The following is a 57671-nucleotide window of genomic DNA, read 5'->3' as shown; positions in this document are numbered from 1 at the left end:
CGTCTGCGCGACGGTGGTGCCCTCGACGGGGCCGGTCGCGGCGCCCGCGTCCGGACGCGGGTCGTCCAGCGGGATCTCGGCCTGGAGGTCGACGGCCTGGACCGAGGAGAGCCCGGTGGCGGCGCGGATGGCCGCCTCGGCCTTGGCGGTCGGCAGGGTGGCGCGGACGTAGCCGAGCGCGTCCTGCCGCTTGCCGACGGAGGCGCCGGCGACGGCGTCCAGCTGGGCGGCGACCTGCTCGGTGGCGCCGGGGGCGGTGGCGACGAGGACGGTGACGTTCTTCTCGCCGCTCGCCTGGGCCTCGGCGAGGCGCTGGGCGTCGACGGCGCCGAGCTTGTCGGCGGAGTCCGACGACTTGACCGGGGGAGTGGTCCCCTGGTCGCCGGAGGCGAGGGCGGGCACGGTGCCGGTCGCGACGAGCGCGGCGACGAGACCGGCGGCGGCCGCGACGCGCGCCGCTCGTCTCCGTCCGGGCACCGAGGACCGGGCTATGGGGCCCTGGGTCTGGGGGGTGGCCATGTGCATCCCTGTCTGTGAAGGAGAGGGTCCGGATATCGGTTCCGGATGACCGCTCACCCTTTCGTAAATGACACGGTTTTGGGGAGAGTTGACGGGCGGCGGATGTGCCCGGTGGCGTAAACCCGCCAGCGGCCCCGATGCGCCAGGGGGAAGGAAAGGGCCCCAACCGGGGCGTCACGCCCCGGGGAAACGGCCCCGGCCCGGGTCGGGCGGGGTCCCGGTCGGATGCGATACGGGGCGGGGCGGGGCGAACACGGGTGGCGGGGCGGGACGACCACGGGCGGCGGCCCGGCCGGGCGGCCCGGCTCTTTTCGGCCGTTCCCCGGCCTCCGTGCCCCCGCCCGCCGCCTCCTGCGGCCTCCGTCTCGCGACGGGACGTACGGACCCTGCGTACGGGTCCTAACCTCGTTGCATGAAAAAGGAGTTGAGGGTGGCGGCCTACGCCGTGTGCGTCCGGGGCGACGAGATGCTCCTCGCCCGCTGGGTGGCGGGCGACGGCAGCAGGCTGTGGACCCTGCCGGGCGGCGGCATGGACCACGGCGAGGAGCCCGCCCGGACCATGGTGCGGGAGGTCGAGGAGGAGACCGGGTACACCGCCGCACCCGTCGCCCTCCTCGGCATCGACTCCGTCCGCCGCTCCTGGCCGCGCCGCTTCGCCGCACCCGGCGACCTCCAGGGCCTCCGCATCGTCTACGAGGCCCGGATCGCCGGCGGCGAGCTGCGCCACGAGACCGGCGGCTCCACCGATCTGGCCGCCTGGCACCCGCTCTCCGCCGTCCCCGGCCTGCCCCGCGTCGAACTCGTCGACATCGGCCTCGACCTGTGGCGGGAGCGGCCTCCGACCGGCCGTTCCCGGCTGAGCGTGCCGCGCGACCCCACCCTCCCGCCGAACGGCTGAAAACGGCTCAACCGTCCCCGGGCCGCTCAACCCTGCCGACACCCCGCCGGGTCCTGCCCGCCGACCGCGGCACATCCCGTACGTGCCGCGCAGAGTCCGGGAGAGCCCGCATGTCAGCCGTACGCACCCTCCGCACCGCCGTCGCCGCCACCCTCGTGGCGGGCCTCACCGCCACCGCCCTCGCCACCCCCGCCCTCGCCGCCCCCGAGCCCCGGCAGCGCGACCACGCGGCCACGCAGCGGGCGCTCCAGGCGCAGGTCGACGCGGGCGTGCCCGGCGTCGTGGCCCAGGCCCGCGACGGGCGGAAGAACTGGACCGGCACCGCCGGCGAGCGCGGCGGCGACGACCACTACCGGATCGGCTCCCTCACCAAGACCTTCGTCGCCACCGTCCTCCTCCAGCTCCAGGCCGAGGGCCGGATCGACCTCGACGACCCGGTCGAGAAGTGGCTGCCCGGCGTCGTCCGGGGCAACGGCCACGACGGCCGGAGGATCACCGTCCGCCAGCTGCTCAACCACACCAGCGGCGTCCACGACGTCACGTCCGACCCCGCCTTCCAGGAGAAGGTCTTCGGCCCCGGCTTCCTGGAGCACCGCTACGACACCTGGACCCCCCGGCAGCTCGTCGCCATCGCCCTGGCCCACCCCGCCGACTTCCCGCCCGGCACGAGCTGGAGCTACTCCAACACCAACTACGTCCTGGCCGGCATGATCGTCGAGAAGGTCACCGGCCGCCCCTACGGCAAGGCCGTGGAGAACCGGATCGTCAAGCCCCTGAAGCTGCGCGGAACCAGCGTCCCCGGCACCCGCCCGTCGATGCCGGAGCCCAGCAGCCCGGCCTGGTCCAAGCTCTCCCAGGACCCGGACGCGCCCGTCCACGACGTCTCCCGGCTCAACCCGTCCGTGGCCGGGGCGGCGGGCGAGATGATCTCCGACTCGAACGACCTCCAGACCTTCTACCGGGCCCTCCTCAAGGGCCGGCTGCTGCCGAGGGCGGAGATGCGGGAACTGACCGCCACCGTCCCGGTCTCCCCGGAGGTCCCGCAGATCCGGTACGGGCTCGGGATCATGTCGGAGAAGCTGAGCTGCGGCAAGGAGATCTGGGGCCACAGCGGCGGCATCCACGGCTCCGGCACCGAGGGCCGGGTCACCCGCGACGGGGAGCACTCCCTCGCCCTGAACTTCAACGCCGACTGGACGGGCGACAGCGCCGCCGTCCTGGAGGCCGAGTTCTGCGGCACCTCCCCCGAATGACCGGACCGGCCGAGTCCTGCGGCACCTCCGCCAGGAGCCAGGTCACCGGGGCAGGACGACGACGTACGCGGCCGGGTGCCGGTCCGACGCGGCCATCAGGGCCGTACGGACCACGGTGGCCTGCTGTTCCCCCGCCTCGCGCAGCTTGCGCGGGGTGAGGTGGACGACGGTGATGCCGAGCCGCTCCAGGTGCTCGCGCTTGCGGGCGTGCTCGGACCACAGCTCGTCGTCGTCCTGCCGGGGCGCCCGGGTGTCCAGCTCGACGGCCACCGCCTGGTCGGGCCAGTAGGCGTCCACCCCGCCCAGGTGCGGGCCGCCCGGCAGCCGCAGGTCCACGTTCCACAGCGGGTCCGGGAGCCCGAACTCCCGCACCAGTCCGTACAGCCGCTCCTCGGAGAGCGAGCGCCCCTCGGTGAGCAGCGCGTCCACCGCGTCCACCACGTGCGGCCGGGAGAGCAGCCGGGCCCGGCTCAGCTCCCGTACGACCGTGCCCGGTTCGCAGTGCCCGCCGCGCACCGCCTCGGTGAGCAGCGCGCGGACCTCCTCCGGCCCGGAGAGGTCCGACACCGCGTCGGCGACGGCGCGGGCGACCGGGGCGACGGGGACGCCCGTGAGCCGGACGGGCTCCGGCGCCTCCGGGGCGCGCACCACCCGCACCCAGCCGGTCGAGCGCGGCCGCCGGGTGCGCGGCACCAGGACGTCGATCCGCTCCAGGGCGGTGAGCGGGGGAGCGGAGGAGAAGCCGTGCAGGGTCAGGGCGGCGAGCCCGGTGATCATCGCCTCCGGCTCCTGCCGCGGCAGCGTCCCGGGCCTGCGGGCGTAGAGCAGCGCGGCGTGCAGCCGGTCCTCGCTGGTGGGCGGCCCCGGCTGGAGCAGGAAGACGCCGGGCAGCACCTGCTGCCAGCCGCCGGGCCGGCACCGCGCGGCGGCCTCGGCGGCGGAGACGCCCCGCGCCCTCAACTGGTCGGCGGCGGCGAGCCGCGGGGCGCGCCCGGTGCGGGAGGAGAGGGGGAGGGGGCGGGGGGTGATGGGGGTGTTGTGGTTCATGCCGGGGGTCTTCCGCCGCCGAAGGCTCCCCTAACCCCTGTTACACGTTCGTCGACAATTGGGGACAAGGCCGCCCTAAAGTACGCGCGTTCGAATGCCGATGGGGCGCGGCCCCGTTCCGCGGACGCGACGACGGGGGCCGCGGGCCGGAGCCCGCGACCCCCGTCGCGTCCGACCGGTCGTCACTCCGCCGCGCGGTCGCACTCCTGCGCGCGCAGGGCCCGCGCCAGGTCGTCGCGGGCCTCCAGGACCAGGCGGCGCAGGGCCGGCGCGGCCGACTCGTGGGAGGAGAGCCAGGCGTCCGTGGCGGCCAGCGTCGCCGGGTCGTCCTGGAGCCCCGGGAACAGGCCCCGGACCACGTCCATGCCGATCTGGATCGACCGCTCGGCCCACAGGCGCTCGATCGCCGCGAAGTACTTCTCCGCGTACGGGGCGATCAGCTCGCGCTGCGAGGCCTGCGCGAAGCCCGAGATCGTCGCCTCGACCAGCGCGTTCGACAGGGTGTCCGACTCGACGACCTGCGCCCAGGCCTGTGCCTTGACCGCCGCCGAGGGGCGCGAGGCGAGCAGCCGCACCTGGTGGCGCTTGCCCGTCGCCGTGTCGTCCCGGGCCAGTTCCTCGCCGATCCGGGCCTCGTCCGCGCGCCCGTGCGCGGCGAGCGGCGAGAGCAGCGCCCAGCGCAGCTCCTGGTCGACGTCCAGGCCGTCGATCCGCGCCGTACCGTCCAGCAGCCCCTCCAGGAGCCGGAGGTCGTCCTCCGAGGAGGCCGTCGCCGCGAAGAACCGCGCCCAGGTCAGCTGGTGTTCGCTGCCCGGCTCCGCCGCCCGCAGCTCGCGCAGCCCGCCCTCGGCGAGCAGCCGCCCGCCCTCCTCGCGCCACTCGGGGGCCGCGTACAGGGTGACGGCCGACTTCGTCCAGGCGTGCACCATCTGGAGGACGCCGATCTCGGTCTCGCGGCCCGCGAAGGCCAGCACCACGGAGACGAAGTCCCGGGCCGGCGTCAGCCCGTCGCGGGTCAGGTTCCACAGCGCCGACCAGCACAGCGCGCGGGCCAGCGGATCGGTGACGTCCCCGAGGTGCTCCCGCAGGGTGGCGAGCGAGCCCTCGTCGAAGCGCATCTTGCAGTAGGTGAGGTCGTCGTCGTTGACGAGCACCAGGTCCGGCCGCTCCTCGCCCGCGAGCCCGGCCACGACCGTACGGGCGCCGGTGACGTCCGCCTCGGCCCGCGCGTACCGGGTGAGGGCGCCGTCCGCCCCCAGCCGGTACAGGCCCACGGCCGTCCGGTGCGGACGGAGTTCGTCGCCCTCCTGGAGGACGGCGAGCTCGGTGATCCGGCCCTCGGCGTCGTAGGTGACGTCCGGCGCCAGGACGTTCACGCCGGAGGTCTGGAGCCAGGACTTCGCCCACGTCTTCATGTCGCGCCCGGAGGTCTCCTCCAGGATCGCGAGCAGGTCGCCCAGGCGCGTGTTCCCGTACGCGTGGCGCTTGAAGTAGCGGCGCGCGCCCTCCAGGAACGCCTCCCGCCCCGCGTACGCCACGAGCTGCTTCAGGACGGAGGCGCCCTTGGCGTACGTGATGCCGTCGAAGTTCAGCTTGGCGTCCTCCAGGTCACGGATGTCGGCCGTGATCGGGTGGGTGGACGGCAGCTGGTCGGCGCGGTACGCCCAGGACTTGCGGTTGTTGGCGAAGGTCACCCAGCTGTTCGTGAAGCGGGTCGCCTCGGCGTTCACGAAGGAGCCCATGAAGTCCGCGAAGGACTCCTTCAGCCACAGGTCGTCCCACCACACCATGGTGACCAGGTCGCCGAACCACATGTGCGCCATCTCGTGCAGGATGACGTTGGCCCGCGCCTCGTACGAGGCCTGCGTGACCTTGCCCCGGAAGACGTACTCCTCGCGGAAGGTCACCATGCCCGGGTTCTCCATCGCGCCGAGGTTGTACTCGGGGACGAAGGCCTGGTCGTACTTCCCGAAGGGGTACGGGAAGTCGAAGTTGTCGTGGAAGAAGTCGAAGCCCTGCTTGGTGACCAGGAAGACGTCGTCCGCGTCGAAGTGCTTCGCGAGGCCCTTGCGGCACATCGCCCCGAGCGGGATCTCCAGGTCCCCGCGCCGGTAGGTGTCGGTCACGTAGTGGTACGGACCGGCGACCACGCAGGTGATGTACGTGGAGATCGGCGCCGTCTCGGCGAACCGCCACACGCCGTCGGCGTCCCGCTCCCCGGCGCCGTTCGACCAGACCGTCCACTCCTCCGGCGCGGTCACCGAGAAGCGGTACGGCGCCTTGAGGTCGGGCTGCTCGAAGTTGGCGTACACCCGGCGGGCGTCGGCCGGCTCGTACTGCGTGTAGAGGTAGACCTCGCCGTCCTCCGGGTCGACGAAGCGGTGCATGCCCTCGCCGGTCCGGCTGTAGGCGCACCGCGCGTCCACGACGAGCGTGTTCTCGTCCTCCAGGCCGTCGAGCGCGATCCGCGAACCGTCGAAGACCTCCGCCGGGTCCAGGGAGCGCCCGTTGAGCGTCACCGCGGTCACGGAGGGGGCGACCAGGTCCGCGAAGGTGCTCGTGCCCGACCCCGTGCGGCGGAAGCGGATCGTCGTCACCGAGCGGAAGGTGCGCACCGCCTCGTCGGACTCGCCGACCGCCGAGCGCAGGTCGAGGTCGACCTCGTACCCGTCGACGGACAGCAGCGCCGCCCGCTCGTGGGCCTCGTCGCGGGACAGATTCTCACCGGGCACGGTCACTCCTTCGTGGCGCGTTCGAAACAGCACCGATCCTCCCATGTGCCCCTGTCGCCCGGTGCACGGGAATGCCCTTCCGGGTCCGTGACGTTCTCCCCTTTCGGCGCACCGCCTTCCGTTCCGCGGCCGTACCGAGGAGTGACATGTCCGAGAGCAGGACCACCGCAGACTTCTACTTCGACCCGCTGTGCCCCTGGGCCTGGATGACCTCCCGCTGGATGCTGGAGGTGGAGAAGGTGCGCCCGGTCGACGTGCGCTGGAAGGTGATGAGCCTGGCGGTGCTCAACGAGGACCGGCTCGACGAGCTTCCGGAGGAGTACCGGGAGATGCTGGAGACCAAGGCCTGGGGCCCGGTACGCGTCGTCGTCGCCGCCCGGCAGCTCCACGGCGACGAGGTCGTCGGAAAGCTCTACACCGCGCTCGGCACCCGCTTCCACGACAACGGCGAGGGCCCGACCCGCGAGGCGGTCGCCGCCGCCCTCAGGGACGTCGGCCTGCCGGAGGACCTGGTGGAGTACGCCGACAAGGACACGTACGACGCCGAGCTGCGCGCCTCCCACAAGGAGGGCATCGAGAAGGTCGGCCAGGACGTCGGCACCCCGGTGATCGCGGTGCCCGGCCCGGACGGCGAGGAGGTCGCCTTCTTCGGCCCCGTGGTCACCCCGGCCCCGCGCGGCGAGGCCGCGGCCCGGCTGTGGGACGGCACGCTGCTCGTGGCGTCGACGCCGGGCTTCTACGAGATCAAGCGCACCCGGACGGCGGCGCCGAACTTCGAGTAGCCACCGGCCCCGTACGGACGGAAGAACCCCCGCGATTCACGTCATCGCGGGGGTTCTTCCTCATTCCGCCCGCACGTGAAGGTTGAGAAGACGATCACGAGTGGGACGACGGGGGGCGCCGGTCAGAACGAGATCAGCGGCACCGACGCCTTGGCGGCGTGGTAGCGCTTGTTCACGTCCTGCCAGTCGACGACCTGCCACATGGCCTCGATGAAGTCGACCTTCTGGTTCTTGTACTGGAGGTAGAAGGCGTGCTCCCAGGCGTCGAAGACCAGGATCGGGACCGAGCCCTGGCCGACGTTGCCCTGGTGGTCGTAGACCTGCTCGACGATCAGGCGGCCGCTGACCGGCTCGTACGCGAGGACGCCCCAGCCGGAGCCCTGGGTGGTCGCGGAGGCCTTGGTGAGCTGGGCCCTGAACTTCGCGAAGGAGCCGAAGGACTCGGTGATCGCGTCCGCGAGGTCACCGACGCCGTCGGCGGCCAGCGGCTCGCCGCCGCCCCCGTCCTTCGGGCTGTTCATGTTGTTCCAGTAGATGGAGTGGAGGATGTGGCCGGAGAGGTGGAACGCGAGGTTCTTCTCCAGTCCGTTGACCGCGCCCCACTGGTCCTTGTCGCGGGCCTCCTCCAGCTGCTCCAGGGTGTCGTTCGCGCCCTTGACGTAGGCCGCGTGGTGCTTGTCGTGGTGCAGCTCGATGATCTGCGGATTGATCACCGGCTCCAGCGCCGCGTAGTCGTACGGCAGCTCGGGAAGTGTGTAGATCGGCATGTGCCCGGCCCTTCGACTGCTCCTGCTTATTGCAACCTGTGTGCAGGTGCAGGCTAACAGCAGGTGCGGCCGGAGTTGATCAGTCCTTCGTCCTAGGTCCCGTGTCCGGGCATGGAGAAACCCCCGGACCGGGTGCGGTCCGGGGGTTTCCCGTCGGTGCGGGGCGCGCTCAGGAAGCGCGGTTCCGTGCCGCCCTCTGGCGTACGAGGCCGACGACGGCGAGCAGCAGGGTCAGGCCGCCCGTCGAGTACAGCTGCACGCGGGTGCCCTCCTCACGGGCCATCAGGACGAAGACCACCGCCATGCCGGCCAGCGCCACCCACGTCAGGTACGGGAAGGCCCACATCCGCACGACCAGCTTCCCGGGCGCCTCGCGCTCGGTGCGGCGGCGCAGCACCAGCTGGGAGGCGGCGATGAAGAACCAGACGACCAGGATGACCGCGCCGATGGTGTTGAGCAGCCAGACGAAGACGTCGTCGGGCCGCCAGTAGCTCAGCAGCACGCAGCCGAAGCCGAAGACGGAGGAGGCGAGCACGGCCGGGCGGGGGACGCCGCCGGAGGTGCGGCCGAGCGCCTTCGGACCCTGGCCGCGCGCGACGAGCGAGCCGGCCATGCGGGAGGCGCCGTAGACGTTGGCGTTCATCGCGGAGAGCAGGGCGACGAGCACGACCACGTTCATGATCTGGCCGGCGGCCGGGATGCCCAGGTGGTCGAGGGTGGCGACGTACGGGCCCTTCTCGACGACCGCCGGGTCGTCCCACGGCACCAGGGTGACGATGACCGCCATGGAGCCGATGTAGAAGAGCGCGATCCGCCACATCGCCGTACGGACCGCCTTGGCGACGCCCTGCACCGGGTGCTCCGACTCGGCCGCCGCGATGGTGACCGTCTCCAGACCGCCGTACGCGAAGACCGAGGCGAGCAGGCCCACGATCAGGCCCTCGGAGCCGTGCGGGAAGAAGCCGCCGTCGCCGGTGAGGTTGGCGGCGCCGGGAGCGTCCGCGCCGGGCAGCAGGCCGGTGATCGCCAGGACGCCGATGCCCAGGAAGAGGACGATCGCGCCGACCTTGAGGGCGGCGAACCAGAACTCGAACTCGCCGAAGTTCTTCACGGCCGCCAGGTTGGTGACGCAGAAGACCAGCATGAAGAGCGCGACCCAGGCCCACTCGGGGCTGCCGGGGAACCAGCCGGTCATGATCTTCGCCGCGCCGATGCCCTCCAGGCCGACGGCGACGCAGAGCAGGAACCAGAAGGCCCAGCCCGAGGTGAAGCCCGCCCAGGAGCCGAAGGCGCGTTCGGCGTGGACGGAGAAGGAACCCGAGGCCGGGTTCGCGGCCGACATCTCGCCGAGCATCCGCATCACCAGCATCACGAGGACGCCGGAGAGGGCGTAGGCGATGACGATGGAGGGACCGGCGGCGGCGATGCCGGCGCCGGAGCCGACGAAGAGGCCGGCGCCGATGACGCCGCCGAGGGCGATCATCGAGAGGTGGCGCTGCTTGAGGCCGTGGGAGAGCCCCTCGGCGGGGGCCGCGCCGTCGTCCTCGCGGTCGACGGGCGCGGGCGCGGTGGTCCGGGACATGGGCCGCCCTGTTCACTGGCTGAGACGGGGGAACGGGCCTCAGTCTGGGCGGGCGCACCGCTCAGGGGGAACAGATGTCCGCTATACGGGCACGGTCTTCACACAAGGTGAAGGTCTGGTTCCGTTTCGTGCGGGGCGCCGCACGGAACCCGCGCGCTCAGCCCCGCCGCGCCCGCAGTTCACGCGCCCACGCCACCATGAGTACCGCCCCGGTCGCCGCCGCCGACCACAGCACCTGCGGCCGCGCCCCCGCGTCGCACAGCATCAGCACGAGCACCGCGCCCATCGCCGCGAGCGCCACCCACGTCAGCCAGGGAAAGCCCCACATGCGCAGCGTCAGCGTCTCCGGCGCCTCCCGCTCGATCCGGCGCCGCAGCCGCAGCTCCGAGACCGCGATCAGGCCCCACACGAAGAGCAGCACCGCGCCGACCGCGTTGAGCAGGTAGAGGAAGACGGAATCCGGCCACTTCAGATTGAGCAGCACGGAGACGAAGCCGAAGGCCACCGAGGCGAGCACCGCCCGGCGCGGCACCCCTCCGCCCGAGACCTTCAGGAGCCCCTTCGGCGCCTCCCCGCGCTCGGCGAGCGAGAAGACCATCCGGGAGGAGCCGTACAGGTTCGCGTTGAGCGCCGACAGCAGCGCCACGAAGACCACCACGTTCATGATCTGGCCCGCCGCCGGCACCCCGATCGCGTCCAGGACCGCCACGTACGGCGACTCGCCCGGCTCCATCGACGTCCACGGCAGCAGGGTCACGATCACCAGCATCGAGCCCACGTAGAAGAGCAGGATCCGCCATACGGCGCTGCGCACCGCCCGCGCCACGTTCCGCGCCGGGTCGTCCGACTCGGCCGCCGCGATCGTGACGACCTCCAGGCCGCCGAAGGCGAAGACGACGGCGAGCACCCCCGACACCACTCCGGACCAGCCGTTCGGCAGGAAGCCGCCCTGCCCGGTCAGGTTGGCGAGCCCCACCGGGTCGGTGTCCGGGAGCCACCCCGCGATCGCGAGGACGCCCAGGACCAGGAAGAGGACGATCGCGCCGACCTTGAGCGCGGCGAACCAGAACTCGAACTCGCCGAAGTTCCTCACCGCCGCGAGGTTGGCGGCGGTGAAGACGGCCATGAAGACGAGCACCCAGCCCCACTGCGGGACCCCCGGCAGCCAGCCGTGCGCGATCCGGGCCGCGCCCGTCGCCTCCACGGCGAGGACCACGACGAGCAGGAACCAGTACAGCCAGCCCACCGAGAAGCCCGCCCACCGGCCGAGCGCCCGCTCCGCGTGCACCGAGAAGGCGCCCGACGCCGGCATGGCCGCCGACATCTCGCCCAGCATCCGCATCACCAGCATCGCGAGCGCGCCCGCGATCAGGTACGAGAGCACGATGGCCGGCCCGGCGACGGCGATGCCGGCTCCCGAGCCCACGAAGAGCCCCGCGCCGATCACCCCGCCGAGCCCCAGCATCGTCAGGTGACGCTGCTTCAGACCGTGGGACAGGGGCTCCGGTTCGGCGAGCGGGGATGGCGGCGGGGCGTCGGGCATGGTGAGGGGCTCGTGCTCTCGGGAGATGGCGCTTTATGGAGACTCCACAGTCTCTCCGTTGACCTCCCCTTGACGCAAAAGGGACGTCTCCCAGTGAGTTGCCAGTGACAAGGGTCACGTGGCGCGCGGCGCGAGAACCGTTCTTTGTCGGAACCGCATGAAGCGGTCGGCTTCCGCTTTGTCGGCCGCTGACGGTGATCGAACGTTCACTCCTGGCATAGCGTCAACCTGTCCGTCCACCCTCACCCCCGCGGAGTACCGATGAGCATCGCCGCCCCCGCCCGCTCCCTCCGGCCGGGTCTCGTCCTCGCCGACCTGATCCCGGCGAGTCGCGCCCGCGACCTCGCCCTCGTCGCCGGCGGAGCCGCCCTCACCGGCCTCGCCGCGCAGATCTCGGTCCCGGTCCCCGGCTCCCCGGTCCCGGTCTCCGGCCAGACCTTCGCCGCCCTGCTCGTCGGCACCGCCCTGGGCGCCCGCCGCGGCTTCCTCGCCCTCGCGCTGTACGCGGTGGCCGGCGCGGCGGGCGTGCCCTGGTTCGCGCAGGCCACCTCCGGCTACGGGATGCCGTCCTTCGGCTACATCCTCGGCATGCTCCTGGCCGCCACCGTCGTCGGCGCCCTCGCCCGCCGCGGCGCCGACCGCTCGGTGCTCCGCACGGCCGGCGCGATGGCCCTCGGCTCCGTGATCGTCTACGCGGTCGGCGTGCCCTACCTGGCCCTCGCCACCGGCATGACCCTCGGCCAGGCCGTCGCCGCCGGCCTCGTCCCGTTCCTGATCGGCGACGCCCTCAAGGCCGCCCTCGCCATGGGCGCCCTCCCGGCCGCCTGGAAGCTCGCCGGCCGCAGGGGCTGAGCCCCGTACGGCACGCGAGAGGGCCCCGGCGCACTCCGCGCCGGGGCCCTCTCGCGTACCCGCCGTCAGAGCTTCGCGGAGGACTTCCCGATCCGCTCGCGGACCACCGCGACCGCGACCACGAGCGCGGCCACGAGCAGCGAGAGCACGACCTGCTCCCGGGCGCTGCCGCCGTCGTAGAGCATGTAGCCGAGGACGAAGACGATCATGCCGATCGTCGCCCAGGTCAGGTACGGGAAGAGCCACATCCGCACGACCAGCTTCTCCGGCGACTCGCGCAGGATGATGCCGCGCATCCGCAGCTGGGTCACGCAGATGACCAGCCAGACGAAGAGCGCCACCGCGCCGGAGGAGTTCAGCAGGAAGGCGAAGACGGTGTCCGGCCACTCGTAGTTGAAGAAGACCGCGACGAAGCCGAAGACGACCGAGCCGAGGATCGCCGCCCGCGGCACGCCCCGCGCGTTGGTGCGGGCGAAGGCCTTCGGGGCGTCACCGCGCTGCCCGAGCGAGAAGGCCATCCGGGAGGCGGTGTAGAGGCCCGAGTTCAGGCAGGACAGGACGGCCGTCAGGACGATCACGTTCATGACCTGGCCGGCGTGCGGGATGCCGATGGAGTCGAGGGCGGCGACGTACGAGCCCTTCTCGACGATCGACTTGTCGTTCCACGGCAGCAGGGTCAGGACCACGAAGATCGAGCCCAGGTAGAAGACGCCGATCCGCCAGATCACGCTGTTGGTGGCCTTGGTGACCGCGCGCTGCGGGTCCTCCGACTCGCCGGCGGCCAGGGTGACGATCTCGCTGCCCATGAAGGAGAAGACGACCATCAGCACACCGGTGAGGATCGCGCCCGCGCCCATCGGGAGGAAGCCCCCGGCGTCGGTGAGGTGCGCGAACCCGGCGCCCGGGTTGTCCGAGCCGGGCAGCACGCCGAAGACCGCGAGCAGGCCGACGACGACGAAGGCGCCGATGGCGACGACCTTGATGCCGGCGAACCAGAACTCGAACTCGCCGTAGGAGGAGACCGAGGCGAGGTTGGTGGCGGTGAGCACCACCATCACGATCAGCGCCCAGGCCCACTGCGGCACGGCCGGGACCCAGCCCTCCAGGATCACCGCGCCCGCGGTCGCCTCGACGGCGAGCACGACGACCCAGAAGAACCAGTACAGCCACCCGATGCTGAAGCCTGCCCAGCGGCCGAGGGCCTGGTCCGCGTAGGCGGAGAAGGAGCCGGAGGAGGGCCGCGCGGCGGCCATCTCGCCCAGCATCCGCATGACGAAGACGACCATGGCGCCGACGAGGGCGTAGGAGAGGAGGATCGCGGGGCCGGCCGCGGCGATGCCGGAGCCGGAGCCGACGAAGAGGCCGGCGCCGATGACGCCGCCGATGGCGATCATCGAGAGGTGGCGGTTCTTGAGACCGGCCTTGAGGCCGTCGGAGGTCTCGGGCGTGCCGGTGGTGCCGGCCGTGCCGTCGTCCTTCGTCAGGATCGGTTGCGTGTTCATGGACGCTTCCTCGTGTGTGGGGGTCGCTCGGGTCGCGAGCCCGGGCATTCAACCCCGGGGGAGGGGCTGATCGGAAGCCCCTATTCCGGATCGTTGTACGGACGGACGCGCGAGGGCCGAAGGTCCGTACCGGGACGGACGAAGGTCCCGACCCCGCTGCCCACTACCCCGGCCCGGACGTGCCACACTCGGCACCATGCGCGTCTACATCGGTTCCGACCACGCCGGCTACGAACTCAAGAACCACCTCGTCGAGTGGCTGAAGGCCCACGGCCACGAGCCCGTCGACTGCGGTCCCCACGTCTACGACGCCCTCGACGACTACCCGCCGTTCTGCCTGCGCGCCGCCGAGCGGACGGCCGCGGACCCGGAGAGCCTCGGCATCGTCATCGGCGGCTCCGGCAACGGCGAGCAGATCGCCGCGAACAAGGTGAAGGGGGTGCGCGCCGCCCTCGCCTGGAGCGAGCAGACCGCCGCCCTCGGCCGCGAGCACAACAACGCCAACGTGATCTCCGTCGGCGGCCGGATGCACACCGAGGAAGAGGCGACCAAGTTCGTCGAGATCTTCCTCAGCACCCCGTACTCCGGTGACGAGCGCCACACCCGCCGGATCGACATGCTCACCGCCTACGAGAACACCGGCGAGCTCCCCCCGATCCCGGCCCACCACCCGCAGGAGCCGACCGCCTGATGCCCGAGGGGCACACCATCCACCGGCTGGCCGCCGACCACCGCGAGCGGTTCGGCGGCCGGCCCGTGCGGGTCTCCAGTCCGCAGGGCAAGTTCGCCGACTCGGCCGCCCTGCTCGACGGCGCCGTCCTGGAGACCACCGAGGCCCACGGCAAGCACCTCTTCCTGGGCTTCGCCGGCCGGGGCTGGGTCCACATCCACCTCGGCCTCTTCGGCAAGGTGACCTTCGGCGACGCCCCCGCCCCGCCGCCCACCGACACGGTCCGGCTGCGGCTCGCGAACCCCGACGCGTACGTCGACCTGCGCGGCCCCACCACCTGCGCCCTGATCACCGACCCCGAGAAGCGGGCGGTGCACGACCGGCTCGGCCCCGACCCGCTCCGCGACGGCGACGACCCGGACCGCGCCTGGCGCCGCATCTCGAAGTCCCGCACCACCGTCGCCGCCCTCCTCATGGACCAGAAGGTCGTCGCAGGCGTCGGCAACGTCTACCGCGCCGAGGTCCTCTTCCGGCACGGCATCGACCCGTACCGCGCCGGCAAGGACCTCACCAAGGCGGAGTGGGACGCGATCTGGGCCGACCTGGTGCTGCTCATGCGCGAGGGCGTACGGCTCAACCGCATCGACACCGTACGGCCCGAGCACACCCCCGAGGCCATGGGCCGCCCGCCGCGCGTCGACGACCACGGCGGCGAGGTGTACGTCTACCGGCGCGCCCGGCTGCCCTGCCACATCTGCGGCACCGGCGTCCGCACGGCGGACCTGGCGGCCCGCAACCTCTTCTGGTGCCCGGCCTGCCAGACCCGCTGAAGGCCTCCCCAGGGGGTGTCCGGCACATGCCCGCGGCGTCCGGCACGCACGCTCGCCGCGTTGCCGAATCGCCCACGCGGCTCCGCCACGAGGGCGCTCCGGCGCCTTGCGATCGCACGCACCGGACGCCGCTCCTTCTCCCGCGCTCATTCGTCGGACACCCCCTAGAACCGGTGCGGCAGCCACGGCGCGACCGGTGACCCGAACGCCAGCGACGCCTCCACCAGCGCGCCCTCCCGCAGCTCCCGCACCCGCCCGGCCGCCGCCAGGGACGTCAGCGGGATCCCGCCCAGGTACGCCGCCCCCAGCTCCCGCACCGAGAGCGACAGGTCCGCCGGGTCCGAGGTCCGGACGCACGTCGCGCCCTCCGCGTCCCCGGTCAGCCGCCAACGCCCCTCGTTCCACGGGCAGAACGCGTCCTCGACCTCCAGCACCACGTCCACCGGCGTCCGGTACGTCCGCGCCTCCAGGGCCGGACCCACCTCCACCAGGCGCGCGTGCAGCGCGTCCCGCAGGGTCGGCGCGCACCGCCGCACGTCGCTCACCAGGTGCTGCCAGCCGTCGTCCACCGGCCGGTCGCCTATCCGCACCGACGACGTCAGGTCCACCGACCACAGGAACCGCCACAGCGCCGCCCCGGCCACCGGGTCGAGCGCCATCAGCCCGTGCACGTCCACCGCCCCGTCGGACCCCGTGGCCGACCACTCCGGTCTGATCGCGTAGTGGGTGAACCCCACGACCTCCCCGTCCCGCTCCGCGAGCACGCACAGCCGGGGCGACGCCCCGCCCCGCTCGGCCGGGGGGTCGATCAGCGGCAGCCGCTCCCAGCCCGGCCGCCGGGCGAGCATCCCCGGCCGCGAGGACACCAGACGCGCGTAGACCGCCTCGCACGCCGCCGAGGACTCCACGAGGTCCGCCTGCCGCAGCACCACCCCGTCCACGCCCTCCGGCACGGCGAGCCGCACCCGGGTCGTGTCGACCGTCGCCCGCAGCGCGTACGCCGCGATCCCGTAGCCGAACCGCCCGTAGATCTCCGGCTCCGACGCCGTGAGCACCGCGAGGAACTCGCCCGCCGCCCGCAGGTCGTCCAGCTGCCGCCGCATCATCGAGGTCAGGATCCCGCGCCGCCGGTGCGTCCCCGCCACGCTCACCATCGTCACCCCGGCCGCCGGTACCGACGCCCCGCCCGGAACCGTCATCCGGAAGGAGAACGCCCCCGCCGTCCCCACGCACAGATCACCGTCCCAGGCGCCCAGGGAACGGTCGAACTCGGTCAGGTTCCGCCACAGCCGTCGTTCCTCGGGGGACTCGGCCACCCCTCCGAAGGCGAGTTCGAGGACCCCGTACCAGCGATCCCATTCGAGCGGGTCGAGAACCCGCAGCTCAGTAGTCATATGCCAAGTCATATGCCATCGATGTCAGCGGCCCGCGCCCGGGGCGACCCGCTTTCGCGCACATTGTCACCGGGGTACCCCTGCACGGCGCCGGGCGGGATGGATAGGGTCCAGGCCAATGGGACACCGCGACGGAGCGAGCGCGTACACGGCCCGGACACGCAGGCGCGTGCGCCGGGCCCGCGTCGCGCTGCGCAGATCCGCCGTCGACCACTTCCGCGGGGACGGCGCCGACTGGCTCGCCCTCGCCGCCCTCCTCCTCACGGTCCCGGCCATCGCCGCCGGCACCCTGATCGACCCCGTCTGGTGCGCGCCCACCGCGCTCGCCCTGCCCATCGTGGCCGGCGGCCTGCTGCTGCGCCCCGCCAGCCTGCTCGGTCTGTACGCCGCCGCCGCGGGCGCCCTCATCGTCGAGTCCGTCGTCCTCGGCCCGTACACCCAGGGCCCCGCCCGGGTCACCCCCGGCACCGTCCTCGTCGTCGCCGCCTGCGGCCTCTTCGGCCTCCTCATCGCCCAGTTCCGGGCCCGCGTCGGCGTGCCCTGGCGGCGCGGCGGCACCATGCTCTTCGACCTGCGCGAACGCATCCGCGTCCAGAGCGCCCTGCCCCGCCTCCCGGGGGGCTGGCACCGCGAGATGGCGCTGCGCCCGGCCGGCGGCCAGTCCTTCTCCGGCGACTTCGTCGTCGCCGCCCGCACCCACGGCGGACGCACCCTGGAGGTCGTCCTCACCGACGTCTCCGGCAAGGGCATGGACGCGGCCTCCCGCTCCCTGCTGCTCTCCGGCGCCTTCGGCGGCCTCCTCGGCTCGCTCCCGCCGCACGGCTTCCTGCCCGCCGCCAACGGCTACCTGCTGCGCCAGAACTGGGACGAGGGCTTCGCCACCTCGATCCACCTCGTCCTCGACCTGGAGTCCGGGGACTACGAGCTCTACTCGGCCGGCCACCTGCCCGCCCTCCAGCTCCACGCGGGCAGCGGGCGCTGGGAGGAGAAGGAGGCCGAGGGGCCCCTCCTCGGCGTCTACGACGGCGCCGAGTTCCACCCGGTCAAGGGCTCCCTGCGCCCCGGCGACGTCCTGATGCTCTTCACCGACGGCCTGGTCGAGGCCGCCGACCGGGACATCGCCGAGGGCATCGACCGCCTCACCGGCGAGGCCGACCGCTGCGTCACCGACGGCTTCGACGGCGTCGCCTGGGACCTCATCGAGGCCGTCGCCAAGGACGTCAACGACGACCGGGCCCTGCTCCTGATCAGCCGCCGGACGTGATCTCCCGCACGACGGTTCGTCACCGGGCAGCGAGGGCATGGGGGTTGGTGGCACGATGGTGACAGCGGGGGGCGGCCGGACACGAGCTCCCTGGTGGGCAAGGCGGGACCGACCGAGGGTGTGATCAGTTGTGGCCATTTCGCTGTCTGTGGTGTTGCTCCTGGCGATCATCATGGTGGTGCTGATCCGCGGGGGGAACCTCAAGGCGGGTCCGGCCATCGTGGCGGTCCTCTTCGGCTTCTTCCTCGCCTCCACCGGCATGGCCGACGACATCCAGCGCTTCCTGGACTCGATAACGCAGACCGTGGCGTCCATCAAGTTCTGAGAAAGCCCCTCGGGGGTGAACGCCCCCGGGGAACGACACGGGGCCCGGACCGCTTCTCGCGGTCCGGGCCCCGGGCCATGTGGAGCGGGTGACGGGAATCGAACCCGCGTAGCTAGTTTGGAAGACTAGTGCTCTACCATTGAGCTACACCCGCACAGCATCGCGCCGCAGGTCACGAGGACCGCGGCACGAAGAGCATGTTACCGGGTCCACGGCCGTCCTCGCACACCCCGCGAAACGGGGGCGCCGCACAGTCCTCGTGCATGTACCCTACGTGTCGCACCGACGGGGTGTGGCGCAGCTTGGTAGCGCGTCCGCTTTGGGAGCGGAAGGCCGTGGGTTCAAATCCCGCCACCCCGACCATGACGATCACGCGCCCGCCCCGGGCGTTCTTGATCATGTTGTGGGCGTCCTCCCGCTTGCGGTTACTATGCAGGCTGCGTGCCCGTGCGTCTCTCTGACCGGGCCGATCGGCCGGACCCGCCCCGCGCGGACCGGCGGATTCCAGGAATCAGCCACAAGGAGACCGAACCGTGAAGAGCGCCGTGGAGACCCTGAACCCGACCCGGGTTCGGCTCACTGTCGAGGTGCCCTTCGAGGAGCTCAAGGACAGCCTCGACGCGGCGTACAAGAAGATCAACCAGCAGGTCACGGTCAAGGGCTTCCGCAAGGGCAAGATCCCGGCTCGCGTGATCGACCAGCGGTTCGGCCGCGGCGCCGTGCTGGAGGAGGCCGTCAACGACGCGCTCCCGAAGTTCTACACCGAGGCCGTCACCGAGGCCGAGGTCAACCCGCTCGGCCAGCCCGAGGTCGACATCACCGAGCTGAAGGACGGCGAGCTGCTGGCCTTCACCGCCGAGGTCGACATCCGCCCGGCGATCGAGATCCCGGACTACTCCGGCATCGAGGTCACCGTCGACGCGGTCGAGGTCACCGACGAGGACGTCGAGAAGTCCGTGGAGCAGCTCCGCGAGCGCTTCGCCTCGACCTCCCCGGTCGAGCGCGCCGCCCAGGACGGCGACGTCGTCACCATCGACCTGGAGGCCAAGGTCGACGGCGAGGTCCTGCCCGACGGCGTCGCCAGCGACGTCTCGTACACCATCGGCTCCGGCGAGCTGCTCGACGGCATCGACGAGGCCGTCAAGGGCCTGGAGGCCGGCGGCGAGGCCACCTTCACCTCGCAGCTGAAGGGCGGCTCCGCCGAGGGCAAGGACGCGGAGGTCACCGTCAAGGTCACCGCCGTCGCCGCCCGCGAGCTCCCCGAGCTGGACGACGACTTCGCCCAGCTCGCCTCGGAGTTCGACACCCTCGACGAGCTCAAGGCCGACAGCCGCAAGCGCCTCGAGAACATGAAGCAGTTCGACCAGGCCACCCAGGCCCAGGAGCGCGTCCTCGACGAGCTCCTCAAGCTGGTCGAGGTCCCGATGCCCGAGAAGCTCCTCGAGGACGAGATCAACACCCGCAAGCACAACCTGGAGCACCACCAGCTCGGCCAGATGGGCCTCGACCTCGACAAGTACCTGGAGATCCAGGGCAAGACCGAGGAGGAGTTCCTGGCCGAGACCAAGGAGCAGGCCGAGAAGGGCATCAAGACCCAGTTCATCCTCGACGAGCTGGTCAACCGGGAGAAGCTCGACGTCTCCCGCGAGGAGCTCACCGAGCACCTGTTCCGCCGTGCCGCCTCCTCCGGCATGAGCCCCGACCAGTTCGCCCAGGCCGTGGCCCAGGGCGGCCAGGTGCCGATGCTCGTCGGCGAGGTCGCCCGCGGCAAGGCCCTCGCGGTCGTCGTCGAGGCCGCCAAGGTCGTCGACACCGACGGCGAGGTCGTCGACCTCTCCGACGACGAGGACGAGGTCACCGAGGCCGCCGCCGAGGCGGCCGAGGGCACCGACGCCGAGGCCTCCGAGGACAAGTAAGGCCCGGAGCGGCGCGGAGGCCCAGGCCCCCGCTCCGCACCACTCCGCGGGCCCGTGCGCACAGCTGTGCGCACGGGCCCGCGGACGTACCGGGACCCCGCCGCGCCCGCCCAACTACCTTGCGCTCCCAGCGAACAGTTCGGGAACCGGGATGGCGTTGTCCCACCTGCGCGTTAGGGTCCATGGATACGAGGGCAGTGCCTTCTGGACAAGACGCAGTGCCTTCCGAACGAGACGCGGAGACGGCCCGGGGCCGTCGGAGACGAGCAGGTGGATACGTGACGAATCTGAAGCCTTACGCCGCGGGTGAGCCGTCCATCGGTGGCGGCCTCGGCGACCATGTCTACAACCGGCTGCTCGGCGAGCGCATCGTCTTCCTCGGCCAGCAGGTCGACGACGAGATCGCCAACAAGATCACCGCCCAGATGCTCCTGCTGGCCGCCGAGCCGGACAAGGACATCTACCTCTACATCAACAGCCCCGGTGGCTCGGTGACGGCCGGCATGGCCGTCTACGACACCATGCAGTACATCCCGAACGACGTCGTCACCATCGGCATGGGCATGGCGGCCTCCATGGGCCAGTTCCTGCTGACCGGCGGCGCCCCCGGCAAGCGCTTCGCGCTGCCGAACACCGACATCCTGATGCACCAGGGCTCCGCCGGCATCGGCGGCACCGCCTCGGACATCAAGATCCAGGCCGAGTACCTCCTGCGCACCAAGAAGCGCATGGCCGAGATCACCGCGCACCACTCCGGGCAGACCGTCGAGGCGATCATCCGCGACGGCGACCGCGACCGCTGGTTCACCGCGGAGGAGGCCAAGGAGTACGGCCTCATCGACGAGATCATCTCCGCCGCCTCGGGCGTTCCGGGCGGTGGCGGCACGGGCGCCTGAGCCCCGCCGGACCGCTCAAGAGCCCCAGCCCACCGAACGCCACCAGGACGGTGAACACCCAGATGCAGAACAACCTCTCCGCGAGCGGCCTCTACACCGGCGCGCCGATGGACAACCGCTACATCGTGCCGCGCTTCGTGGAGCGCACCTCGCAGGGCGTGCGCGAGTACGACCCGTACGCGAAGCTCTTCGAGGAGCGCGTGATCTTCCTCGGCGTGCAGATCGACGACGCCTCCGCCAACGACGTCATGGCGCAGCTCCTGTGCCTGGAGTCGATGGACCCGGACCGCGACATCTCGATCTACATCAACAGCCCCGGCGGCTCCTTCACCGCGCTGACGGCGATCTACGACACGATGCAGTTCGTGAAGCCCGACATCCAGACGGTCTGCATGGGCCAGGCGGCCTCCGCCGCGGCCGTGCTGCTCGCCGCCGGCACCCCCGGCAAGCGGATGGCCCTGCCGAACGCCCGCGTGCTGATCCACCAGCCCTCCGGCGGCACCGGCCGCGAGCAGCTCTCCGACCTGGAGATCGCGGCCAACGAGATCCTGCGGATGCGCAGCCAGCTGGAGGAGATGCTGGCCAAGCACTCCTCGACCCCGATCGAGAAGATCCGCGACGACATCGAGCGCGACAAGATCCTGACCGCCGAGGACGCCCTGGCGTACGGTCTGGTCGACCAGATCGTCTCGACCCGCAAGAGCGCGGCCGCCGCCGAGCGCTGACGCCCGACCTTCCCCTGACACGGTTCGTGTGGCCGAATCGCGACCATGTGAACCGTGCCAAGGGGGGCCCGAACGGGGGGCCCGGCAAGGTACCGTCGAATATGAGGCACCAGGAGTCGCTGAACCACGCGACTCCCAGGCGAAGGGGAAGCACCTCGTGGCACGCATCGGTGATGGCGGCGACCTGCTCAAGTGCTCGTTCTGCGGAAAGAGCCAGAAGCAGGTGAAGAAGCTCATCGCGGGACCCGGTGTGTACATCTGCGACGAGTGCATCGACCTCTGCAACGAGATCATCGAGGAAGAACTCGCGGAGACGAGCGAGGTGCGCTGGGAGGAACTCCCCAAGCCCCGCGAGATCTACGAGTTCCTCGAGGGGTACGTCGTCGGGCAGGAGCCCGCGAAGAAGGCCCTCTCGGTCGCGGTGTACAACCACTACAAGCGCGTCCAGGCCGGCGAGAACGGCGGCGCGCAGGGCCGTGACGACGCCATCGAACTGGCGAAGTCCAACATTCTGCTGCTCGGCCCCACGGGCTCCGGGAAGACGCTGCTCGCGCAGACCCTGGCCCGCATGCTCAACGTCCCGTTCGCCATCGCCGACGCGACGGCGCTCACGGAGGCCGGCTACGTCGGCGAGGACGTCGAGAACATCCTCCTGAAGCTGATCCAGGCGGCCGACTACGACGTCAAGAAGGCCGAGACCGGGATCATCTACATCGACGAGATCGACAAGGTCGCCCGCAAGAGCGAGAACCCGTCGATCACGCGCGACGTCTCCGGCGAGGGCGTGCAGCAGGCCCTCCTGAAGATCCTGGAGGGCACCACCGCCTCCGTGCCGCCGCAGGGCGGACGGAAGCACCCCCACCAGGAGTTCATCCAGATCGACACGACGAACGTGCTCTTCATCGTGGGCGGCGCCTTCGCCGGCCTGGAGAAGATCATCGAGTCGCGGGCGGGCGCCAAGGGCATCGGCTTCGGGGCGACCATCCGCTCCAAGCGTGAGATCGAGGCGAGCGACCAGTTCCAGGAGGTCATGCCGGAGGACCTGGTGAAGTTCGGGATGATCCCCGAGTTCATCGGCCGTCTCCCCGTCCTCACCTCCGTCCACAACCTGGACCGCGAGGCGCTCCTCCAGATCCTGGTCGAGCCGCGCAACGCGCTGGTGAAGCAGTACCAGCGCCTCTTCGAACTCGACGGCGTGGAACTGGACTTCGACCGCCCGGCCCTGGAGGCCATCGCCGACCAGGCGATCCTGCGCGGCACCGGCGCGCGCGGCCTGCGCGCCATCATGGAGGAGGTCCTCCAGTCGGTGATGTACGAGGTCCCGTCCCGCAAGGACGTGGCCCGGGTCGTCATCACCGCCGACGTGGTCCGCGACAACGTCAACCCGACGCTGGTCCCGAGGATCGTGAAGAACGACGGCAGGCACGAGAAGTCGGCCTGACGACGACACGGAAGGGGCGCCCCACCGGTTCGGTGGGGCGCCCCTTCCGTGTGTGCGCGCCGGGTGCGCGTCGCGTCAGAGCTTGACGCGGATCTCCTTGCGGAGCTTGGCGGCGATCTCGGCGGTCCCGTCCACGGTGCCGGCCTTGCCCGCCATCAACTCGGCGAGGTTGAAGTGCATCACGTAGCCGACCGTGCTGTGGTCGCCCCAGACGCACACGGGCATGGTCACTTCCTTGGGGCCGACGCCCCCGGACTCGGCGCCCGGCGCGTAGTGCATCTCCTGGCACTTCATCACGGCGCCGTCGAGGCCCGCGGGCGTGACCGTCCTGGGGCTGCCGATGAGCCCGCCCTTGTCCTTGTCCTTGCTCTCCTCGGACTTGGCCTTCATGGCGGCGAAGACGTTGTCGACCGTCTTCCCGGGATCGTCGATCTCGCCGTACGTGCCGCCGAACGCCATCATCTTGCCGGCGAGCGGGTTGGTCTTGTCCTCGACCTGCCATGTGCCGTCGACCTCCTGGGGGTTCTTGACCCCCAGCGCCGCGGAGTCCTCGACGAGGTCGTTGTCGTCCGACTTCTTGCCGTTGTCGGGCGCCTTCTTGTACTCGCCGAGCACCGTCTCCGGGGTGATCAGCTTGTGCGGGCCGTCGTCCGCCACGGAGGAACCGCCGCCGCCGACCACGAAGTACGCGCCCACGGCGATCGCCGCGACCACGGCCACCGCGCCGACGATCCAGCCCGCCTTGGACTTCCCGGGGGCCGGCGGGGGCGGCGGGAAGCCGCCGGGGCCCTGGGGCGCGCCGTACGCGGGCTGTTGTCCGTACGGGCCGGGCTGCTGCGGGTAGCCGTACGGCTGCTGCGGCGGAACGCCCTGCGGGGCCTGCTGGGGATAGCCGTAGCCGGGCTGGGCGCCGTACGGCCCCGGCTGCTGCGGCTGGCCGTAGGGGCCCGGCTGACCGTAGGGCCCGGGCTGCTGGGGCGGCTGACCGCCGTACGGGCCCGGCTGGTTGTAGCTCATCGACAGGTTCCCCTCACAGGATGTTTGTGCCTGCCGAACATCCTGGCGGAACCGTCGGACACCCGGTGCGGCGGGGGCCACACCGTTACCGAACCAAAGCGTTTCAGGACAGGGGCGCAACACCCCTAAACTGGCCCCGTGACCGAGAACACTCAGCAGCAGACAGCGCCCACCACCGAACTGCCGACCCAGTACGCGCCGGCCGAGGTAGAGGGGCCGCTGTACGAGCGCTGGGTGGAGCGGGGCTACTTCGAGGCGGACGCGAAGAGCGAGAAGCCTCCGTACACGATCGTCATCCCGCCGCCGAACGTCACCGGATCGCTCCACCTGGGCCACGCCTTCGAGCACACGCTGATCGACGCCCTCACCCGCCGCAAGCGGATGCAGGGCTTCGAGACGCTGTGGCAGCCGGGCATGGACCACGCCGGCATCGCCACCCAGAACGTCGTCGAGCGCGAGCTCGCCAAGGAGGGCAAGTCCCGCCACGACCTGGGCCGGGAGGCGTTCGTCGAGCGCGTCTGGCAGTGGAAGGCCGAGTCCGGCGGCCAGATCTCCGGCCAGATGAAGCGCCTGGGCGACGGCGTCGCCTGGTCCCGCGAGCGCTTCACCATGGACGAGGGCCTGTCCCAGGCCGTCCAGACCATCTTCAAGAAGCTCTACGACGACGAGCTGATCTACCGGGCCGAGCGCATCATCAACTGGTGCCCGCGCTGTCTGACGGCCATCTCGGACATCGAGGTCGAGTACCAGGACGACGACGGCGAGCTGGTCTCCATCCGGTACGGCGAGGGCGAGGACTCGCTGGTCGTCGCCACCACCCGGGCCGAGACGATGCTCGGCGACACGGCCGTCGCCGTCCACCCCGACGACGAGCGGTACAAGCACCTGATCGGCAGGCGGATCAAGCTGCCGCTGACCGACCGTACGATCCCGGTCGTCGCCGACACCCACGTCGACCCCGAGTTCGGCACCGGCGCCGTCAAGGTGACCCCGGCGCACGACCCGAACGACTTCGAGATCGGCCAGCGGCACGACCTGCCGAACCTCGCCGTCATGGACGAGCGCGCGGTCATCACCGCCCACGGTCCCTTCCAGGGCCTGGACCGCCTGGAGGCCCGCTCCGCGATCGTCGCCGCGCTGCGCGCCGAGGGCCGGATCGTCGCCGAGAAGCGTCCGTACGTCCACTCCGTCGGCCACTGCTCGCGCTGCAAGACCACCATCGAGCCGCGTCTGTCGATGCAGTGGTGGGTCAAGGTCGGCCCGCTGGCGAAGGCCGCCGGTGACGCGGTCCGCGACGGCAAGGTCAAGATCCACCCGCAGGAGATGGAGAAGCGGTACTTCGACTGGGTCGACAACCTGCACGACTGGTGCATCTCGCGCCAGCTGTGGTGGGGCCACCGCATCCCCGTCTGGTACGGCCCGAACGGCGAGGTCGTCTGCGTCGGACCCGACGAGCAGCCGCCGGCCGGCGAGGGCTGGCACCAGGACACCGACGTCCTGGACACCTGGTTCTCCTCCGGCCTGTGGCCGTTCTCCACGCTCGGCTGGCCGGAACGGACCGAGAGCCTCGAGAAGTTCTATCCGAACTCCGTCCTGGTCACCGGCTACGACATCCTCTTCTTCTGGGTCGCCCGGATGATGATGTTCGGCCTGTACGCGATGGACGGCACCCCGCCGTTCCACACCATCGCCCTGCACGGCATGGTCCGTGACCAGAACGGCAAGAAGATGTCGAAGTCCTTCGGCAACGTGGTCAACCCGCTGGACTGGATGGACACCTACGGCTCCGACGCCGTCCGCTTCACCCTGGCCCGCGGCGCGAACCCGGGCGTCGACGTCCCGATCGGCGAGGACTGGGTCCAGGCCTCCAGCAAGTTCGCCAACAAGATCTGGAACGCCACGCGCTTCGCGCTGATGAACGGCGCCACGGTCGAGGGCGAGCTGCCCGACCCGTCGGAGATGTCCGCCACGGACCGCTGGATCCTGTCGCGGCTCAACAAGACGGTCGCCGAGGTCGACGCGTTCTACGACGACTACCAGTTCTCGAAGCTGTCGGACGCCCTGTACCACTTCGCGTGGGACGAGGTCTTCGACTGGTACGTCGAGCTGTCGAAGACGACCTTCTTCGCCGGCGGCGAGGGCGCCCGGGTCTCCGGCCGGGTCCTCGGCGAGGTCCTCGACGTCATGCTGCGCCTGCTGCACCCGGTGGTCCCGTTCGTCACCGAGGCGCTGTGGACCACGCTGACCGGCGGCGAGTCCGTCGTGATCGCCGACTGGCCGAAGGACAGCGGCTTCCGCGACACCGCCGCCGAGCAGGAGATCGCGCTGGTCCAGCGGGTCATCACCGAGGTCCGCCGGTTCCGCAAGGACCAGGGCCTCCAGGACGCCCAGAAGGTCCCCGCCCGCCTGGAGCTCGGCGGCACCGCGCTCGCCCCGCACGAGCCCGCCATCCGGCAGATCCTGCGCCTCCAGCCGGAGGGCGAGGGCTTCTCCGCCACCGCCTCCCTGCCGGTCGCCGGGGCCACCGTCGCGCTCGACCTGTCGGGCACGATCGACGTGGAGGCGGAGCGCAAGCGCCTCACGAAGGACCTCGCGGCGGCCGAGAAGGAGAAGGCCCAGGCGAACGGCAAGCTCGGCAACGAGGCGTTCCTGGCCAAGGCGCCGGACAACGTGGTCGAGAAGATCCGCACCCGCCTCGCCAAGGCGGACGAGGACATCGCCCGCATCCAGGCCCAGCTGGCGAACCTGCCGCAGGCCTAGTTCCGTAAGTCACTTACGGAGGGCCCGGAATCGAGCGATCGGTTCCGGGCCCTTCCCGTACGGGTGCGCCGGGCGCCCGGCACGCGGCCCGCGACCCTGGATGATGGAAGGCATGCTCCGTCTTCCCGCCGTCCCCGCGCTGCGCCGTCGCGCGGAACGGTGGGCGGGCTCGCCCCGCGCGCTCGACGTCGTCGCCGCGCTCAGCGCCTTCGGCCTCATGGTCCTGGACGTGCCGGGCCTCGCCCGCGAGGACAACTCCCTCACCGGCGTCACCGCCACCCTGGTCCTGGCGGCCGGCGCGGCCACGCTCGTCCTCCGGCGCCGGCTGCCGTGGTTCCCGTACCTGGTGGCGCTCGGCCTGATGGGCTGGCTGCACGAGCTGACCATGGTCCAGTTCGCGCTGTACTCGCTCGGCCGGTTCCGGGGCCGGCGGGCCGCCGTTACCGCGACCGCGCTGTACGTCGCCGTCGCGTACGCCTTCTTCCAGACCCCCGGCCGGCCCCTCCACGGCTACACCCTGAGCGACTTCCTGAGCGTCGTCGTCCCGATCGGGGTCCTCGCGGCGGGCGTCGGCATCGCCGCGTACCGCCAGGACCTCGTCCGCGCCCTGGAGACCGAGCGCCGCGAGGCCGCCGCCCGGCAGGCCGTCCAGGAGGAGCGGATCTCCGTCGGCCGGGACGTCCACGACCTGGTGGGCCGCGAGCTGACCGTCCTCGCGGTCCGGGCCGAGGTCCTCGCCGTACGGGCCCGGGACGGGGCCCACCGACGGGACTTCGAGGAGCTGGCGGACACCGCCCGGCGCGCCCACCGGATGCTCAACGAGACGATTGTGCGGCGCGCCGGCCGGGACCCGGCCACCTCCGGACTCGACGGGCTCGCCGCCCTCGCCCGGGAGAGCGGGCGGATGGGCACCCCCGTGCGGCTGACGGTCGCCGAGGAGGCGAAGGCGCTGTCGCCGCTCCGGCAGACGGCCGTCCACCGGGTCGTCCAGGAGTGCCTGACGAACGCGGCCAAGCACGCGCCCGGCCTGCCCGTGACGGCCGTGATCGCGGTGGCGGGGGCCGACCTGCGGATCGAGGTGCGCAACCCGCTGCCGTCCGCGCCGCCGGACCGGGCCCCCGTCTCGACCGGCACCGGCCTGCTCTCCATGGCGGAACGGGTCACCAGCATGGGCGGCACGCTGGCGGCGGGACCGGAGGACGGGGAGTACGTGGTGAGGGCGACGCTTCCGACGGGCCTCGACCGCTGAGCGCACCGACCGTCCGGCGCCCCGGTCACCGGGCGATGAGCGGGCCGTCCGCGCCGCGCCCGGGCCGCTCCGTAGACTGGCCCCGTGAGTGAGCCCCGCGATCCGTCCGACACGCCCGACACGCCCGACGCCTTCGACGAGATCGTCGACAACGAGACCACGCGCGATCCCGACCTGGCGGTGATCGAGGCCGGCAGCCGCACCCTGCGCGCCCAGGCCGGACCGCCCCAGGGCGACCCCGTGCCGAGCCGCCCCGAGGACCCGGAGCTCGACGAGGCGCTGCGCGAGGTCGAGACCGAGCTGTCCACCCGCTGGGGCGAGACCAAGCTGGAGCCCTCGGTCACCCGGATCGCGGCCCTGATGGACGTCCTCGGCGAGCCGCAGCGCGCGTACCCCACCATCCACATCACCGGCACCAACGGCAAGACGTCGACGGCCCGCATGATCGAGGCCCTGCTCGGCGCCTTCGAGCTGCGCACCGGGCGGTACACCTCGCCGCACGTGCAGACCATCACCGAGCGGATCAGCCTCGACGGCGCCCCGATCCCCGCCGAGCGGTTCGTCGAGACGTACCGGGACGTCGCGCCGTACGTGGAGCTGGTCGACGCCCGCGAGGAGTACCGGCTCTCCTTCTTCGAGGTCCTCACCGGCATGGCGTACGCGGCCTTCGCCGACGCCCCGGTCGACGTGGGCGTGATCGAGGTCGGCATGGGCGGCACCTGGGACGCCACGAACGTCATCGACGCCTCCGTCGCCGTCGTCACCCCCATCGACCTCGACCACACCGACCGGCTCGGGGAGACGCCCGCCGAGATCGCGGCCGAGAAGTCCGGGATCATCAAGCCGGGCGCGACCGTCGTCCTGGCCCAGCAGCCGGTCGACGCGGCCCAGGTCCTCCTGAAGAAGGCCGTCGAGGCGGACGCCACCGTGGCCCGGGAGGGCATGGAGTTCGGCGTCACCTCCCGCGAGGTCGCGGTCGGCGGCCAGCTCCTCACCCTGCGCGGCCTCGGCGGCGAGTACGACGAGGTCTTCCTGCCGCTGCACGGCGCCTACCAGGCGCACAACGCCGCCGTGGCCCTCGCGGCCGTCGAGGCCTTCTTCGGGATCGGCGCGCAGCACTCCCGCACCCTCGACGTGGACACGGTCCGCCGGGCGTTCGCACGGGTGGCCTCGCCCGGCCGTCTGGAGATCGTCCGTTCCTCCCCGACGGTGATCCTGGACGCCGCGCACAACCCGCACGGCGCGCGGGCGACCGCCGAGGGCGTCAGCGAGGCCTTCGGCTTCTCCCGGCTCGTCGGCGTGCTCTCCACGAGCGCCGACAAGGACGCCAGGGGAGTCCTGGAGGCCTTCGAGCCGATCCTCGCGGAGGTCGTGATCACCACGAACTCCAACCCGCGGGCCACCGACGTGGACGCGCTCGCCGCCCTGGCGGTCGAGGTCTTCGGCGAGGACCGGGTCGTCGTCGAGCCCCGGCTGCCCGACGCCATCGAGGCGGCCATCACCCTCGCGGAGGAAGAGGCCGAGTACGGCGGCGCGGGTGTCCTCGTGACCGGTTCGATCTTCACGGTCGGCGACGCCCGGCTGCTGCTCAAGAGGGGCTGAATCCCATGCGCACGCTCTGTTCCTCGACGCTGATCGGCGAGTTCTTCGTGATCGGCTTCGCCGGGCTCGTCGCCATGAAGGACGACACGCTGGCGACGTCCACCGTCTGGTGGGTCTGCGGGGTCGCCATGGTCTTCTCGGTGCTGCTGTGCGGGATGGTCACCCGGCCCGGCGGCGTCCAGCTCGGCTGGGCGCTCCAGATCGGCCTGATCGCCAGCGGCTTCTTCGTCCCGGTCATATTCTTCCTCGGAGCGGCCTTCGCCGCCCTGTGGTGGGCCTCCGTGCACTACGGCCGGAAGGTCGACGAGGTCAAGGCCCGCTGGGCCGCGTCGCAGGCCGCCCAGGGTCCGGCAGAGCCTGACGCTGCGTAATCGGGGCTCGTGCGGGCCCTGTAGCCTCGGAGGCCCGCACACCGCTTTTCCCGAAGGAGTTCCCCCGTGAGCCAGCGCACGCTCGTCCTGCTCAAGCCCGACGCCGTCCGCCGCGGCCTGGTCGGCGAGATCATCGGCCGCATCGAGCGCAAGGCCGGCTGGACGCTCGCGGCCCTGGAGCTGCGCGAGCTGGACCAGGAGACGCTGGAGCAGCACTACGGCGAGCACAAGGGCAAGCCCTTCTACGAGCCGCTGATGGGCTTCATGTCCTCCGGCCCCGTCGTCGCGCTGGTCGTCGAGGGCGAGCGGGTCATCGAGGGCGTCCGGCAGCTCGCCGGCCCGACCGACCCGATCGCCGCCGCGCCGGGCTCCGTCCGGGGCGACTTCGGCACCATCGTCCGCGAGAACCTGATCCACGCCTCGGACTCCGAGGAGTCGGCCCTCCGCGAGCTGAAGATCTTCTTCCCGGGTCTGGTCTGATCCGTACTCCGCTCGCTCCGGGTCCCGTCTGATCCGGCGTCAGCCGAACGCACCATCGCGATGGGGCGACCGAAGGAATTTCGGTCGCCCCCAGGCATATGAACGACAATCCCGGGAACGGATCGCCGCATCCTGCCGTCACCTGTACAGAGGTGGACCACCGCGCGGCATCCGGGCGGGCAGCACTACGATGGAAAACTCCACGCCGCACCACTCTCAGCCATGGGAAATCAAGGGGAACTCAATGTCGTTCATCGGCCGTGACATGGCTGTCGACCTCGGGACCGCCAACACGCTGGTGTACGTCAGGGGGCGAGGCATCGTTCTGAACGAGCCGTCCGTCGTCGCGATCAACACCAACACCGGCGGCATCCTGGCGGTCGGCGCAGAGGCGAAGAAGATGATCGGCCGGACCCCCGGCAACATCGTCGCCGTGCGCCCCCTCAAGGACGGCGTGATCGCCGACTTCGAGATCACCGAGCGGATGCTCCGCTACTTCATCCTCAAGATCCACAAGCGCCGCTACCTGGCCCGCCCCCGGGTCGTCGTCTGCGTGCCCTCCGGCATCACCGGAGTGGAGCGCCGCGCCGTCATCGAGGCCTCGACCCAGGCCGGCGCCCGCCAGGTGCACATCATCGAGGAGCCCATGGCGGCGGCCATCGGCTCGGGCCTCCCCGTCCACGAGGCCACCGGCAACATGGTCGTGGACATCGGCGGCGGCACCACCGAGGTCGCCGTCATCTCCCTTGGCGGAATCGTCACGGCACAGTCCATCCGGGTGGCCGGCGACGAGCTGGACAACGCGATCATCCAGCACGTCAAGAAGGAGTACTCGCTCCTCCTCGGCGAGCGCACGGCCGAGCAGATCAAGATCACCATCGGCTCCGCCTACGACCTGGAGCAGGACGAGCACACCGAGATCCGCGGCCGCGACCTCGTCTCGGGACTCCCCAAGACCGTGGTCATCTCCGCCGCCGAGGTCCGCAAGGCCATCGAGGAGCCGGTCAACGCGATCGTCGACGCGGTGAAGACCACCCTCGACAAGTGCCCGCCGGAGCTCTCCGGCGACGTCATGGACCGCGGCATCGTCCTCACCGGTGGCGGCGCCCTGCTGCGCGGCCTCGACGAGCGCCTCCGCCGCGAGACCGGCATGCCGATCCACATCGCCGAGGACCCGCTGGACTCGGTGGCGCTCGGCTCCGGCAAGTGCGTGGAGGAGTTCGAGGCCCTCCAGCAGGTCCTCGACGCGCAGCCGCGCCGCTGACACCGCGGGACGGCCCGGTGCGGTACAACTACCGCACCGGGCCCCCGCACACCCGCTCGTACTCGCACGACCACGCGCACCACCGCGCGCACCACGGAACAACGGAACAGACGGACCACGAGGAAAGGCACGGCCGCCGCACGTGAGGGACACACGAGAGAGCCGGCTGCTCCTGGTACTGCTGATCGCCATCGCGTTCGCACTGATCACGGTGGACATCCGCGGCGGCCGGGAATCACCCGTCGACGGTGCCCGGCAGGCCGCGGCGGCGGTCTTCGGACCGGTCGAGAACGGTGTGGCCGCCGCCGTCGACCCCGTCGGCAACGCCATAGGGGCGGTACGGGACTCCGGCGAGCGGCACACCCGGATCGCCGCCCTGGAGAAGGAGAACGCCGAGCTGAAGGCGAAGCTCGGCAGCGACGACCGCAACCGCAGCCGCCTGAACGAGCTCGACACCCTGCTCAGGACCGCCGGAGCCGGCCAGTACGGCATCAAGGGCGCCCAGGTCGTCGCCATAGGAGCGGCCCAGGGCTTCTCCTGGACCGTCACCATCGACGTCGGCGCCCGTGACGGCATCCAGCGGGACATGACCGTGCTCAACGGCGCCGGGCTCGTCGGCCGCGTCACCACCGTCGGCCCCTCCACCTCCACCGTCCTCCTCGCCAACGACCCCGACTTCACCGTCGGCACCCGCATGGAGAAGAGCGACGAACTCGGCTTCGCCACCGGCCAGGGCAACAGCCCGCTGCGCGTCCAGCTCCTCAACGGCAAGGCCGAGGTGAAGCCCGGCGACCGCCTCGTCACCTTCGGCTCGCGCGCCGACCGGCCCTTCGTGCCCGGCGTCCCGGTCGGCGAGATCGTCCGCGTCGACCCGGGGGGCGGCGGCCTGACCCGCAACGTCTACGTCCGCCCGTACGTCGGCTTCACCAAGCTCGACATCGTCGGCGTCGTCGTCCAGGCCCCGCGCTCCAACCCGCGCGACGCGGTCCTGCCGCGCAAGCCCGGGCCCGCGCCGACCGTCACGGTCACGGCCACGCCGAAACCGACGGGCAGCCAACAGCCGGGACAGGAACAGGCCCAGAACCAAGCCGGCCCGGATCAGGGCGGGGACCAGGGGGACGCGACACCGTGAAGTTCAACCGCATCCTCCTCTCCGCCGCCCTGATCGCGGTCGCCCTGGTCGTCCAGGTCTCCGTCCTCGCCCGCCTCCAGCTCCCCGGTGCCGTCCCCGACCTCGTCCTCCTCACCGTCGTCGGCCTCGCCCTCGTCTACGGACACGTCAGCGGCGCCCTCATCGGCTTCACCGCCGGCCTCCTCGCCGACCTCGCCCCGCCCGCCGACCACGCCGCCGGCCGCTACGCCCTCGTGCTCTGCCTCGTCGGCTACCTCGTCGGCCTGGCCCGCCCCGAGAACGGCCGGCTGACCTCGGCGCTCGGCCCCATGGCCGTCGTCGTCGCCGCGGCCGTCGGCTCCACGCTCCTCTACGCGGGCGTCGGCGCCCTCGTCGGCGACACCGCCGCCCGCCACGTCGGCCTGACCTCCCTGCTGTTCACCGCGGCCCTGTACGACCTGCTCCTCGCGCCCTTCACGGTGCCGCTCGTCATGGCGCTGGCCCGGCGCGCCGAGAACGATCCGCTCGCCGACACCGGCGGGGGAGCGGGCACCGACGTCGCCTCCGGCTGGCTCTCCTCCGGCACCGGCCTGAGCATCGGGACCCAGCGCGGCGGCCTGCGCGTGAAGGCCGCACGGAACCGGGCCTCACGGGCCGGACGCATCAAGGGAGTCAAGCGACTGTGACCGAGGGGGCCAAGGCAGCATGAGCAACATCCCCGAGACCGGCCGGACCCCCCGGGTCCGGATCCGGCTCGTCGTCATCCAGATCCTCGTCTTCTCCCTGCTCCTCACCCTGGGGGGACGGCTCTGGTACCTCCAGATCCGCAACGGCAAGGAGTACACGGACGAGGCCAGGAACAACCACGTCCAGCAGGTCGTCCAGCCCGCCGTCCGCGGCTCGATCCTGGACGCGCGCGGCGTCCCGCTCGCCGACAACGAGACCCGGCTCGTGGTCTCCGCGTCCCGCACCGAGCTGATGAAGATGAAGGACGACGGCAAGGCGGTCCTCACCCGGCTCGCCGGCGTCCTCGGCATGAAGCCGCAGGACGTCATCAACAGGATCCGGCTCTGCGACTCCCAGACGCCCAAGCCCTGCTGGAACGGTTCTCCCTACCAGCCGATCCCCGTCACGGACGAGGCCACCACCCAGCAGGCGCTGACGATCCGTGAGAGCTCGGAGAACTTCCCCGGCATCACCGCCGAGCCCACCGCCGTCCGCCGCTACCCGGCCCCGGGCAAGGCCCGCACCGCGCAGGTGCTCGGCTACCTCTCGCCCGTCACCGACTCCGAGATCGAGAAGGCCAAGGACACCGACTCGCCGTTCCTCCGCTCCGACCAGGTCGGCCGCTCCGGCATCGAGCGGACGTACGACAAGGAGCTGCGGGGCAAGGCCGGCGTGACCCGCTACGAGGTCGACAACCTCGGCCGCGTCATGGGCCAGGCCGAGTCCGATCCGGGAGTGGCCGGCTCCACCCTCGTCACCAGCATCGACGCCCGGGTCCAGGCCGCCGCCGAGTACGAGCTCCACGCGGCGATGAAGGCCGTCCGGAACGAGACCGACAACATCACCGGCCGCAAGTACGAGGCCGACGCGGGCGCCGTCGTCGTCATGGAGACCAGGACCGGCCGCATCGTCGCGATGGCCTCCCAGCCCGACTACGACCCCAACGCCTGGGTCGGCGGCATCTCCGCCAAGGACTACTCCACCCTGACCAGCAAGGCCTCCAACTACCCGCTGCTCAACCGCGCCATCCAGGGCCAGGCCCCCGCCGGCTCCATCTTCAAGGTGATCTCGGCGAGCGCCGCCGTGCGGGCCGGCCACGACTTCAACGACAAGTACAACTGCAGCAGCTCCTACAGCCTCGGCAGCCGCAGCTTCGCCAACTTCGAGTCCCAGGGACACGGCCCCATCACCCTCGGCGAGGCCCTCAAGTACTCCTGCAACACCGTCTTCTACGCCCTCGGGCACCAGGAGTGGCAGCGTGACGGCGGAATAAAGCCCAAGAAGGACGCCAAGGACTGGTTCTACCGTACCGCCCGTGACTTCGGGCTCGGCGCCGAGACCGGCGTCGACCTGCCGAACGAGGTCACGGGCCGCGTCCCCGACCGCCAGTGGAAGCAGAGCTTCTGGGCGGCCAACAAGGACGTCTGGTGCAAGCAGGGCAAGAAGGGCGGCAGCTACGTCCAGCAGATCGCCTACGAGAGCTGCCTCGAAGGCAACCAGCTGAAGGCCTACGACAGCATCAACTTCGCCATCGGCCAGGGCGACGTCCTCGTCACCCCCATCCAGATGGCCACCATCTACGCCGCCATCTCCAACGGGGGCACCCTCTACGACCCCACCGTCGGCAAGGCCGTGATCGGCCCCGACGGCAAGAGCGTCCGGGAGATCGCCCCCAAGGCCCACGGCAGGCTCCCGATCAACGCCCAGACCGTCCGGGACCTCGACAAGGGACTGCGCTCCGTCGTCGAGCCCGGCGGCACCGCCGCCTGGCGCTTCGGAGGCTGGCCCCAGGACAAGATCCCGATGCGGGCCAAGACCGGCACCGCCCAGGTGTACGGCAAGCAGACCACCTCCTGGCTGGCCACCTACACCGACGACTTCACCATCGTCATGACGATCTCCCAGGGCGGCACCGGCTCCGGCGCCTCCGGCCCCGCCGTGCGCAACATCTACGACGCCCTCTACGGACTCGACGACGAGGGCAACCAGGACCTCAAGAGGGCCCTGCTGCCCGGACCGCAGAAGACCCTGCCGAAAATCAACCGCTACGGCACCATCGACGCCCCCGCGGTCCGGCCGTACGATCCCGCCGCGCAGAAACCCGACCCCGCGAAGAGCGACGGCCCCACCCAGGAGGACGACGGGCAGCCGCCGCTCGCCGGACCGCCGCCCGGCCGGAGGGACTGACCCGATGACGACCCGCACCAGCTTCTCCGTCTCCCGCTACGCCCCCCAGCGCGGTCCGCTCGTGAAGCTCACCGCCCGCGACTCGGTGCTGCGCCGCCTCGACTGGCCGATGCTGCTCTCGGCGCTCGCCCTCTCCCTCCTGGGCGCCCTGCTCGTCTGGTCCGCCACCCGGGGCCGCACCCAGCTCAACCAGGGCGACCCGTACTACTTCCTCTTCCGGCACCTCCTCAACACCGGCATCGGCCTCGCCCTGATGGCCGGCACGGTCTGGCTCGGCCACCGCACCCTGCGCGGAGCCGTGCCCGTCCTCTACGGCATCTCGATCCTGCTGATCCTCGCCGTCCTCACCCCCCTCGGCGCCACCATCAACGGCGCGCACGCGTGGATCGTGATCGGCGGCGGCTTCTCCCTCCAGCCCAGCGAGTTCGTCAAGATCACGATCATCCTGATCATGGCGATGCTGCTCGCGGCCAAGGTCGACGCGGGGGACCAGCTCCACCCCGACCACGGAACCGTCGCCAAGGCCCTCGTCCTCGCCGCCCTCCCCATGGGCATCGTCATGCTGATGCCCGACCTCGGCTCGGTCATGGTGATGGCGGTCATCGTCCTCGGCGTGCTGCTCGCCTCCGGGGCGTCCAACCGCTGGGTCCTCGGCCTGATCGGCGCGGGCGTCCTCGGCGCGGTCCTCGTCACCACCCTCGGAATGCTCGACGAGTACCAGATCAACCGCTTCGCGGCCTTCGCCAACCCCGACCTCGACCCGGCCGGCGTCGGCTACAACACCAACCAGGCCCGCATCGCGATCGGCTCCGGAGGCCTGTACGGCACGGGCCTCTTCCAGGGCCACCAGACCAGCGGCCAGTTCGTGCCCGAGCAGCAGACCGACTTCATCTTCACCGTCGCGGGCGAGGAACTGGGCTTCGTCGGCGCCGGCCTCATCCTCGTCCTCCTCGGGATCGTCCTCTGGCGCGCCTGCCGGATCGCCCGCGAGACCACCGAGCTGTACGGCACGGTCGTCGCGGCCGGCATCATCGCCTGGTTCGGCTTCCAGTCCTTCGAGAACATCGGCATGACCCTCGGCATCATGCCGGTCGCGGGCCTGCCGCTGCCGTTCGTCTCGTACGGCGGCTCGTCGATGTTCGCGGTCTGGGTGGCCATCGGACTCCTCCAGTCGATCCGCGTCCAGCGCCCGATGACCGCCTGAGACCGGACGGGTCGGGAACCGGTCTTTCCGCCCGTCCGGCCGAGTAAGCGGGCCCACGGACGGTTAGACGCGGGGTATGGCCGAGACGAAGCGCGAGATCGAGCGGAAGTACGAAGCCACGGCGGGAAGCCACGTCCCGGACCTCACCCGGGTCCGGGACGTCGCGACCGTCGTCGACGAGGGCGTCACGGAACTCGACGCCACCTACCACGACACCCCCGACCTGCGCCTGGCCGCCGACTCGATCACCCTGCGCCGCCGCACCGGCGGCCCGGACGAGGGCTGGCACCTGAAGTTCCCCGTCTCCGCCGGCGTCCGCGACGAGATCAGGGCCCCGCTCTCCGACACCCTCCCGCCCGACCTGGCGGCCCTGCTGCGCTCCCGCGTCCGCGGCGGCGAGGTCGTGCCCGTCGTCCGCCTCCGCTCCGCCCGCGACGTCCGCCGCCTCCTCGACGCCGACGGCGACCTCCTCGCCGAACTCTCCGTCGACACCGTCCACGCCCGGCGCCTGCCCGGAGGACCCCGGGCCTCCTGGACCGAGATCGAGGTCGAGGCCGCCGACGACGCCGACCCCCGCATCCTCGACGCCGTCGGGAAACGCCTGCGCAAGGTCGGCATCCGCCCCTCCCACGCCCCCTCCAAGCTGGCCAAGGCCCTCGCGGAGACGACCCCCGAGGGCGAGCGCCCCGACGGGCGCCCCGCCGCCCCGTCCGGCGAACCCGGCACCGCCGGAGCCGCCGTCCTCGCCTACGTACGGGAACAGGCCGGGGCGATCGTCGCGCTCGACCCCGCCGTCCGCCGCGACCTGCCCGACGCCGTCCACCAGCTCCGCGTCGCCTGCCGCCGCCTGCGCAGCGCCCTCAAGACGTACCGCTCCGTCCTCGACCGCGACGCCACCGACCCCCTCGGCGAGGAGCTCAAGTGGCTCGCGGGCGAGCTGGGCGTCGCCCGCGACCAGGAGGTCCTCGCCGCACGGCTGCGCGCCCACCTCGCCGACGTGCCCCGGACCCTGCGCCTCGGCCCGGTCAAGGCCCGCCTGCGGATCTGGGACACCGCCCGCACCAAGGACGCCCGCCGCCGGGCCCTCGCCGCCCTCGACTCCGACCGGTACCTCGCCCTCCTCGACCGCCTCGACGCCCTGCTCGCCGACCCGCCCCTGCGGAAGGCCGCCTCCCGCGACGCCGCGAAGGTCCTCGCCCGCGCCGTCCGCAAGGACCACGCCCGGCTCGCCGCCCGCGTCGGCCACGCCCTCTCCCTCGCTCCCGGCCACGAGCGCGACCTCGCCCTCCACGAGGCCCGCAAGGCCGCCAAACGCGCCCGCTACGCCGCCGACGCGGCCCGCCCCACCCTCGGCGAACCCGCGAAGAAGTTCGCCGCACGCGTGAAGAAGGTCCAGTCCCTGCTCGGCGAACACCAGGACGGCGTCGTCGCCCGCACCACCCTCCGCGAACTCGCCGTCCAGGCCCACACGGCCGGCGAGACCACCTTCACCTGGGGACTTCTCCACGGCAGGGAGGAGGCGGCGGCGGACGCGGCCGAGCGCGCCCTCCCCGGGGTCTGGGCACGGGCCGCGTCCCTCTGAGCCCGGGGATTCCGGGGCGGCTCGGGGCCGCCGGGCACCGGGGTACGCTTGAGAGTCGCCCCCTGCCCGCTCACGAAGGTTCGAGATGTCTGCTGCCGAGTCTGTCTTCCCGCAGCTCGAAGCCCTGCTCCCGCACGTGCAGAAGCCGATCCAGTACGTCGGCGGAGAGCTGAACTCCACGGTCAAGCCCTGGGACGAGTGCGACGTCCGCTGGGCGCTGATGTACCCGGACGCGTACGAGGTCGGCCTGCCCAACCAGGGCGTCATGATCCTCTACGAGGTGCTCAACGAGCGCGAGGGCGTCCTCGCCGAGCGCACCTACAGCGTGTGGCCGGACCTCGAAGAGCTGATGCGCGAGCACGGGGTCCCGCAGTTCACCGTCGACAGCCACCGCCCGGTGGGCGCCTTCGACGTGTTCGGCCTGTCCTTCTCCACGGAGCTGGGCTACACCAACATGCTCACCGCGCTCGACCTCGCCGGCATCCCGCTGGAGGCCGAGGACCGCACCGTCGACCACCCCATCGTGCTCGCCGGCGGCCACGCCGCCTTCAACCCCGAGCCGATCGCGGACTTCATCGACGCGGCGGTCATCGGCGACGGCGAGCAGGCCGTCCTCGACATGACCGCGATCATCCGCGCGTGGAAGGCGGAGGGCAGGCCGGGCGGCCGCGAAGAGGTCCTCTTCCGCCTCGCGAGGACCGGGAACGTCTACATCCCGCGCTTCTACGACGTCGAGTACCTCCCGGACGGCCGCATCGGCCGCGTCGTGCCCAACCGGTCCGGCGTGCCGTGGCGCGTCTCCAAGCACACCGTCATGGACCTCGACGAGTGGCCCTACCCCAAGCAGCCCCTCGTCCCGCTCGCGGAGACCGTCCACGAGCGCATGTCCGTCGAGATCTTCCGCGGCTGCACCCGCGGCTGCCGCTTCTGCCAGGCCGGCATGATCACGCGCCCCGTGCGGGAGCGAAGCATCACCGGCATCGGCGAGATGGTCGAGAAGGGCCTCAAGGCGACGGGCTTCGAGGAGGTCGGCCTCCTCTCGCTCTCCTCGGCGGACCACACCGAGATCGGCGAGATCGCCAAGGGCCTCGCGGACCGCTACACCGAGGACAAGGTGGGCCTGTCCCTCCCCTCGACCCGCGTGGACGCCTTCAACGTCGACCTGGCCAACGAACTGACCAGGAACGGACGCCGCTCCGGCCTCACCTTCGCCCCCGAGGGCGGCTCCGAGCGCATGCGCAAGGTCATCAACAAGATGGTCTCGGAGGAGGACCTGATCCGGACCGTCTCCACCGCGTACGGCAACGGCTGGCGCCAGGTGAAGCTGTACTTCATGTGCGGCCTGCCGACGGAGACCGACGAGGACGTCCTCCAGATCGCCGACATGGCGATGAACGTGATCGCCGAGGGCCGCAAGGTCTCCGGCCAGAACGACATCCGCTGCACCGTCTCCATCGGCGGCTTCGTGCCCAAGCCGCACACCCCCTTCCAGTGGGCCCCGCAGCTCTCGGCCGAGGAGACGGACGAGCGCCTGCGCAAGCTCCGCGACAAGATCCGCGGCGACAAGAAGTACGGGCGCTCGATCGGCTTCCGCTATCACGACGGCAAGCCCGGCATCGTCGAGGGCCTCCTCTCGCGCGGCGACCGGCGCCTCGGCGCCGTCATCCGCGCCGTCTACGAGGACGGCGGCCGCTTCGACGGCTGGCGCGAGCACTTCTCGTACGACCGCTGGATGGCCTGCGCCGGGAAGACGCTGCCCGAGTACGGCGTGGACGTCGCCTGGTACACCACCCGCGAGCGCACCTACGAGGAGGTCCTGCCCTGGGACCACCTGGACTCCGGTCTCGACAAGGACTGGCTCTGGGAGGACTGGCAGGACGCCCTCGACGAGACCGAGGTCGAGGACTGCCGCTGGACGCCGTGCTTCGACTGCGGCGTGTGCCCGCAGATGGACACGCACATCCAGATCGGCCCCACCGGCAAGAAGCTGCTGCCGCTGACGGTCAAGAAGTAGGACGCCCGGACGACGGCCCGGCGGAGGGATGAACCCTCCGCCGGGCCGTCGCGTCATGTTCGGCATGAGCATGGAACACCCGCCGCCCGCGCTGATCCGCGTCCCCGTCCGGATCGTCGTGCTCGTCGCCGTCCTGCCGGTCCGCATGGCCTGGGACGCCCTCACCGCCGCGGGCCGCCTCCTCGACCGCGCCCTGCTCCGCCCCGCGGGCCGCGCCCTGGCGTGGCTCTTCGAACGCGCGGTGGCCCTTCCGGCCCGGTGGCTGTACCGGTCGGTCCTCACACCGGCGGGCCGGGGCCTGGCGTGGCTGCTCGAGGCGGTGCTCGTGTGGCCGTGGGTGGGGCTGTGGCGGTACGTGGTGGTGCCGGTCGCCCGGTACGGGATCGCGGTCCCGGCCGCGTGGCTGTACCGCACGCTCCTGCGCCCGGCCGGACACGGTCTGCTCCGGGCCCTCGCGGCGGCGGGGGAGGGGATCGAACGGCTCCTGCCCCGGCTGGGCCGGGGGCTGGCGTGGCTGTTCAGGGCGGTGTTCGTGTGGCCGTGGGTCGGGCTGTGGCGGTACGTGGTGGTGCCGGTCGCCCGGTACGGCATCGCCGTCCCCGCCGCGTGGCTGTACCGCCGGGCCCTCGCCCCGCTCGGCACCGGCTCCCTCTTCCTCCTGGAGAAGCTGCTCCTCATCCCCCTGGCCGCGCTCTTCCGGTACGTCCTGCTCCCGCTGCTCCGGTACGGGGTCGCCGTCCCCGCCGTCTGGCTCGGCCGGCACGTGCTCGTCCCGCTGGGGCGGGGCCTGGGGTGGTCCTTCCGGCAGGCCGGACGGGGCCTCGGGTGGTTCCTCCCCCGGCTGGGCCTGGCCCTGTTCGTGTGGCCGTGGGTCGGGCTGTGGCGGTACACGGTCGTGCCCGTCGCCCGGTACGGGGTCGCCGTCCCCGTCCTCTGGCTCTGGAACCGGGTCCTCGTCCCCGTCGGCCGGGAGGTGCGGGACGCGCTCGCCCTGTGCTGGCGAGCCGCCGGCTTCGTGTCGCGGGCCGTCGGCCGGGGGCTCAAGTGGCTCGCGTGGAACCTGGTCGGACGGCCTCTGGTCCGGGTGTGGCGGGTGCTCCGGTGGTGCGGGCGGAACCTGGTCGCGCGGCCCCTCGCCCAGATCTGGCACGGGCTCCGGTGGTGCGCCCGGAACCTCGTCGCGCGCCCCCTCGCCCGGGTCTGGGCGTCCGTCGTCCGGCCGGCCGGGCGCTGGGTCCGGGACGACGTCTGGGTCCCGGCCCGCAGGATCACCGCCGAGGCGGGACGCGCCGCGCGGGAGGCGCTCGCCTCGGCCCGCGCCACCGTCCGGGAGGCCCGCGCGGACGCCTGGCGCGCCTTCGTCGGCGCGGCCCGCCCGGCCGGGCCCCGGGAGCCGGTGGCCGCCCCGGTGCGTACCCCGCTCGGTACGACGAGCACCCCCGAGGTCTCCCTGCGGAAGCGGGGGTGAAACGGGGGGACGGACGCGGAGAGGCGCCCGGTGGTCGTCCACCGGGCACCTCTCCTGGTCCGTGCGGGGGGGGTCCTAGCGGTCCGAGGGGACCGGGGCCGGGCCGTCCTGGTCCGTGCGCGGTGCGCGCAGGAGGCCCTGCGCCTCGGCCGAAGCGGGCGTCGGGGCCGGGGTGCGCTCGGCCAGGGGGACGACCGGGGGACGCGGGGGCTCCTCGCCGAGGAAGACCCGGCGGACGACCCGCTCCGCCGCGGAGCCGTCGTCCCACGAGCAGAAGCGCTCCCGGAAGGCGCGCCGCAGGACGGCGGCCCGCTCGCCCTCCCAGGCGCCGCCGCGGAACGCCTCGATCAGCTCGTCCTCGGTGGTCGCGATCACGCCGGGGGTGTCGCCGGGCTCGCCGGAGAGCAGGTCGAAGGTCACGCCCCGGCAGGTCCGGTAGGACTCCCAGTCGTCGGCGTACGTCACGATCGGCCGGTCGAGGTTGGCGTAGTCGAACATGATCGACGAGTAGTCGGTGATCAGCGCGTCCGCCGCGAGGCAGAGGTCCTCCACCGACGGGTGCCGCGACACGTCGACCAGCGCGCCCCGCTCGGCGAGGGCGCTCAGCTCCGGGTCGCCGCCGTAGAAGTAGTGGGCGCGGACGAGGAGGACGAAGTCCGGGCCGAGCTCGCGGGCGAAACGGGCGAGGTCCAGGCGCGCGACGAACGCGTCCTTCTGGTGGTCGCGCACGGTGGGGGCGTACAGGATCGCCTTCCTGCCCCGCTCGATGCCGAGCTCCTCGCGGACCCGGCGCACGTCCGCCGCGGTGGCGCGGTAGTGGACGTCGTTGCGGGGATAGCCGGTGTCCAGGGTCCGGAAGGCGGCCGGGTAGACCCGCTCCCAGTGCTCGGTGGAGTGCTGGTTGGACGAGACGCTGTAGTCCCAGCGGTCGACGCGCTCCAGGAGCTTGCCGAAGTCCATGCTGCGGGCGACGGCCGGGTACTTCTGCTGGTCGAGGCCCATCCGCTTGAGCGGGGTGCCGTGGTGGGTCTGGAGGTGGATCTGGCCGGGGCGCTTGATCACGGTGTCGGGGAAGTTGACGTTGTTGACCAGGTACTTGGCCCGGGCGAGCGCCTTCCAGTAGCCGAAGGTGGCGGGGGCGATCCGCTCCAGACCGGGCTGCACGGTGCCGGCGTACTCCTGGTTCACGACCCACACGCCGCGCACGCCGGGCGCGAGCTTCCTGGCGGCCTCGTGGACGGCGAGCGGGTTGCAGCCGGGGGTGCGGCCCCAGTACGCCGAGTAGACGGCGAGGTTCTCGTCGACGGGCAGGCGGCGCTGCACGGCGTAGTAGGCGCGCAGGGTCCTGCGGCCGCCCCAGCGCTTGGTGCGACCGAGGGCGCGGAAGGCGTTCTCGCGGGTGCCGTTGGCCGCCTTGAGGGCCTCGAAGGCGGTGTACGAGCCGGTCCGCACCACCTTGAACTTCAGGCCCACCATGCCGGGCGGCGGGGTGAAGCCCGCGGGCTCGTTGCGGCGGTAGACCTGGCCGGCCCGCTTGAGGTAGGCGCGGCGGTGGCTGCGGGGTATTCGGAAGCCCCGGGCGAAGGTGTAGAGGAAGTGGGAGACCATCCGCTCGAAGACGAGCGCGCGGTACGCGTCGAGGCCGGGGCGGCCGTCGAGGTAGTCGAAGACCCGCTGGTACTGGTCGAAGATCACGAAGTGCTTGCGCGGGGAGCTGCTGCGCATGGAGCTGCCCTGCCGGCGCTGCCGGTACTCGACGACGACGTGCTCCAGGCCCGCGACGCGCTCGGCGGCGGCCATGGTCGTGTAGACCACGAGCGCGTCCTCGTACAGGCCGTCGGTGAAGGAGAAGCCCTTTCCGTCGAAGCCGCCGGCGGTGAAGAAGTCGCGGCGGTAGAGGCGGTTCCAGACCACGGCGAAGATCCGCAGGAGTTCGAGCTCGTCCACCGGGTTGACCACCCGGTCGCGGATGCCGGCCAGGTACGGGCCGGTCTTGCTGGCCTCGACGGAGCCGTCGACGTGGGTGCGGACGTGGTCGAAGAGCAGGATCTCCGGGTCCCCGGCCGCGTCCAGCCGCTTCGCCATGGCCTCCAGGGAGCCGGGGCGGATGGAGTCGTCGCCGTCGAGGAAGAGGAGGTAGTCGCCGCGGGCGTGCTCGATGCCGGTGTTGCGGGCCGCGCCGATGCCGCCGTTCTCGGCGCGGTGGACGGCGCGCACCCGGGGGTCGCGCGCGGCGAACTCGTCGACGATCGCGCCGCTGCCGTCGAGGGAGCAGTCGTCGACCGCGACGATCTCGAAGTCCGGCCAACTCTGTGACGTCACCGATTCGAGGCACTCGCGGATGTAGCCCTCGACCCCGTACACAGGGATGATCACGCTGAAACGGGGGGTAGCTGCAGCCGGCATGGCTTGTGTCTCCTCAGTCGAACCGCTCGAACGCAGTATGCAGGAGCGCCTCTGTGAGCTGGAAACCCCCGGGGCTGTGATGTTCGAGGGCCCGGGGGGCGCGGTTTCCGCGGCTGCCGGCGTGCCGTGCGGCGCCCCCGTCGGCGGCGGCGGGCCCGCTCCCGGTGAACGGCCCCTTTCCCCGTGGTGAGCGGGGGCCCAACGGCGCAAGGACGCCGGGCGGGGGCCATCGTCTATCGTGGAGGGCTGCGGCGGCCGGGGGCCGCCGCAGCGTCATGTAGGCCGACGGGCTGGTGAGGAATGTCCCGAGCGACCCTGTGGGTCCCCGCACGCACCGCGTTCTTCCGCGTGCGGCCGCGCGCGGAGCCGGTCCCGCGCGGAGACGTCCGTCACACCGGGACTCCCGGCCCCCGACCGGGCCCGCCGGGGCCCGCTTCTCCGGCGCCGGGGCGGACGGGCCGGCGGCTAAGCTGCGGACCGGGTACCGGGAGGAGCACTGCGGTTCGACGGCGGGCGTGCGGCCCGGCACGTCGTCGGGCGGATCCTTCCCGGAGGGCGGCGGCGCCCCCCGTCGTCGGTCCGCCGGAAAACCGGAAGCACGCCCCGTCATCCCCTCAGGCGCTCGAGCTCGTCGAGCGGGTCTGAAAAGGAAAGGAACGCAGAACTCCATGGCACCCCGGCTCAGCGTCATCGTCCCGATCTACAACGTGGCGCAGTACCTACCCGCCTGCCTCAACTCGCTGGCCGTGCAGACCTTCCAGGACCTGGAAGTGATCATGGTCGACGACGGGTCCACCGACGAGTCCCACGAGATAGCGGCGGAGTTCGCGGCCAGGGACGCCAGGTTCCGGCTGATACGCAAGGAGAACGCCGGTCTGGGCGCCGCCCGCAACACGGGCCTCGAAAGCCTGGCGCCGGAGAGCGAGTTCCTGGCCTTCGTCGACAGCGACGACATGATCCCGCCGGACGCCTACCGGCTGATGATCAGCAGCCTGGACGAGACCGGTTCCTCCTTCGCCACCGGCAACGTGGAGCACATCAACTCCACCAGGATCTGGCAGTCCCCGATGCACCGGTTCCTCTCCCGGGGCGCGGTCAAGGCCACCCACGTCAGCAGGAAGCGCGCCCTCCTGACGGACCGGATCGCCTGCAACAAGGTCTTCCGCCGGGACTTCTGGGAGACGCACTCCCTGCGCTTCCCCGAGGGCGTGCTGTACGAGGACACGCCGGTCATCGTGCCGGCCCAGTACCTCGCCGAGTCCGTCGACATCATCAGCCAGGCCACGTACTACTGGCGGCTGCGCGAGGGCGAGGCGAGCCCCTCGATCACCCAGCGCCGCACCGAGCCGAAGGCCGCCCGGGACCGCGCCTCCGCCGTGGAGAGCGTCAGCCGCTTCCTGGCCGAGCGGAAGGACCCCGTCGCCGACTCGCTCAAGCGCGAGTACGACCGGACCGTGCTCACCGGCGACCTGCGCATCTTCCTCAACGTGCTGCCCGACGGCGACGAGGAGTACCGCACCGAGTTCCTGCGCGTGGCCAACAAGTACCTCGACCAGGTCGACCTGAAGTCGGTCCGCGAGCTGCCCACCAACCTGCGCGTCAAGTGGCTGCTCGTCCGCAAGCACGCCATGGCCGAGCTGCTCGACTTCATCGAGGCGGAGCGGCTGGGCGAGCCGGTCGAGCTCGACGGCGTCGTCCGCAAGTACGCGAAGTTCCCCTCGCTGGAGTCGGACTCCCCGCTGCTCCCCAAGAAGGTCCTGCGCATCGACAAGGACCTCCAGCTGCGCTCCCCGCTGAAGGAGCTGGAGTGGCGGGACGGCAAGCTGCACCTGGCCGGCCACGCCTGGATCGACCGCGTCGACCAGAACAGCAGGCGGAGCGTCGTCAAGCTGCTCCAGCTGAAGAAGGAAGGCACCCAGCGCCGCGTCCTGATCCCGCTGGCCAACGTCTTCGACCCCGAGGCCACCACCGAGTCGGGCTACAAGGGCCGGGGCCACACCTTCGACTGGGGCGGCTGGGACACGGTCGTCGACCCCGCCCGCTTCCGCAAGGGCGGCCAGTGGCAGGAGGGCCTCTGGCACGTCGGCATGCGCGTCATGTCCGGCGGCCTGGTGCGCTCCCGCTCCGTGCACTCGTACGGCTCGGACCGCCTGGCCTACCCGCCCTACCAGTGGCTCGACGAGACCCACCGGATGGTCCCCGAGGTCCGGCGGGCGGCGCTCAAGCTGCGCATCGAGAAGGTGCCGTTCCTGGTCACCGGCTTCGAGCCGTCCGGCGACGACCTCCTCGTCGAGGGCGTGCTGCGCGAGCCGGTCGCGCCGGGCACCGAGGTCTCGCTGTGCGTCGCCAACCAGAGCAGCGGCGAGGAGCTCTTCTACCCGGCGGAGCTCTCGGCGGCCGCCGACGGGAAGACGCCGCTGCGCGTCCGGATCCCGCTGCGCGACATCGCCCTGCTGCCCGAGCACCTGGACACCGCGGAGGCCGTGGCCGGCACCGGCGCCGACCCCGCGAAGCTGATGCGCCGCAACTGGAGCACGCGTCTCCGGTTCGACGAGCCGGGCCGCGAGGAGCCCCGCCAGGTCCGCGTCGTCGTCCAGGACGGCCTGGCCGACCGCCAGATCCGGCTGCCCGAGTCCTTCGGCGAGGAGGCCTCGCGCAACGAGGTGGCCGTCCTCTCCGGCTCCAACGGCTACCTGAAGTTCTCCGGGCGCCCGCTGCGCGCCAAGATCACCGGGATCGGCGTCGAGGACGGCACGTTCACCGTGCGCGGCACCGCGCCCTTCGAGGTCTCGGACCGCTACCACCTGGTCATCAGCGCCAAGGACCGCTTCGACGAGCGCCGCGTCCCGCTGACCGTGGCCTCCGGCGACTCCTTCGAGGCGTCCTTCCGCCCCTCCACGATGTCCGGGGCCAACGGCACGCTGCCGCTCAAGGCCGGCCGCTGGGTGTTCCGCCTGGAGACGTCGGACGACGAGCCGGACGTCCCGCTCGTCGTGGACCGCCTCGCCGCGGACCGGTTCCCGCTGGAGGGGTCGCACAACGGCCGCGACTACCGCCTGGAGGTCCACTGGCAGGACCAGCCGCAGCTCAACTGCCTGTCGGACCTCTCGCGCACGGAGTGGGGCGCGAACCGCCAGTACCAGCTGCGCCAGGAGGTCTACGAGGGCGGCCGCGAGCTGCCGCTGCTCGACCAGGTCCTCTACATCAGCTACAACGGCAAGCAGTACTCGGACAGCCCCCGCGCGGTCCACGAGGAGCTGCTGCGCCGAGGCTCGGACCTGAAGCACCTGTGGCTGGTCAGGGACGGCCAGGTCGAGCTGCCGGACACCGCGCAGGCGGTCAAGTTCCAGGGCAGGGACTGGTACGAGGCCCTGGCGCGCTCGCGCTACATCGTCACCAACGCCCACCTCCCGCACTGGATCAAGCGGCGGGCGGGCCAGGTGATCGTGCAGGCCTGGCACGGCACGATGCTCAAGAAGATCGGCCTGGACATCGACGCGCCCAAGTTCGACCCGAACTACCACGAGCGCCTCGTCCAGGAGGCGGCGAACTGGAACGTCCTGGTCTCGTCCAACCGCTTCAGCACCCCCATCCTGAAGCGGGCCATGGGCTACGACGGCCTGATCGCCGAGACGGGCTACCCGCGCAACGACTACCTCTACGCCGAGGACCGCGACGAGCGGGCCCGCGAGGTGCGCGAGCGGCTCGGCCTGCCCGAGGGCAAGAAGGTCGTGCTGTACGCGCCGACCTGGCGCGACGACCTCTCCCACAGCCGCGGCCAGTTCAAGTTCGACCTCCGGGTCGACCTGGAGGACGCCCGCCGCCGCCTCGGCGACGACCACGTCTTCCTGATCCGCCGCCACTCCAACATCGTGGACAGCATCCCCGGCGCGGGCAACGGCTTCGTCTTCGACGTCTCCGAGTACCCCGACATCGCGGACCTCTACCTGGCCGCCGACGTCATGATCACGGACTACTCGTCGGTCATGTTCGACTACGCGCACCTGCGGCGCCCGATGCTGTTCTTCACGTACGACCTGGAGCACTACCGGGACAAGCTGCGCGGCTTCTACTTCGACTTCGAGAACGACGCCCCCGGCCCGCTCATCGGCACGTCCGACGAGTTGGTCGAGGCCATCCGGGGCATCGACGAGGTCGAGGTCGAGTACCGGGAGAAGTACGAGAAGTTCCACCACCTCTTCTGCGACCTGGACGACGGCCACGCGTCGGCGCGCCTGGCCGACCTGATGTTCAGGATCGCCGAGGAGGGCGCGCCGCTGTAGCAGGCGCTCCCGGCGAACGGAAGGGCCCGGACGCACGGAAGAGCCCCGGCCCGCAGGTCTCCCTGCGGGCCGGGGCTCTTCCCGTGGGCCGGTGGCGGGTCGACCGGGCCGGGGCCCGGCCACCGCCCGCCGGTCACTTCTTGTCGATGATCTTCAGCGAGAGCTGGCCGTTGCTGGAGAAGTACGGGCGCAGCTCGTGCCGGGGACCGGCGACGGCGGCGGGCACGGCGGAGAGCCGGTTGCGCCAGCGGCTCTTCGACGGGGCGGCCTCGGCGGCCGGGGCCGGCGCGCCGGAGGTCTTCACCACCGGGTACGGGTAGGTGAAGACGTCCATCGGGACGAGCACGTCGGTGGCCAGTCGGCAGACGCGGATGCGGGCGGAGCCCTGGTCCGGCAGCAGCCAGAAGTCCCAGACGTCCTCGGTGCCGGGCTGGTGGAGGCGGGCCGCGGCGGCGTTGTCCAGGGCGGCCGTGAAGCGGCCGTCGGCGCCGGCCCGCACCGGGACGGTGAAGTTCTTGTCGGCCTCCTTGCGGTGGACGGCCTCGATCACGCTGTCGGCACCGGGCTCGACGCCCCAGGCCGCGGCGTCGATGACGATCGAGGCGGCGCCGGCGTCCAGGCCCGCGACCTCGACGTGCTGGGCGCGCACCCGGCTCTGCACCCGCAGGGTGCCGTCCGTGTGGGCGTGCGGCAGCAGCAGGGACAGGGCGGGGCCCTCGGCGCGGGGCAGCTCCAGCGACAGGAGCTGGAGGGTGTCGCAGCCGGCCGACCGCAGCGGCAGGTCGAAGCCGGCGGAGCGGATCGTCAGCTCCCAGTCGCCCTCGACGAGCGTGCCGACCCCGGGGACCAGCGCCTCGCCGCCGACGAAGGGGAGCACGACCTCCTCGGCCTTCTTGCGGACGTCCTTGCAGACCAGTTCGGCGTCGCCGTCGGAGGGCAGCCCCTCGACCCGGACCCGGACGTCGCCCCGCGGGGTGACCGTGGCGGTGGCCGTGCGGGGGATCGCCCGGCGGGCCCGCATGGTCTCCACGAGCCGCTCGAAGCGGGCGACGGTCTCGGCCTCCTGGAAGCGGACCACGTTGGCCACCGCGGCGGCCGCCATCTTCCGGCGCAGGTCCTCGTCGGCGATCAGCTTCTCGATGTGCTCGGCGAGCGCCGCCTTGTCGCCGAGCGGCACGACGTAGCCGTCCTCGCCCTGCGTGATGATGTTGCGCGGGCCGTGCGGGGCGTCGTAGCAGACCGCCGGCAGGCCGGCCGCCATCGCCTCGACGGTCACGTTGCCGAAGGCCTCCAGGTGGGAGGGGAGGACGAAGATGGAGCCCTTGGCGAACTCCGGGGTGACCGGGGTGGCCGGGCCCATCAGGAAGACCTGGTTGTTGCTGCCCGTCTCGTTGATCTTCTTGCGCAGGTTGCCGCGCTCGGGGCCGGAGCCGTAGATCCGCAGGCTCCAGTCCGGGTGGCGCGGGGCCACGGTGGAGAAGGCCTCGATGAGGTCGGCGAAGCCCTTGTGCGGCTTGAGCAGGCCGGCGGTGACGACGATCTTGTTGTCGCCGGTGGACATCTGGCCCTCGTGGGCCGGGATGCAGTTGGGCATCGGGGAGAGCAGGTGGCTCACGGCGGGGACGACCCCGGCGATGGTCCGGCACTCGTCCGGCGTCGGCGCCGTGATCGCGTCCATCTTCGGGTAGGCGTCCCTGAAGAGGGCGTCGCGGATGTGCGCGCCGTACCGCGCGGGCCGCGAGTGCTCCATGGCGACCTTGAGGAAGTCGCGGTCCGCGTAGGCCAGCATGATGGTGATCTTGGGGTTGTTGCTGACCACGACGTCGGCGTCGGTCGTGGCCAGGTACTCCATCAGCCGGCGCTCGGCCAGGCGGCTGATCCACGGCTTCTTGTCGGTCGGTTCGTTCGGGTAGATGTGCGGGAAGGCGTCCATCGCCGGGTCGTCGCCGTCGTACGTGTGGGAGTGCTTCCGCGTGTCGGTGAGGGGGAGGGTCTTCACCCGCGGGTCGAGCGGGAAGAACGGGTGGTCGCGGTTGCGGCGCAGGGCGACCAGCTCGACCTCGTGGTGGTCCGCGAGCGCCCCGGCCAGGTTGTGGATGGCGCTGACCACGCCTCCGATGTGGCAGCGGTCGACCAGCAGGAAGGATATTTTCATACCAAGCCTCAACGTGTGCGGAAGTGGAACAGCGAGCGGAGGGGGCGTACGGGACGGACGTCGGGTCTCAGGCTACGGGTCGACCCGCGCCCACGGGGCCCCACCGCCCGTACTCGCCCCGCGCCGACGGGCCCCGCCGCGCGAGCTCGTCCCGCCCCGACGGCCCTCGCCCTCCGTGCTGGCACCCCCACCGTGCGCGCCCGTCCCGCCGGAGAACCACCGGGGCGTCCTCTCCGACCCGGCCGGATCGGCCGAGCCACGGGAACCCCGAACGGCCCGGGCGCGTACTCTGGGTAGTACAAGGAACGTCTCCGGCGCGGTGCCCGCCCCCGAGATCTCCCCGCGGAAGCGGGGGTGAACCGGGCGGACCCCCCGAGGCGACCCGCACAGCTCGTGGACGGCGCGCGCCCGCGCCGCCCCGCAACGAGGAGAAGAACCACTGGGCAAGCGACAGCCCGAAGGCCCGCCGCCCGCACCGGCGGTGCAGCGCATCCGACTGCGCTACACCAAGCGCGGCCGCCTCCGGTTCACCAGCCACCGCGACTTCCAGCGCGCCTTCGAGCGCGCCCTGCGCCGTGCCGAGGTGCCCATGGCGTACTCGGCCGGCTTCACCCCCCACCCCAAGGTGTCGTACGCCAACGCCGCCCCGACGGGCACGGGCTCCGAGGCCGAATACCTGGAGATCGCCCTCACCGAGGCGCGCGACCCGGAGACCCTGCGGGCCCTGCTCGACGAGTCCCTCCCGGTCGGCCTCGACATCACCGATGCCGTCGAGGCCCGCACCCCGGGCCTCGCCGACCGGCTCACCGCCTCCGTCTGGGAGCTGCGCCTCGAAGGCGTCGCCCCCGAGACGGCGGAGAAGGCCGTCGAGGCGTTTCTCGCGGCCGAGACCGTGGAAGTACAGCGCAAGACGAAGAACGGCGTCCGCACCTTCGACACCCGTTCCGCGGTCACCGAGCTGACGGCCGTCCGTCCCCAGGGCGAACCCCGGGAAGATGGGCCGCTGGACAGCGCCTGTGCGATACTGCGGCTGGTTGTTCGGCACGTGACACCTGCCGTACGACCCGACGACGTCCTGTCCGGTCTCCGAGCCGTGGCCGACCTGGCGCCGCCGGTCCCCGCCGCGGTGACCAGGCTGGCGCAGGGGCTCTTCGACGAGGAGTCCGGCACGGTGACCGACCCGCTCGCGCCCGACCGCGAGGCAGTCACGGCCGCTTCACCCACGGCCGCCGCGACCGCCCCGGCGACGGCGCCGGGTACGGACACCGCGTAGGGAGCGGTCGTCACAGCGCAGCCCTGGTACTCGGGAGCCACCTGGGTCGGGCCGCGCACTGACCAGGAGACTTTCGCCAGGCCGTCCGCACAGGGCGTACGGAACCGGCGAGCCAGACATACAGCTCCCGTGCGGCGCCCGCGCCCCGGACGGCGGCACCTCGCCACAGGCGTGACCGTGCCGCCGGACCGGAACCAGGTGCGGCGCCCGGGAGCGTGACGGGAGAACCCCGCATGCCCGAGTCCAACGAAGACACCAACGCCCCCGGTGACAAGCTGCCCCCGCGCCGCAGGCGCCGCGCCGCTTCCCGCCCGGCCGGCCCGCCGGTGACGGGCGAGACCACCGGAACCACCGAGACCCCGGCCGCCGACACGCCCGAGCCCACCGCGCCGGTCGCCGAGGCCGCGCCCGAGGCCGCCCCGGTCGAGACCGAGGCCGTCCCCGCGCCGCGCACCCGTCGCCGCGCCACCCGCAAGGCGACCGCGCCGGCCGCAGAGACGGCGGAGACCGCCGTGGAGCCCGCGCCGGCCCCGGAGCCGGTCACGGAGACCGCGCCCGAGGCCGCCGAGGAGGCCCCCGAGGCAGCTCCGGCGCGCCCGACCCGCCGCCGCGCCACCCGCAAGGCCACCTCGCCGGTGACCTCCCCGGCCCCGGCCGACGAGACCGTGGCGCCCGAGGCCGTCGCGCCGGCGACCGACACGCCCGAGCCCGCCGCCCCGGTCGCCGAGGCCGCGCCCGAGGCCGCCCCCGCGCCGCGCACCCGTCGCCGCGCCACCCGCAAGGCCACCGCCCCGGCCGGCGCGCCCGCCGCCGAGGAGGCCGCCGCGCCCGCCGCCGAGCCGGTCGCCGCGCCCGCGCCCGAGGTGGCCCCGGTCGAGACCGAGGCCGCGCCCGCGCCGCGCACCCGCCGCCGCGCCACCCGCAAGGCCACCTCTCCCGAGGTGGGCACCGCGTCCGAGCCCGCCGCCGCGGCTCCGGCCGCCGAGACGCCCGCCGCCGGTGAGTCGCTGCCCGAGACCGCCGTCGCGCAGATCGCCGCCGACGAGACCGAGGTCGCCGCCGCCGAGACCGCCGCCACGCGCGGCCGGGGCCGCCGCCGCGTCTCCTCGCCGCAGTTCACCTCCGAGCCGGCCCCGGCCCGCGAGCCGCGCCGCGCCGCGCGCCCCGCCGTCGCCGTCTTCCAGGCCCCGGTGTTCGCCGAGCCGATGTTCCAGACCCCGGAGACGGCCGCCGCCGCTGCCGCCGCCGAACCCGTGGAGCCGGAGGCCGACGAGACGGAGGAGACGGTCGAGACGGTCGAGGCCGTGGAGACCGCCGAGCCCGCGGAGAGCGCCGAGCGGACCGAGACCGGTTCCCGTCGCCGTCGCCGCCGTCGCGGCGAGCCCGTCGCCGTCGAGCCCGTCCCGGCCACCGTCGCCGACGAGCCCGAGGTCGAGGCCGCCGCCGACTCGCTCGAGGAGGCCGAGGAGGCCGAGGAGACGGACGAGTACGAGGACCGTCCCTCCCGTCGCCGTCGCCGTGGCGGCCGTCGCCGCCGTCGCGGTGAGCTCGCCGAGGTCGAGGAGACCGAGGACGGCGAGGAGCCGCACGCCGAGGACGAGTCCGAGGAGACCGAGGACGGCCAGGACGACTCCGAGGAGGCCGAGGGCCTCGCCGGCGGCTCCAGCAGCTCCCGTCGCCGCCGCCGTCGCCGCCGTCGCAGCGGGGACGCCTCCGCCGACGCCGAGACGGGCGACGAGGACGGCGTCCGCACGGTCGTCAAGGTCCGCGAGCCCCGTCCGGCCCGCGAGCGGACCGAGCCCGGCACCGGTGCCGACGAGGTCCAGTCCATCAAGGGCTCGACCCGTCTGGAGGCCAAGAAGCAGCGCCGCCGCGAAGGCCGCGAGCAGGGCCGCCGCCGCGTCCCGATCATCACCGAGGCCGAGTTCCTCGCCCGCCGCGAGGCCGTCGAGCGCGTCATGGTCGTCCGCCAGAACGGCGAGCGCACCCAGATCGGCGTCCTGGAAGACAACGTGCTCGTCGAGCACTACGTCAACAAGGAGCAGGCCACCTCGTACGTCGGCAACGTCTACCTGGGCAAGGTCCAGAACGTCCTGCCGTCCATGGAGGCCGCCTTCGTCGACATCGGCAAGGGTCGCAACGCCGTCCTGTACGCCGGCGAGGTCAACTTCGAGGCACTCGGCATGGGCCACGGCCCGCGCCGCATCGAGACCGCCCTCAAGTCCGGCCAGTCGGTCCTCGTCCAGGTCACCAAGGACCCGATCGGCCACAAGGGCGCCCGTCTGACCAGCCAGGTCTCCCTCCCGGGCCGCTACCTCGTGTACGTGCCCGAGGGCTCGATGACCGGCATCAGCCGCAAGCTCCCCGACACCGAGCGCGCGCGTCTGAAGACCATCCTCAAGAAGATCGTCCCCGAGGACGCGGGCGTCATCGTGCGCACCGCCGCCGAGGGCGCGAGCGAGGACGAGCTGCGCCGCGACGTCGAGCGCCTCCAGGCGCAGTGGGAGGAGATCCAGAGCAAGGCGAAGGGCGGCAACGCGCCGACGCTGCTCTACGGCGAGCCGGACATGACCGTCCGGGTCGTCCGCGACATTTTCAACGAGGACTTCTCCAAGGTCGTCGTCAGCGGCGACGACGCGTGGGAGACCATCCACGGGTACGTGAGCCACGTCGCCCCGGACCTGACCGACCGCCTGTCCCGGTGGACGAGCGAGGTCGACGTCTTCGCCACGTACCGGATCGACGAGCAGCTCATGAAGGCGCTCGACCGCAAGGTCTGGCTGCCGTCCGGCGGCTCGCTGGTGATCGACAAGACCGAGGCGATGATCGTCGTCGACGTCAACACCGGCAAGTTCACCGGCCAGGGCGGCAACCTGGAGGAGACCGTCACCAGGAACAACCTGGAGGCGGCCGAGGAGATCGTGCGGCAGCTGCGCCTGCGCGACCTGGGCGGCATCGTCGTCATCGACTTCATCGACATGGTCCTGGAGTCCAACCGCGACCTGGTGCTGCGCCGCCTCCTGGAGTGCCTGGGCCGGGACCGGACCAAGCACCAGGTGGCCGAGGTCACCTCGCTCGGCCTGGTCCAGATGACCCGCAAGCGGGTCGGCCAGGGCCTCCTGGAGTCCTTCTCCGAGACCTGCGTCCACTGCAACGGGCGCGGCGTCATCGTCCACATGGAGCAGCCGACCACCTCCGGCGGCGGTGGCGGCGGCAAGCGCGCGAAGAAGCGCGGCCGCGGCGGGGACGGGCACGCCCACGAGCACGAGCACACCGGGACCGTGGAGACCGGCGCCGAGGACGCGGCCCACGAGACCGAGACCGAGGCCGAGGTCGCGGCGGAGCTGGCCGCCCCGGTGGCCGTGCCGGTGCCGATCGCCCCGGACGAGGAGCTGTACGGCTCCGTCGCCGAGGCGGAGGCGGCCGCCACGCGCGGCCGTGGCCGCCGCCGCGCGACCCGCAGGGTGACCGCCCCGGTCGCCCCGACGCCGGTCGCTCCTGCCCCGGTCGTGGAGACCGAGGCCGAGGCCGTCGTGGTCGAGCCGGTGACCGAGCCGGCCGCCGGTCCCGAGGCCGTCGAGCCCGCGCCCGTGACGGAGACCGCTCCGGAGACCGGGACCGCTTCCGAGACCGTGGCCGAGGCCGTGGTCGAGGAGCCCGCCGCCCCGGCCCCGCGCGGCCGTCGTCGCGCCACCCGCCGGGCGACCTCCCCGGTCGTCTCGACCACGGAGCCGGCCGAGACGGTCACCGTCGTGGAGACCACGACCGAGACCGTGGCGCCCGCCGAGGAGACGGAGCCGGAGCCCGTCGCGGCCCGGGAGCCCGTCGAGGAGCCCGCCCCGGAGCCGGCCGCCGGGCCCGTCGCCGAGGAGGCCCCCGCGGCCGCCCCGCCGCGTGCGCGCCGCCGGGTGGTCCGCAAGGCCACCGCCCCCGCCGGTTCGCCCGCGGGCGCCGAGGAGGCCGCCGTCGTCGTGGTCGCCGCGGCCCCGGCCGCGGAGACCGAGGCCGCCGAGGACGAGCCCGCCCCCGCCAGGAAGACGGCGGCGCGCAAGACCACGGCGAAGAAGGCCACGGCCAAGAAGGCCGCCACCAAGAAGACGGCGGCGACCAAGAAGACCGCGGCGAAGAAGACGACGACCGCCAAGAAGACCACGGCCAAGAAGGCGGCCGAGAAGACCGCCTCCCCGGCCCAGGACTGACCGGCGGGCGCGGGCCGCCCCCCTCCGTACGCGACGTGCGGGGAGGGGCGGCCCGCGCCGTCCCGGGCGAATTTGACCCCCCGCGTCGGCCGCCCGTAACCTAGACCGTCGGTGCGTCTTTCGGCGCGCCGCGCCTCTGAGCACCTCCCTCCCGCTCGTCGGGAGAGGCCGCTCGTCCGATTCCGGAACGCCGCGGACCCCCGGGTCCGTGTGAGCGGCTGGCTTCAGAGGTTTCGATCCCGAGTGAGAGAGAGATCCGCGTGTACGCCATCGTGCGCAGCGGTGGTCGCCAGCACAAGGTTGCTGTCGGCGACATCGTTGAGGTTGACAAGATTTCCACTGCCAAGGTTGGCGACACGGTCGAGCTCTCGACCCTGCTCGTTGTCGACGGCGACGCCGTGACCAGCGACCCGTGGGTCCTGGCCGGCATCAAGGTCACGGCCGAGGTCGTGGACCACCACAAGGGCGCCAAGATCGACATCCTGCGCTACAAGAACAAGACCGGCTACCGCCGTCGCCAGGGTCACCGCCAGCAGTACACGGCGATCAAGGTCACCGGTATCCCCGCGGCTGCGAAGTAAGAGGGACTGAGACATGGCACACAAGAAGGGCGCATCGTCCACCCGGAACGGGCGCGACTCCAATGCCCAGCGGCTCGGCGTGAAGCGCTTCGGCGGTCAGGTCGTCAACGCGGGTGAGATCCTGGTCCGCCAGCGTGGCACCCACTTCCACCCCGGCGCGGGCGTCGGCCGTGGCGGCGACGACACGCTGTTCGCCCTGCAGGCCGGTTCGGTGCAGTTCGGCACCCACCGTGGCCGCAAGGTCGTGAACATCGTTCCGGTCGCCTGATCGGATCTTTCGCGGAGGCGGACCTCACTTCCCGGCAGGGGAAGCGGGTCCGCCTTTCGCGTGTTACCCGATAGACATTCCATACGTAACACCCTGGAGGCACCACCATGACCACCTTCGTGGACCGCGTCGAGCTGCACGTCGCCGCGGGTAACGGAGGCCACGGCTGCGCCTCCGTCCACCGGGAGAAGTTCAAGCCGCTCGGCGGGCCCGACGGCGGCAACGGCGGCCGCGGCGGCGACGTGATCCTGGTCGTCGACCAGTCGGTCACCACCCTCCTCGACTACCACCACTCCCCGCACCGCAAGGCCACCAACGGCCAGCCCGGCGCCGGCGACAACCGCTCCGGCAAGGACGGCCAGGACCTGGTCCTGACCGTGCCCGACGGCACCGTCGTCCTCGACAAGCAGGGCGACGTCCTCGCGGACCTGGTCGGCCAGGGCACCACCTTCGTCGCGGGCCAGGGCGGTCGCGGCGGCCTCGGCAACGCGGCGCTGTCCTCCGCGCGCCGCAAGGCCCCCGGCTTCGCGCTC

42 protein-coding genes and 2 tRNA genes (2 of these 44 running past the window's edge) are annotated in these 57671 nt (G+C 72.1%); 32 read left to right on the top strand and 12 right to left on the bottom strand.

The genetic code is table 11. The features are described from left to right. A protein-coding gene (locus ACFY7E_RS07085; protein WP_389481637.1) for a S8 family serine peptidase crosses the window boundary here: on the bottom strand, positions 1 to 519 show its start. 2802 nt of this gene lie to the left of the window's left edge; only the first 519 of its 3321 coding nucleotides appear in the window; the start codon lies at positions 517 to 519; its stop codon lies beyond the left edge, outside the window. Positions 520 to 931: 412 nt separating this feature from the next. Between ACFY7E_RS07085 and ACFY7E_RS07080 the strand changes: the two genes are divergently transcribed. Together ACFY7E_RS07080 and ACFY7E_RS07075 are read left to right on the top strand one after the other, a co-directional pair. Beyond that, a complete protein-coding gene (locus tag ACFY7E_RS07080; protein ID WP_389481635.1) occupies positions 932 to 1417 on the top strand; it encodes an NUDIX hydrolase in 486 nt (161 codons plus the stop codon). A gap of 110 nt (positions 1418 to 1527) precedes the next feature. Further along, positions 1528 to 2670 carry a serine hydrolase domain-containing protein gene (locus tag ACFY7E_RS07075; RefSeq protein WP_389481633.1) on the top strand — a complete coding sequence of 381 codons (1143 nt, stop codon included), beginning with the start codon at positions 1528 to 1530 and terminating at the stop codon, positions 2668 to 2670. Between the two features lie 42 nt (positions 2671 to 2712). Here the strand turns inward: ACFY7E_RS07075 and ACFY7E_RS07070 are convergent, their stop codons facing one another. Next, complete coding sequence (locus ACFY7E_RS07070; RefSeq protein WP_389481631.1) at positions 2713 to 3717, bottom strand: hypothetical protein; 1005 nt, start codon at positions 3715 to 3717, stop codon at positions 2713 to 2715. A 182-nt stretch (positions 3718 to 3899) separates the two neighbouring features. After that, entirely contained in the window at positions 3900 to 6449 is a 2550-nt protein-coding gene (gene pepN / locus ACFY7E_RS07065) for an aminopeptidase N (RefSeq protein ID WP_389481629.1), read from the bottom strand. A 146-nt stretch (positions 6450 to 6595) separates the two neighbouring features. Between pepN and ACFY7E_RS07060 the strand changes: the two genes are divergently transcribed. After that, positions 6596 to 7231: a DsbA family protein gene (locus tag ACFY7E_RS07060; RefSeq protein WP_389481626.1), complete on the top strand. Its 636-nt coding sequence runs from the start codon at positions 6596 to 6598 to the stop codon at positions 7229 to 7231. A 122-nt stretch (positions 7232 to 7353) separates the two neighbouring features. On the opposite strand, the gene ACFY7E_RS07055 is transcribed toward ACFY7E_RS07060, so the two are convergent. The 3 genes from ACFY7E_RS07055 to ACFY7E_RS07045 all read right to left on the bottom strand — a co-directional run bounded on the left by ACFY7E_RS07055 (position 7354) and on the right by ACFY7E_RS07045 (position 11123). Continuing rightward, entirely contained in the window at positions 7354 to 7998 is a 645-nt protein-coding gene (locus ACFY7E_RS07055) for a superoxide dismutase (RefSeq protein WP_389481624.1), read from the bottom strand. A 169-nt stretch (positions 7999 to 8167) separates the two neighbouring features. Then, positions 8168 to 9580, bottom strand: coding sequence for an amino acid permease (locus ACFY7E_RS07050; protein WP_389481622.1), 1413 nt, complete (start codon positions 9578 to 9580; stop codon positions 8168 to 8170). A 157-nt stretch (positions 9581 to 9737) separates the two neighbouring features. Next, entirely contained in the window at positions 9738 to 11123 is a 1386-nt protein-coding gene (locus ACFY7E_RS07045; RefSeq protein ID WP_389481620.1) for an amino acid permease, read from the bottom strand. Positions 11124 to 11384: 261 nt separating this feature from the next. Here ACFY7E_RS07045 and ACFY7E_RS07040 point away from each other — a divergent pair, with 261 nt between their 5' ends. Then, positions 11385 to 11975 (top strand): biotin transporter BioY, encoded by a 591-nt coding sequence (locus ACFY7E_RS07040; RefSeq protein WP_389481618.1) that lies wholly within the window; start codon positions 11385 to 11387, stop codon positions 11973 to 11975. Positions 11976 to 12040: 65 nt separating this feature from the next. Here the strand turns inward: ACFY7E_RS07040 and ACFY7E_RS07035 are convergent, their stop codons facing one another. After that, entirely contained in the window at positions 12041 to 13477 is a 1437-nt protein-coding gene (locus tag ACFY7E_RS07035) for an amino acid permease (RefSeq protein ID WP_389481615.1), read from the bottom strand. A 196-nt stretch (positions 13478 to 13673) separates the two neighbouring features. Between ACFY7E_RS07035 and ACFY7E_RS07030 the strand changes: the two genes are divergently transcribed. Continuing rightward, complete coding sequence (locus tag ACFY7E_RS07030; protein ID WP_383447666.1) at positions 13674 to 14168, top strand: ribose-5-phosphate isomerase; 495 nt, start codon at positions 13674 to 13676, stop codon at positions 14166 to 14168. After that, on the top strand, positions 14168 to 14977 hold the full coding sequence (locus ACFY7E_RS07025; RefSeq protein WP_389481613.1) for an Fpg/Nei family DNA glycosylase: 810 nt from the start codon (positions 14168 to 14170) through the stop codon (positions 14975 to 14977). The genes ACFY7E_RS07030 and ACFY7E_RS07025 overlap by 1 nt, the downstream gene beginning before the upstream one ends. A gap of 164 nt (positions 14978 to 15141) precedes the next feature. Here ACFY7E_RS07025 and ACFY7E_RS07020 read toward each other — a convergent pair whose 3' ends face one another. Then, positions 15142 to 16371, bottom strand: coding sequence for a GNAT family N-acetyltransferase (locus ACFY7E_RS07020; protein ID WP_389481610.1), 1230 nt, complete (start codon positions 16369 to 16371; stop codon positions 15142 to 15144). A 118-nt stretch (positions 16372 to 16489) separates the two neighbouring features. On the opposite strand from ACFY7E_RS07020, the gene ACFY7E_RS07015 reads away from it, so the two are divergent. Both ACFY7E_RS07015 and ACFY7E_RS07010 read left to right on the top strand, forming a co-directional pair. Then, positions 16490 to 17635 carry a PP2C family protein-serine/threonine phosphatase gene (locus ACFY7E_RS07015; RefSeq protein ID WP_389481608.1) on the top strand — a complete coding sequence of 382 codons (1146 nt, stop codon included), beginning with the start codon at positions 16490 to 16492 and terminating at the stop codon, positions 17633 to 17635. 130 nt (positions 17636 to 17765) lie between these two features. Then, positions 17766 to 17960 carry a hypothetical protein gene (locus ACFY7E_RS07010; protein ID WP_062755669.1) on the top strand — a complete coding sequence of 65 codons (195 nt, stop codon included), beginning with the start codon at positions 17766 to 17768 and terminating at the stop codon, positions 17958 to 17960. 80 nt (positions 17961 to 18040) lie between these two features. Here ACFY7E_RS07010 and ACFY7E_RS07005 read toward each other — a convergent pair. Next, positions 18041 to 18114 (bottom strand) — tRNA-Gly (locus tag ACFY7E_RS07005). 132 nt (positions 18115 to 18246) lie between these two features. Between ACFY7E_RS07005 and ACFY7E_RS07000 the strand changes: the two genes are divergently transcribed. The 5 genes from ACFY7E_RS07000 to clpX all read left to right on the top strand — a co-directional run bounded on the left by ACFY7E_RS07000 (position 18247) and on the right by clpX (position 22938). After that, positions 18247 to 18323: transfer RNA gene (locus ACFY7E_RS07000), tRNA-Pro, on the top strand. A gap of 170 nt (positions 18324 to 18493) precedes the next feature. Further along, the gene (tig, locus tag ACFY7E_RS06995; protein WP_389481606.1) at positions 18494 to 19876 is read left to right on the top strand and encodes a trigger factor; all 1383 of its coding nucleotides are present in this window, start codon (positions 18494 to 18496) and stop codon (positions 19874 to 19876) included. Positions 19877 to 20154: 278 nt separating this feature from the next. Continuing rightward, positions 20155 to 20772 (top strand): ATP-dependent Clp protease proteolytic subunit, encoded by a 618-nt coding sequence (locus tag ACFY7E_RS06990; protein WP_383448237.1) that lies wholly within the window; start codon positions 20155 to 20157, stop codon positions 20770 to 20772. 62 nt (positions 20773 to 20834) lie between these two features. Continuing rightward, positions 20835 to 21497, top strand: coding sequence for an ATP-dependent Clp protease proteolytic subunit (locus tag ACFY7E_RS06985; protein WP_389482211.1), 663 nt, complete (start codon positions 20835 to 20837; stop codon positions 21495 to 21497). Positions 21498 to 21654: 157 nt separating this feature from the next. Beyond that, complete coding sequence (gene clpX / locus ACFY7E_RS06980; protein WP_030210686.1) at positions 21655 to 22938, top strand: ATP-dependent Clp protease ATP-binding subunit ClpX; 1284 nt, start codon at positions 21655 to 21657, stop codon at positions 22936 to 22938. A 75-nt stretch (positions 22939 to 23013) separates the two neighbouring features. On the opposite strand, the gene ACFY7E_RS06975 is transcribed toward clpX, so the two are convergent. Further along, complete coding sequence (locus ACFY7E_RS06975; protein WP_389481604.1) at positions 23014 to 23955, bottom strand: hypothetical protein; 942 nt, start codon at positions 23953 to 23955, stop codon at positions 23014 to 23016. Positions 23956 to 24093: 138 nt separating this feature from the next. Between ACFY7E_RS06975 and ACFY7E_RS06970 the strand changes: the two genes are divergently transcribed. From ACFY7E_RS06970 to ACFY7E_RS06910, 13 genes are all read left to right on the top strand, one after another. Continuing rightward, positions 24094 to 26715 carry a valine--tRNA ligase gene (locus tag ACFY7E_RS06970; protein ID WP_389481602.1) on the top strand — a complete coding sequence of 874 codons (2622 nt, stop codon included), beginning with the start codon at positions 24094 to 24096 and terminating at the stop codon, positions 26713 to 26715. Positions 26716 to 26827: 112 nt separating this feature from the next. Further along, complete coding sequence (locus ACFY7E_RS06965) at positions 26828 to 27964, top strand: sensor histidine kinase (protein ID WP_389481600.1); 1137 nt, start codon at positions 26828 to 26830, stop codon at positions 27962 to 27964. A gap of 84 nt (positions 27965 to 28048) precedes the next feature. Next, a complete protein-coding gene (locus ACFY7E_RS06960; protein ID WP_389481598.1) occupies positions 28049 to 29566 on the top strand; it encodes a bifunctional folylpolyglutamate synthase/dihydrofolate synthase in 1518 nt (505 codons plus the stop codon). 5 nt (positions 29567 to 29571) lie between these two features. After that, on the top strand, positions 29572 to 29937 hold the full coding sequence (locus ACFY7E_RS06955) for a DUF4233 domain-containing protein (RefSeq protein WP_389481596.1): 366 nt from the start codon (positions 29572 to 29574) through the stop codon (positions 29935 to 29937). A 66-nt stretch (positions 29938 to 30003) separates the two neighbouring features. Further along, the gene (ndk, locus tag ACFY7E_RS06950; protein ID WP_351972473.1) at positions 30004 to 30417 is read left to right on the top strand and encodes a nucleoside-diphosphate kinase; all 414 of its coding nucleotides are present in this window, start codon (positions 30004 to 30006) and stop codon (positions 30415 to 30417) included. A 244-nt stretch (positions 30418 to 30661) separates the two neighbouring features. Next, positions 30662 to 31681, top strand: coding sequence for a rod shape-determining protein (locus ACFY7E_RS06945; protein ID WP_383443052.1), 1020 nt, complete (start codon positions 30662 to 30664; stop codon positions 31679 to 31681). Positions 31682 to 31823: 142 nt separating this feature from the next. Then, positions 31824 to 32813 (top strand): rod shape-determining protein MreC, encoded by a 990-nt coding sequence (gene mreC / locus ACFY7E_RS06940; RefSeq protein WP_389481593.1) that lies wholly within the window; start codon positions 31824 to 31826, stop codon positions 32811 to 32813. Next, on the top strand, positions 32810 to 33478 hold the full coding sequence (gene mreD / locus ACFY7E_RS06935) for a rod shape-determining protein MreD (protein ID WP_383443046.1): 669 nt from the start codon (positions 32810 to 32812) through the stop codon (positions 33476 to 33478). Before mreC ends, mreD begins: the two co-directional genes overlap by 4 nt. 19 nt (positions 33479 to 33497) lie before the next feature. Then, positions 33498 to 35705, top strand: a complete 2208-nt coding sequence (gene mrdA, locus ACFY7E_RS06930; RefSeq protein WP_389481591.1) for a penicillin-binding protein 2 — start codon at positions 33498 to 33500, stop codon at positions 35703 to 35705. Between the two features lie 4 nt (positions 35706 to 35709). Then, positions 35710 to 36909 (top strand): rod shape-determining protein RodA, encoded by a 1200-nt coding sequence (rodA, locus tag ACFY7E_RS06925; RefSeq protein WP_383443040.1) that lies wholly within the window; start codon positions 35710 to 35712, stop codon positions 36907 to 36909. A gap of 76 nt (positions 36910 to 36985) precedes the next feature. Then, positions 36986 to 38491: a CHAD domain-containing protein gene (locus tag ACFY7E_RS06920; RefSeq protein WP_389481589.1), complete on the top strand. Its 1506-nt coding sequence runs from the start codon at positions 36986 to 36988 to the stop codon at positions 38489 to 38491. A gap of 85 nt (positions 38492 to 38576) precedes the next feature. Then, positions 38577 to 40505, top strand: coding sequence for a TIGR03960 family B12-binding radical SAM protein (locus ACFY7E_RS06915; RefSeq protein ID WP_389481587.1), 1929 nt, complete (start codon positions 38577 to 38579; stop codon positions 40503 to 40505). 64 nt (positions 40506 to 40569) lie between these two features. Further along, the gene (locus ACFY7E_RS06910; RefSeq protein ID WP_389481585.1) at positions 40570 to 41973 is read left to right on the top strand and encodes a hypothetical protein; all 1404 of its coding nucleotides are present in this window, start codon (positions 40570 to 40572) and stop codon (positions 41971 to 41973) included. Between the two features lie 75 nt (positions 41974 to 42048). On the opposite strand, the gene ACFY7E_RS06905 is transcribed toward ACFY7E_RS06910, so the two are convergent. Next, positions 42049 to 44379: a CDP-glycerol glycerophosphotransferase family protein gene (locus ACFY7E_RS06905; RefSeq protein ID WP_389481583.1), complete on the bottom strand. Its 2331-nt coding sequence runs from the start codon at positions 44377 to 44379 to the stop codon at positions 42049 to 42051. A 668-nt stretch (positions 44380 to 45047) separates the two neighbouring features. On the opposite strand from ACFY7E_RS06905, the gene ACFY7E_RS06900 reads away from it, so the two are divergent. Further along, complete coding sequence (locus tag ACFY7E_RS06900; protein WP_389481581.1) at positions 45048 to 48662, top strand: CDP-glycerol glycerophosphotransferase family protein; 3615 nt, start codon at positions 45048 to 45050, stop codon at positions 48660 to 48662. Positions 48663 to 48795: 133 nt separating this feature from the next. Here ACFY7E_RS06900 and ACFY7E_RS06895 read toward each other — a convergent pair whose 3' ends face one another. Beyond that, positions 48796 to 50817, bottom strand: coding sequence for a glycosyltransferase (locus tag ACFY7E_RS06895; RefSeq protein ID WP_389481579.1), 2022 nt, complete (start codon positions 50815 to 50817; stop codon positions 48796 to 48798). A gap of 481 nt (positions 50818 to 51298) precedes the next feature. Between ACFY7E_RS06895 and ACFY7E_RS06890 the strand changes: the two genes are divergently transcribed. The 5 genes from ACFY7E_RS06890 to obgE form a co-directional block, all read left to right on the top strand. Then, complete coding sequence (locus ACFY7E_RS06890) at positions 51299 to 52090, top strand: TIGR03936 family radical SAM-associated protein (protein ID WP_383446947.1); 792 nt, start codon at positions 51299 to 51301, stop codon at positions 52088 to 52090. 233 nt (positions 52091 to 52323) lie between these two features. Then, positions 52324 to 56289, top strand: coding sequence for an Rne/Rng family ribonuclease (locus ACFY7E_RS06885; protein WP_389481577.1), 3966 nt, complete (start codon positions 52324 to 52326; stop codon positions 56287 to 56289). 260 nt (positions 56290 to 56549) lie between these two features. Further along, complete coding sequence (rplU, locus tag ACFY7E_RS06880) at positions 56550 to 56870, top strand: 50S ribosomal protein L21 (protein ID WP_015033583.1); 321 nt, start codon at positions 56550 to 56552, stop codon at positions 56868 to 56870. Positions 56871 to 56883: 13 nt separating this feature from the next. Next, on the top strand, positions 56884 to 57138 hold the full coding sequence (rpmA, locus tag ACFY7E_RS06875) for a 50S ribosomal protein L27 (RefSeq protein ID WP_010041940.1): 255 nt from the start codon (positions 56884 to 56886) through the stop codon (positions 57136 to 57138). A gap of 107 nt (positions 57139 to 57245) precedes the next feature. Further along, positions 57246 to 57671 carry the start of a GTPase ObgE gene (obgE, locus tag ACFY7E_RS06870; RefSeq protein WP_389481574.1) on the top strand. The gene runs 1017 nt beyond the window's last position, so the window shows 426 of its 1443 coding nt (coding positions 1-426); the start codon lies at positions 57246 to 57248; its stop codon lies off the right edge, out of view.

The sequence above is a fragment of the Streptomyces sp. NPDC012825 genome, from assembly GCF_042900925.1.
Lineage (GTDB): Bacteria > Actinomycetota > Actinomycetes > Streptomycetales > Streptomycetaceae > Streptomyces.
The sequence above is the reverse complement of the archived record's forward strand: the minus strand, read 5'-3'. Positions and strand labels throughout refer to the sequence as shown.

What these genes read in the sequence shown, in the direction of transcription:
- ACFY7E_RS06985 (WP_389482211.1), top strand. Translation starts at nt 20,835, where the DNA reads ATGCAGAACAACCTCTCCGCGAGCGGCCTCTACACCGGCGCGCCGATG.
- ACFY7E_RS07045 (WP_389481620.1), bottom strand. Translation starts at nt 11,123, where the DNA reads ATGCCCGACGCCCCGCCGCCATCCCCGCTCGCCGAACCGGAGCCCCTG.
- ACFY7E_RS07015 (WP_389481608.1), top strand. Translation starts at nt 16,490, where the DNA reads ATGGGACACCGCGACGGAGCGAGCGCGTACACGGCCCGGACACGCAGG.
- ACFY7E_RS07080 (WP_389481635.1), top strand. Translation starts at nt 932, where the DNA reads ATGAAAAAGGAGTTGAGGGTGGCGGCCTACGCCGTGTGCGTCCGGGGC.
- ACFY7E_RS06920 (WP_389481589.1), top strand. Translation starts at nt 36,986, where the DNA reads ATGGCCGAGACGAAGCGCGAGATCGAGCGGAAGTACGAAGCCACGGCG.
- ACFY7E_RS06955 (WP_389481596.1), top strand. Translation starts at nt 29,572, where the DNA reads ATGCGCACGCTCTGTTCCTCGACGCTGATCGGCGAGTTCTTCGTGATC.
- ACFY7E_RS06975 (WP_389481604.1), bottom strand. Translation starts at nt 23,955, where the DNA reads ATGAGCTACAACCAGCCGGGCCCGTACGGCGGTCAGCCGCCCCAGCAG.
- ACFY7E_RS06910 (WP_389481585.1), top strand. Translation starts at nt 40,570, where the DNA reads ATGAGCATGGAACACCCGCCGCCCGCGCTGATCCGCGTCCCCGTCCGG.
- ACFY7E_RS07070 (WP_389481631.1), bottom strand. Translation starts at nt 3,717, where the DNA reads ATGAACCACAACACCCCCATCACCCCCCGCCCCCTCCCCCTCTCCTCC.
- ACFY7E_RS06945 (WP_383443052.1), top strand. Translation starts at nt 30,662, where the DNA reads ATGTCGTTCATCGGCCGTGACATGGCTGTCGACCTCGGGACCGCCAAC.
- ACFY7E_RS06900 (WP_389481581.1), top strand. Translation starts at nt 45,048, where the DNA reads ATGGCACCCCGGCTCAGCGTCATCGTCCCGATCTACAACGTGGCGCAG.
- ACFY7E_RS07030 (WP_383447666.1), top strand. Translation starts at nt 13,674, where the DNA reads ATGCGCGTCTACATCGGTTCCGACCACGCCGGCTACGAACTCAAGAAC.
- ACFY7E_RS07055 (WP_389481624.1), bottom strand. Translation starts at nt 7,998, where the DNA reads ATGCCGATCTACACACTTCCCGAGCTGCCGTACGACTACGCGGCGCTG.
- ACFY7E_RS06885 (WP_389481577.1), top strand. Translation starts at nt 52,324, where the DNA reads ATGCCCGAGTCCAACGAAGACACCAACGCCCCCGGTGACAAGCTGCCC.
- ACFY7E_RS07075 (WP_389481633.1), top strand. Translation starts at nt 1,528, where the DNA reads ATGTCAGCCGTACGCACCCTCCGCACCGCCGTCGCCGCCACCCTCGTG.
- ACFY7E_RS06905 (WP_389481583.1), bottom strand. Translation starts at nt 44,379, where the DNA reads ATGCCGGCTGCAGCTACCCCCCGTTTCAGCGTGATCATCCCTGTGTAC.
- ACFY7E_RS07060 (WP_389481626.1), top strand. Translation starts at nt 6,596, where the DNA reads ATGTCCGAGAGCAGGACCACCGCAGACTTCTACTTCGACCCGCTGTGC.
- mrdA (WP_389481591.1), top strand. Translation starts at nt 33,498, where the DNA reads ATGAGCAACATCCCCGAGACCGGCCGGACCCCCCGGGTCCGGATCCGG.
- ACFY7E_RS07050 (WP_389481622.1), bottom strand. Translation starts at nt 9,580, where the DNA reads ATGTCCCGGACCACCGCGCCCGCGCCCGTCGACCGCGAGGACGACGGC.
- rodA (WP_383443040.1), top strand. Translation starts at nt 35,710, where the DNA reads ATGACGACCCGCACCAGCTTCTCCGTCTCCCGCTACGCCCCCCAGCGC.
- ACFY7E_RS07035 (WP_389481615.1), bottom strand. Translation starts at nt 13,477, where the DNA reads ATGAACACGCAACCGATCCTGACGAAGGACGACGGCACGGCCGGCACC.
- ACFY7E_RS06895 (WP_389481579.1), bottom strand. Translation starts at nt 50,817, where the DNA reads ATGAAAATATCCTTCCTGCTGGTCGACCGCTGCCACATCGGAGGCGTG.
- ACFY7E_RS06965 (WP_389481600.1), top strand. Translation starts at nt 26,828, where the DNA reads ATGCTCCGTCTTCCCGCCGTCCCCGCGCTGCGCCGTCGCGCGGAACGG.
- rpmA (WP_010041940.1), top strand. Translation starts at nt 56,884, where the DNA reads ATGGCACACAAGAAGGGCGCATCGTCCACCCGGAACGGGCGCGACTCC.
- ACFY7E_RS06915 (WP_389481587.1), top strand. Translation starts at nt 38,577, where the DNA reads ATGTCTGCTGCCGAGTCTGTCTTCCCGCAGCTCGAAGCCCTGCTCCCG.
- ACFY7E_RS07040 (WP_389481618.1), top strand. Translation starts at nt 11,385, where the DNA reads ATGAGCATCGCCGCCCCCGCCCGCTCCCTCCGGCCGGGTCTCGTCCTC.
- ACFY7E_RS07020 (WP_389481610.1), bottom strand. Translation starts at nt 16,371, where the DNA reads ATGACTACTGAGCTGCGGGTTCTCGACCCGCTCGAATGGGATCGCTGG.
- ACFY7E_RS07025 (WP_389481613.1), top strand. Translation starts at nt 14,168, where the DNA reads ATGCCCGAGGGGCACACCATCCACCGGCTGGCCGCCGACCACCGCGAG.